Raw genomic sequence first — 47,459 nt, 5'->3', positions numbered from 1 at the left:
ACAACTCCGACAAGTCCAACTCCAACAACTCCGACAACTCCGACAACTCCAACAACTCCGACAACTCCGACAACTCCGACAACTCCAACAACTCCAACAACTCCGACAACTCCGACAACTCCAACAACTCCGACAAGTCCAACTCCAACAACTCCGACAAGTCCAACAACTCCGACAAGTCCAACTCCAACAACTCCGACAAGTCCAACTCCAACAACTCCGACAACTCCGACAACTCCAACAACTCCGACAACTCCGACAACTCCAACTCCAACAACTCCGACAAGTCCGACAACTCCAACTCCAACTCCAACAACTCCGACAAGTCCGACAACTCCGACTCCGACAAGTCCGACTCCGGGGATAATATTGGGAACTCCCGGCGATGATGCCCTCCAAGGTAGCGCCCAAAACGACACCATCGACGGCCTCGGAGGCGACGATGACATCTTCGGTGGGGAAGGAAATGACTCCCTCTCTGGCGATGCCGGCGATGACTACTTAAATGGCGAGGAAGGTGACGACAGCCTCTTTGGCGGCGCGGGAAATGACTTCCTAGAAGATGAATTGGGCAATAACTTGCTCTCCGGCGGCGACGGCGATGACGAAGTTTTGGGCGGCAACGGTGCCGACACCCTCACAGGAGATGCCGGCGATGACTACTTAAATGGCAACGAAGGTAACGACAGCCTAATTGGCGGCGCGGGAAATGACATCCTAGAAGATGAATTGGGCAATAATTTGCTCTCCGGCGGCGACGGCAATGACGAAGTTGTAGGCGGCCGCGGTGCCGACACCCTCACAGGAGATGCCGGCGATGACTCCCTTACAGGGGACGAAGGCAATGACTCTATTTCTGGCGGTGTCGGCAACGATATTGCAGATGGGGGTGACGGCAACGATACCCTAGAAGGCGGTGACGGCAATGACGAACTAAGCGGTGGCGAAGATAACGACAGCCTCAACGGCGGCGTTGGCAATGACGAACTCTACGGAGATGACGGTAACGATACCCTAGAAGGTGGTGGCGGTGCCGATAGTCTAGAAGGCGGCACCGGCGATGACTTCTACGTGTTAAATGGTACTTCCGCAGGGGGCAATGTCATTGCTGACGACAGCGGCACCGATAGTCTAACTCTCAATGGTCTCACGCTGGCGATCGGCTTGGCCGCCGGTACGGCAGGCGTGACGCGGGGCGGCGAATTCGATACCGACTTGCTAATTGACCTCAACAAAGACGGGATTTTTAACGCAACTGACGACTTGTTGATTCTTGACTTCTTCGCTGAACCAAATCTGGAACAAGGAGATGGTTTTATCGAACAAGTTGGCAATCTCTCAGGGGACGCCATTCTCAAGAGTTTCCCGTTGAAGGCGACGCCCGACCCGGATTTCCTTCCAGGTGGTGGCGGCGATGACAGCATCGACGGATTGGCGGGCAACGATGAGATTGAGGGCAATCAAGGCAATGATTCGCTGTTCGGCAACGCTGGCAATGATGTGCTCAACGGCGACGAACTCATTACGATTAGTGAGGCGGGCGGTGACGTAATTCTCGGTACGGGGATTGGGAATGACTATCTCGACGGCGGGGATGGCGACGACACCCTCGACGGCGGCGAAGGTAACGATACTCTGGTAGGCGCTGCCGGTGACGACAGCCTGTGGGGCGGTGAAGGTACTGACATTATCAATGGAGGAGATGGCAAAGATTCTCTGTACGGGGCTGAAGGGAATGACAGTTTGTTGGGCGGTGCCGACAATGACTTTTTGTTCGGAAACGAGGACAATGATACTCTCGACGGCGGCGATGGAGATGATTCTCTAGTTGGCGGTTTGGGCAATGACAGCATCGTCGGCGGTGCCGGTATCGATACGGTGTCTTATGCTACTCTGCTGAGTCCTGTAAATATCAATCTCGCGGCGGGAAGTTCCACAGCCGAAGGTACTGATACTCTCACCGGTATCGAAGTTATCATCGGTACAGCTTTGCCTGATACTATCACTGGCAGCAGCAGCGATGAAAGCCTCATCGGTAACGGCGGTGCCGACATCCTCACCGGTGGCGGTGGCAACGATACCTTTATCCTCGACCCCGCAACAGCCGCTGGTAGCAAAATTCAAGGCGCTGCCGGCACTGACAACCTCGTTCTCCCGGATACTACCTTAGTTACATCTCTGACGAACGGTTCAGTAGGAATCGGTCGCAGCGGTACTAGCTTAGTAGTAGACGTGAATAAAGACGGTCAAATCAACCTCGCTAACGACCTCGAACTTCTCAATTTCTTTGATGCTACTAGCAATATTCCGGGTACTGGATTCATCGAAAATGTTGCAGGTGTCTCCGGCAATACAATTCTCTCTCGCTTTGCCACCGTACCTGTATTCAAACCCCCACTCACAACCACACCCACACCCACACCAACTCCCACACCTGACGGCCCCCAAATTTTAACACCGGCAATTGGGATTCCGAGTCCGAATACTACCGTTGATTCTACTTTCAGTGGCGGGCCGCTTAGCGATTTGTTCTTCGGAACTCCGCAGGCTGACGCACTGGATGGTTTAGCTGGAAACGATACGATTTCCGGCTTAGATGGTGCTGATAATATCCAGGGCAATGACGGCGAAGATTCGCTATTGGGCAATGCTGGCACCGACTTGATCGATGCTGGAAATGGCAATGATATTGTTTACGGCGGTAAAGCTTCCGACGGCATCTTAGGTGGCGGCGGTAATGATTCGCTGTACGCAAATAAAGGCTTGGATGTTGCTTTGGGAGGAGACGGTAACGATATAATTTTTGGCGGGAAGGGCGATGATTCTCTCGGCGGTGATGCGGGAGATGACAGCATTTTCGGTCAGTTAGATAAGGATTTCTTGCTGGGCGGCAGCGGTAATGATGTTGTCAGCGGTGGCGAAGGAGATGATACTTTAGCAGGTATCGATCCGAGTGCTACTAATCCTGGAATTGGGGAGTTTGATACTTTGACTGGCGGGGAAGGTAAAGACCGTTTCTTGCTGGGAGATAGTGATAAAATCTACTACTCTGGTGATGGTAATGCTGTGATTAGTGACTTTAATTCTGCTGAGGATGCGATCGTCCTTTCGGGAATTAAGGGCAATTATTCGCTGTCGGTTTCGGGGAATGCGACTAGCATTTTCCTCAAGAAACCCGGTGAATCCGATGATTTAATTGCCACGGTGCAAGGGGTGATGGATTTGAATCTGGATCAACCTTATTTCACTTTCATTTAGAAGCGGCTTTTTTTAACCGCAGATACACGTAGATTAACGCAGATGAATTTTACCATTTTGCGTTGATCTGCGTTTTTTTACCCTTTCCCACTCTATTCAGAGTGCCGTACCAGTCAAAATTTATCACTTCAAACCGATTGAATTCAAGGATGATTTCCTCCTATTCTACGGTTGATATTCCGCAAAAATTTCAATTTTTCCCACAATGTTTTGATTGAATTGAGCCAATTCTTCTGCCGGAATCCAATATTCTTGATGAATCGAACTGCCGACAGTTTGGACGGGATATTTTTTTAAGAATTCAGCCAAAACTCGAAACCGGGTTACATAGCCGAAATATCCCGATGCTGCATCTCTTGTATTCCAATCTCGTGCAATTTGTATAGCATATGCTTTGTGGAGTACGGGATAAAAAATAGGCTGAAAAGACAGTCGCGGCGGAAATGCCAGAAAATCGCTTTCTTTAATCAGTTCCATTTCTTTTTTGCCGACGGCTCGGAACAGCGTTACTGTCTCTTTATCTGATATATTGATATTTTTAAACCAAGCTTTCCAACCGTCCCAATTGTGAACTATTTTAGCCAATTCAGCGTAACCGGCTGCGCGGGGATGGGAAACGTCATTTTCGGTAAGTTCTTTATGCCAAATTTCCGAGTTTTGCAGCGGGGTGCAAACATCTAGATAAGGCACATTTAACTCGTTGCAAACTTGAGAAAACTGTTCGGATAAGTTGGCAATCCGCCTTGTGCGATCGGCATCGATAACTGGCGGTGGCCCTACCATTAATACTGGAAATATTTCTTTGGCTGACGTGAGAATACAGCGAGCATTTTCAATTGATTTTTCAACTTCTATGCGATTTTTTTCGTTTTCTCGGTAAGTGTCGTTGACGCCAAAGGAAAATACTATTCTGCCGTCGCCATAGTGAGGTAAGCGGCGAGAAACTTCGTTGAACCAACGAGTTTCTATATCGGCACTGGTTTCTCCCCTTATTCCTAAATTGTAGTAGGTAATATCGTGTCCTTGTCCGCAAGCGGCCGCGCAAATCCGTCCTGTCCAACCGAGACATTTGGGATCGCAAGTACCGTTTACAAAAGAATCGCCGATAAAACAAATACGCATATTATGTATGGGAAGTGGGAATGGAGAATTGTTGACTGTTGACTGTTGACTGTTAACTGTTGACTGTTGACTGTTGACTGATGATTGATGACAACTAACAACTGACAACTAACAACTGACAACTGACAACTGACAACTAACAACTGACAACTGACAACTAACAACTGCCAACTGACAACTGACAACGGCCAACTGCCAACTGACTTTAATTCTTGCCGATGACGGACAATCCCTCTACAATTAGAGACGGTGTTTCGCAAGAACCGTTCCACTCGGAGTCTCCTCCCAATTCTACTAATTGTTTGAGGACGTTGTAGACGTTGCCAGCTACCATTGTGTCTTTGATTCTGCCGACTATTTGACCTTTTTTGACTCGGTAGCCGAGATCGACATTAATTGAAAAATCGCCGGAAATTCCGGCACTGCCGCCAAGCATTTGATCGACTACAATCCCGTCGTCTAATTTAGCGATTAAATCTATTAGCGAAAGCGAACCTGGTTTAATCAAAACATTGAACAAACTCGGCGTGGGATAGCTGCCCAAACCTGGGCGAAATCCGTTGCCGGTGGTGCCGCTGCCCAAGGCTCGACCGGTGGTACGATCGGTATAAAATAGCTGCAACACTCCGCTGTTGATAAAGACGATCGCCCGCGTGGGAGTACCTTCGTCATCAAAAGGACAGCTATAGGGCCCGATATCCGGCTGCTGCGAGAGGGTGACAAGCGGCGATGTCACTTGTTGGCCTAATCGATCGCTCCAAGGCGAAGCGCCTTCGAGTACCTGTTTGCCGTTCAACGCCGCACAGACAGTCCCCCACAGCAAGTCGGCTGCTTTGGCTGTAAACAGCACCGGCACGCGGCCCGTGGCGGGGGCTACATTGTCTTTCGCCCATTCTAAACGCTGCAAAACCCGCTTGGCGCTGGTGTTTAAGTCCAGGGTGCCGCGTTCGGTTTCGCCTTCCCAAATGTTGAGGAAATCTTCGCCCCGCACTAATTCTGCTGATAAGTAACCGCTGAGGGTGGTGTCGGTGTGACTGGAATCCAAGCCTTTGGTGTTCACCAAGCGGGTGCTTTCGATTTCGCAGTCGAGTTCGGCGGTGCAGAGGCTTTCTGGATAGGCTTCGCGGACGATCGCGATCGCCTCTTTGCCCCAGTTTACTAGCTGTTCGGCCGGCACCGACACTCCGCGATCGGGATAAACAACTTTCTCACCTGTGCCAAGTTCGATGGTTTCCGGTTCGTTAAGTTGCGAAAGCGCGATCGCCCTATCCACCAAAATTTGCAGTTCCACAGGCCCGTAGGCCACCGCCAAACCCGGCCGCCCATCCCGCCACAGCCGCAGTGCAATGCCTTCTGCTTGGGCGGTTTCTAGCTGTTTGAGGCGGTTTGCTTCAAAAAATACCGGCCGTGAGAGCGATTGCGATTCCAATACCTCAGCAGCTTCTGCACCTGCTTTGGTGGCTAGTTCTAACAGTTGTTCTGCTGATTGGTGATTGGTCATTGTTCTCGGTGGTTGGTAATTAGTCAGTTGGCAGTTGGCAGTTGGCAGTTGTCAGTTGGCAGTTGTCAGTTGGCAGTTGGCAGTTGGCAGTTGGCATTAGTCAGTAGTTATTAGTTATAGCCTTTCTCAGTAACATGAGATGTTCGTAGAGCATAGGCCTCGCGGGTCTTGGACTGAAAAGCATACCTCAATTATTTGAGAACCGCTATATGAGTTATTCGTTATTAGTCAATCTAGCTGTTAACGCTAGACTAAATAACGGTAGATTATTAACTCCTACTAACAACTAACAACTGACTACTAACAACTGACTACTAACAACTAACCACTAACAACTGACTACTAACAACTGACTGATGACTAATAACTAATAACTAATGACTAAATAGTTAGTTCGTGCAGCAGCCAAAATCCTGCAAAAGATTCCGATTCGGGATTCGACTGAATTGCTAAGAAATGTACTTTTTTTGCTTGGTTTTTCGCGGCTTCAAATCCTTTCGCTTCTCTCTCAGTTGCTGCGTCTCTGAGATTAGCTAAAATCCAGCGATCGTTAGCTCCCGTATCTAACACCAGCCTAGCGGGTGGGCCGCTCTCAAATTTCAGGAAAGCCAACTCCAAGCCCGACATCCAACCTGCCAAAGCTGTTGCTCTCGACGAGTAGATAATTAGTCCCGGAATTTGCGTTTCTGGGGCGAGGCGTGTCATCGGCAGTCCGAAAGCTTCGCCAAATCCGATATCCCACTCGGACATTTCGTCAAAAGCTGCGATCGGCAAACTCACAAACGCCCATTTTTCGCCGATTAAAGCATCCGGCAGCGCAACAGGCGTTTCGGGTATAAATTGAACACTCGGGTTCACAACCGGTTGATAGCCCGGTTCGGCGGGATAAACGTCTTGCATCCGTTCTTCCAGCCACAGGCTGAGGGCGAGGGTGCGGCGGCTGCAGGCGGCGGGAATGTCCAAGTCATCGCAGGCTTTGGTAATCATGTTCGCCATTTGGCGGCGGAAAAAGCGGATTTTTTCAGGTCGTTTCGGTGCTGCGGCGATCGCCTCTTTAATTGCACCCGCCAGCCACAGGGAATTTACGGTAGAACTGGAGCAGAATTGCGAGTAGCGAAACAGAGATTCGGCCTTGTCGCCTACATTCAGCGGGCTTTCGCAGATCAACACTTCCCATTTTTTTTTCTCTCGCTCGTCTATGATTGGACGGCTGTAAAAGTCGAGTTCCCAAATAGTAGCCATGCCGCGCTGTTAAAAATTAATCCTTTCTCATGTTACCGGACAGCGGGCAAGTTTCTGATTCTGACCATATAAGGCTGATTTTCACTTTCAAGGGCGATCGCACTTTCCCAAAGATTCCCACTTTCCCTTGCAGCTTCCCGTGTAATTTTTTGCAGCAGTGCACAACCGGAAGCATTAGCAACTCTTCGGAGAACTGTCGCGGAGCAATCTCAACACGCGATCGTTTGTTAAACTTGTGCAAGCCAGGGAAAACAAACAGTATAGCTTGATTCCATGAGACAAATCATTCTCGAAAAGATTGTTTCTACCTTACAACCTTTAGATTTTGTTCTCGCTTTGTGGCAAGGAGGTTCAGCAGCCCACGGATACACCGACGAGTGGTCAGACCTCGATATTGCGGTTGTGGTTGAAGATAACTGCGTGGAAGAAACATTTGATATTGTTGAAAAAGCCCTCGCAGAAATTGCCGAAATCGAACTCAAATATCGAGTTCCAGAACCCGCTTGGCACGGTCAATCGCAGTGCTTCTGGCGGCTGAAAGAAACCCCGCCCTTCTTGCTAATTGATTTCGCTGTTTTTCGGCGCAGCAGCCGCAACGATTTTCTGGAAATAGAGAGACACGGGAAAGTGCCGATCGCCTTTGACAAAGTTAATCTAATTGTACCGCATCCTTTGGAGCGAAGCAAACATTTATCTACAATGCAGTCGAGATTCAACGAAATTAAAATCCGTTTTGATTTGCTGCAACCTCTGGTAAAAAAAGAGATTTATCGCGGACATTTAGTAGATGCGATCGGCAACTATCACAATTGGACGCTTCTACCCTTAGTCGAACTGTTGGGCATGATTTACCGTCCCCACAGGTACGACTTTGAACTAAAATATTTTAGCCGAGATTTTCCGCGCCCAATAGTCGATCGCGTCGCACCGCTTTTCTGCATTGCCAACCTTGAAGATTTGGCAGTAAAACAGCAAATATCTGAGGCTTTTTTTGCCGAAAGTTTACCGCTTGCACAAGCTAATTTTTCCTCTGACAATGCCCTAACACTACCGCCCTAGGCTCAAAGTTTCGTCCCGAAAGCGATTAATATAGTATTATCAACTTATATCTTGCACCATTGTCAATACTCCTTTTTTGAACAGGCTTTCCGGCCTGTTCCACAGGAAAATCTACTCTTTGTGGAACGGGCATCTTGCCCGTTCTTGAGAAAGATGCAAGATGTGAGCTCAACTTTAAAGATTAACATCCCATGACAAAACTCAGCGTCAACATCAACAGAATTGCCCTCCTCAGAAACTCTCGAAACATCGGCATCCCCAGTGTTACCGAAGCCGCAAAAACAGTAATTGCTGCCGGAGCTCATGGCGTTACAGTCCATCCCCGCCCCGACGAAAGGCATATCAAAGCTGCCGATGTTTACGAATTAGCTAAAATGCTAACCGTTGAGTTCAACATCGAAGGAAATCCGTTTCAGCCGCCATTTATGGATATAGTTTGCGACGTAAAACCGGCTCAGTGTACCTTGGTGCCGGATGCTCCCGACGTGCTAACATCGGATAGCGGTTGGAATATTCCCGAAAATCGCGATCGGCTCTTACCAATAATTCAAAAATTAAAAGACAACGGCATCAGAGTCAGCTTGTTTATGGACGCAGATGCTGCTCTCATGCCCCTAGCAAAAGAAGTGGGAGCAGACAGAGTAGAACTGTATACGGAACCCTACGCAACTGCTTTTCGCGAAGGGAGAGTAGAATCTGTTTTTCAACAATATGTCTTAGCAGCTCAAGCCGCTCAATCAGCAGGTTTAGGGGTGAATGCCGGACATGATTTAAATTTGCAAAACTTAGCTAAATTTTGCTCGATTCCTGATATACTAGAAGTATCGATTGGTCATGCTTTAATTGCGGAAGCTCTAGACACGGGCTTGTCCAAAACAGTACAAGCTTACCTAAAGATTCTCGCTTAAAAAAGGAAGAAGGAAGGCACGACAAGGATTTTGACTTCGACCTCATCCTCGGATATTCTACGCTCGTTATCCGAGTATGAGGTCGAAAGGATATACGGAGTAATTATCGAGTCTCCCACTCTTAGAGCAACCAGAAACAGCGTGGGTCACCAAATAGTTGCTGTTCTGATATTAATATTTGTGGATTTAGTTGTACTTCTGCTTTCAGTGGCTGAAAGCCGAATCCGTGCTGCCGGAAAATCAATCCGACAAACACATCTATGTAGCGTAGCGTCGAGCCGACTCTAGCAAAGTATTGATATCTCTTTCTAGAGTGTTGAAAGCAGTTACCAACTGGATAGTGTTTGAATCATCAACACCACAACGGTAGAATTGGAAGCCATCAGCAATTAACCCTTGGATGACAGTTTCAGGAAGTTGGATGAAGACTTCGTTCGCCTCAACCGCATGGACTTGTCTTATTCCCGGTAGTGAGGCGAGTCCCGCTGCTAGCTTGGTAGCCATCTGGTTAGCATATGTGGCGTTTCTCAGCCACAAATTATCCGTAATGTAAGCTTCGAGCTGCACCGACAAAAACCACATCTTAGAGATGAGATGTCCACCACGCTTGCAACGGTAGCTGAAAGTCTCCGCCAAGGCTCGATTGAAAAATACTACGGCTTCAGCAGCAATAGCACCATTGTTAGTTGCACCAAGTGACAGCACATCAACCCCAGCTCGCCAGGTAATGTCTGCTGGAGAACAGTTTAGGCTGACCACCGCATTAGCGAAGCGAGTACCGTCCATGTGCAGGCTAAGACTATGGGTCTGAGCAACTTCAGCAATTTTGTGAATTTCATCAGGGCTATAAACCGTTCCAACTTCAGTAGCCTGAGTCAGGCTCACGGCAGTTGGTTGCACCTTACGAGCGATACCAAAACCAGCCTGACCAAGCACTGTTGCCAAGTCAGATGCTTGAATCTTGCCGTCTTCTCCTTGCAGTGTCAGCAACTTGGCACCGCCTGTGTAGAATTCGGTTGCACCACAGGCTTTGAGATTGATATTTGATTCACTGTGGCAGTAAATCGCACCAAACGGGAGACTCATCACAGATAGAGCCAGAGCATTGGCAGCAACATCGGTTACTACTGGAAAAATCGTAACTGCGGTCTCGAATAATTCTGAGAACTTGACTTCCAATCGGGAAGTGTATTCATCCTGACCATAGGGCGCGACCGCACCTTTAGAGGCAGCAACCAACGCTGCCATAATTTCCGGTGCAATATCGGTTACATTATCGCTACAAAAGTTCATTCCTGTATCATCTCCCATCGGTATGACATAGTGTGAAGGAAACCTCCTTAACACTGTACCTGCTAAACCTATAGCGCCTTATGCTAGGCTTACACTTACAGATAAATTCTATCGCTCTTTGAGAGATTTACTTTAATTACATCGCGGAGCCTCGTAACGACCAAAGATTTATCGAGGTAGGACAACAAAGCACCAGCCTTGGGACCGCGTTCTTTCCCCATAAAAGATAGATAGATAGCCTTGAAAGCAATAGGCTGCGCGATATTTAACTCTTTTGCTGTAGAGAACAAAGTAGTCTGTAACTCTTCACTATCCCAAGTGACTATATTCTCCAAAGTTTCCCTCAACTTTTCAAGATAAAACACCTGCTCTTGATCTAGCTCAAGAGCTTTTTCAGGAACTCTGTCAAAGTAAAGAACCAACTTTTCTTCCTCATCTGCATAGTCTTGTAGCCACTTTTCAGCCACAGCGATCTTTTGATTTGCGACTTGCCAGTCAAAGTCATTCATAGATTCAGAACTTCGTTTGGCTATCTCATTCTTTATGTCAAGATGTGGGAGTTGAAGGAGCGAAATTATAGTGCTTAATTCAAAGGGATGGTAAGCTTTAATTTCCTCATTCAACTGCGAGTAAAAAAGAGACATTAAATCTTTCGTCAGTTGGTTCTTTTCTGAAAGAGTCGCCGATAGAGTTTGGTATTTTTCTATCAAACTATCATAGTCTCGAAAAAGGCGGGTGATTGTTTCGTAGTTAGGAGCAAAGTTGATAACTGTTTTTGGCTGAGTACGCAGCATCAAAAAGCGTAAAAGTTCAGGAGGAAATAACTCGGCAATTTCTTTCGCACTTGAACCAACTCCCTTTGATGAACTCATCTTAGTACCATTAACCAGGATAAATTCATAGGGAGAGTGGAAGGGAGGCTTTTTCCCTAAAACCTTATGGCAGATAGCGTTTGCCACCTCTCGCGATCCTCCTTTTTGGGAGTGATCCTTACCTGCCATCTCAAGAGTTACACCTAACAGATCCCACTTGGCAACCCACTCAACCTTCCAAGGCAGCTTACCATTCCCATCAAACGGAGAAATCCAAGCTGAATGTCCGCAACCCTGCACCCAGTTCGTGGCATCTGGCTTACAAGTGTAAAAAACTTCGGAGCTGTTGTAGTTTGTGACTTCAGTTGTTGCGATCTTACCACACTTTTCGCAAATAATTTGAAACGGATACCAGTTATCGGGACGATTTGCCTTACTCACCTCTTTATAAGCTTCTCTTACAAGGTGAGCATTTTTGAGAAAAATATCGATATAAGGGTTCAGTTGCCCCGATCGATACAAATCGCGCAGGTAGTAAACATCCGGTCTTATTCCCAGATATTCAAAGACTTCCAAAAATTCAGCCATAAAATACTTGGCGTAATCGCTGGCTGTATCTTCTGGAGAAGGTACGTTGCACAACGGGAACCCAAGATAGGGTGAAAACTTATCCTGATCTAGGTATTTAGGAACCGTATCTAGAGCATCGTAATCATCGACACCGTATAAGAATTTAACGGACTTACCTGCGTATTTCAAAGCTCGGTAAATAACATCGTGAATGACCACACCCCGCAAAGAGCCTACGTGAACTCTTCCCGAAGGTGTTTTGGAATCATTGACTACTTGGTAGCCTTGTGCATCCGCAGCTATTTTGTCAGCCCAGAACATAATTTGCAATTTCTCTTAGAATATTTAACATTGTAGCGTTTCACAGACGTATCTGTTCCAAAGGTGGCAAAGAAAAGAATATATAACTTTGGGGCTGCCAACCCAACTGCCAGGGCTGTGTGCGATACTGTTTGATCGGCCTCCTTAACACAAAAGCCCCGATAACTGCTAGCGTCCATCGCCACTCATCCGGAAATCCTGCTGTAGCCATAATCAAACCTTATCCGATCAAGTTTCTAGAAAAAGTGGTCGAAGCTTACCAACATGGCAACAAATCAATTAGAAAACTAGCTACCAGATTTGATGTGAGTAAATATTTTGTCGAGCGACTACTAAAGCACCAGCAAATTACAGGAGACATCCAACCACTACGGAGCGGGTGGAAGTCAGAAAAGTGAATTGATTCGTGCGAGCGCGTGCCATCACTGGTGGCCTGTAATCTAATCTGAACTATACCATGTCGATACTCGGATGTGATATGACTTACTTCTGCCATGCGGCTCTATGCTGCATTTTCTGGCTCCATTAAGAGTTGAAATTCAACTGGATAGTCGAAAACTAACTGGGCTGATAACCACGGATTTGCCTCATACACTTGGTCATAAAAATAATCAAGCAACCAACCTTGTTCTTCATTAGTTCGTAAGTATTTACTAAGGATTTTTTCTCGATTGCTTTGATAAGCTGCCCCATCTGTCAATCCCAGCCGATCGAGTTCTTCTAATTCATTTATGATGTTTCGATCTGATTCGAGACATTTCTCATAGTCAAGGTAGTAAAGTCTCCCTTTTTTCGTATGCTCTTGCTTGAGAGCTCCATGATAACGGAGAGCATTGAGCCTCATTTGACCTGCTGTAACGTCGTGGTGTGAGACAAGAAGTTTCTCCCAAGTAGCTCTGGGTGCTGCAAGTATATATTTGAAGGCACGATCCAGAATATCCATCAAGATAACTGCCTGAATCAGTGGGCGATCAAATAGCTCATTGCCTAGAGCATCCAACCCTAAATTACTGCCACTATCAGCACGGAACTCTTCATCTGCTCCTTGCATAAAAAATTGATTTTTTTTATTTGGATGAGTCATGGGCTGACTGCCAAGAAAGTGAGTCATATTATGCAAACTGATCAATGCCGCTTGGACTTGATTAGCATCTTGGCTCTCAAATAGATGGCGAATTTCATCGAGTTGATCGGGTACCCAGAATGGCTCTAAAGCGCACAAAGTATGGCTGACTGATTGAGCTGTGTAGGTATTTAAAAGATAGCCAACACTTAGCCCTTGCACATCTGTCTGCTCTGGAAAATACTCAGGGATAAAGTAAGGAGAGTGATGAATATTAGTAGCTTTTATTACGTGAGCGCCTGCAAACCGAGTCTTCACAGTACGAACTGGACATTTTGGGTAAAGGATTAAGTTGAGTCGAAATAGTTGGCTATGATGGTTGATCTTTAAACCCGATTCCATTGAATCTTCGCTAACTACAGCAACAAATCCAGACCAAAGCATAGAATGGTTATGCATGGCTGGAATAGGGGCAATGATTACTGGTTGCCAGATATATTCAAAATACTGCAAGTACACTTGTTTCAATAGCTCCCAATTGTTGCTTCTGAGAGCTTTGGCATTTTCAGTGCAAGCCAAAGCATCATAAATGCCTGTATTATCCAGAGAAAGATAGTGAGCGGCTTGCTCTAATACTTGCGATATTTTTTCGAGCGTTAATGTTTCTGTCCGAGGCGACAAAAATCCTTGAACTTGCAAAATCTGCAAGTTATTTACCAATCTGACAGCTTCCACTTGGTAGCTAAGAGCCTGACGACGAGATATTGATAAGTTATGAATTGTTGTTTCTACTTCTATTGGGAAGAGAAGCTTGTGAGTGAAATCTTTTTGGGTGGAGTGGTGTTTCATAACTTTAGAAGAAACGCAAACGTTTTACAGTAACCATCTTAATAAATTCTAAAAATTAGCTAGGATGTGCAATTATTTCACTAGGTTTTTTATGTTTAATTAAAAGATGTGCAAAAATAGCACACCCTAAGTTTCCTTGTAAGGAGACTCGTGCTTTATCCGCACTCCCAAGATAGGTCGGTGGGCTTCTGTTGTTTAATAAGTGTTAATTTGGAACTAGGGTAAAAATGCTTGGAAAAATTTCTGTCAAGTAATTGTAATAATTGTTTACAAATTGAGGCTGGACGGATAGCCAGGTGGATCGCTGATTACAAGAGACTGTTGGCGAATGTCTGAGGGGTTTCACCCCTCAGACATCGCCGTCCTGAATAGGCAGAATGATTGTGTAATCACGCAGCATATTAAATAATTTATTATGACTCTTCACCCCCGCGACTGCTCGTCAATTCCAGAAATGACAGCAACTGTGGCACGAACATCCTTTCCCAAAGGAAATCCATATATGAAAATGCGCGACGAACTCGGAGTCTTGTACCAAGATATTGACTTTGTTACCTTGTTTCGAGCCGACTGCGGTCAAAGTGCGTTATCACCTGGACAATTAGCATTAATCAGTGTCATGCAATTTGCCGAGGGATTGACTGACCGACAAGCAGCAGAAGCGGTCAGAAGTCGAATTGACTGGAAGTATGCTCTGGGACTAGAAATTACTGATAGCGGTTTTAATTATTCAGTTTTAAGTGAATGGAGAAGTCGGTTAATTGCTGCGGGACGTGAAAGTCAATTACTTGATAAAATGCTAGCACATTTTCAAGATAGGGGATGGCTCAAAGCCAGGGGTAAAGCCAGAACTGACTCCACCCATGTCATCGGAGCCATCCGTAAAATGAACCGCATCGAATGCGTTGGAGAAACTTTACGTCATGCCTTAAATCAACTAGCCACTGTTGCGGATGAATGGTTATTAACAGTAGTTGATAGGGATTGGTCTGAGCGTTATAGCACGAGATTTGAGCAGTATCGCTTGCCGAAATCTGAAACTGAAAAACAAAGCTTGGTATTGACTATTGGCTGTGATGGTCATCACTTATTGTCAGCTTTGTATGACCCCTTGAGTCCTGAATGGTTGCGCTTTGTCTCTAAGCGGTAGAAATTTTACGCTGTGTCTGGATACAGCAATATGGGTGGTCGGGAGGCAAAGTTTATTGGCGAGAAGCTGATAATTTACCGCCCCACAAGCAGTTAATTACTTCCCCCTATGATACCGAAGCTCGCAATCGGACAAAAAGAGATACTAATTGGACAGGTTATACGGTACATCTTACAGAAACTTGCGATCGAGATTTGCCTCATTTAATTACTCATGTTGAAACGACACCCGCCACCACTGGAGATGTCGAAATGACTCAGGTGATTCATCAAGCTTTGCAGGGTAAACACCTGTTACCACAAGAACATATTGTCGATACTGCTTATGTTGATGCTCAACACTTGCTCACGAGTGAGACACAATTAGGTATTGAGCTTCTTGGCCCTGTACCGCCTGACTCTAGTTGGCAAGAAAAAGCTAAGCTGGGCTTTGAGCTTTCTTGTTTTACCGTTGATTGGGAGCATCGCCATGCTACTTGTCCGCAAGGCCACATCAGCAAATCCTGGCATCAACGCTCGGATCACTATGGCAATCCGACCATTCAAGTGCGCTTTCGTCGCCCCGATTGTGCTGGTTGTCCTGTTCGCTCTCAATGTACTCATTCGCCGGCACAGGCTCGTGTTCTGACTCTCAAACCTCAACCTCTTTACGAAGCTCTAGCCAAAGCTAGGGCTAGACAACATACCCAGGAGTTTAAACAGCGTTATGCCCTACGGGCTGGTGTTGAAAGTTCCCTGTCTCAAGGAATTCGTGTTTTTGGTTTGCGTAACGCTCGTTACATGGGTCTTGCCAAAACTCGTCTACAACATATTGTGACTGCTGCGGCGATGAATCTGTCAAGAATGTGGGCATTTTGGCGTAACATTCCGATTGGCTTGACCCGTATCTCTCGTTTTTCTGCTCTTTTTCCCTCTGCCTCATCATAGTTTTTTTCCACGATCGTGGGATGTTTGGTTTCACCCTTTTTTAATTCGCCAACAGTCTCTTACAACCAAGCGCTGTGGTTTGCTTCCAAAAACGTCGAGGTCTACTTTAACAGGACTTAGGGAAAAACAGCTTAAAAACACTATTAGTAGCGGTAAGGTGTGCAATGCACCCCTACAGATAGAGTTTATGCGTAAGTCCTATTTAACCAAGGCGTTATGTTTGGTATATTTCCAGGGAAACAGGGGACAGATATTAGGGCGTATCAGCTTGCCCCACAACCGTAGTACAATGGCAGCTACGGTCAATATCGCCGGGTAAGTGTCGGTACACTTTTTATACTGAGTAGTTACCTAACGGAACTGTTTGAGTCGATTTATTAGACGCTGCTATCCACGCCCGTTACTAGACGCCAGCTTTTTGCTAATGAGGAAGGGTTAAATAATGTCTAATACTTCAGGTGGAAATTTTAGTAATGAACGATTGAATAAGCTTAGTGTGCTGCACGAAATGGGAATCAACCCCTACCCTTCGTATAGCGAACAAACTGACTGTGTAAAGGCAATTATCGATGACGATAAAAAACAAGAAGGACAAACTGTTACTATTGCCGGACGCTTAGTTTTGTGGCATGTGGACGACGCCTTAACTTTGGGGTACATCCAAGATCAGACTGGACAGATTCCGATTTTTTTGCGTCAGGAGGTTCTGAAGTCCACGGATGTGTCGGCTGGTAATTTGGGATACTCTCACCTCAATTTGCTTGATGTTGATGATTTTATTGAAGTATCCGGGACTGTGATTAAAAGTCAAGGGGGTGAAACCTCTGTTCTTATCGATACCCTGCGTCTGCTTAGCAAGTCACTCAATCCCCTGCCTAATAACTGGGTATGTTTTTTTAAAAATACAACTGATATTGTGCTAACGATAGAAGACTTTCAAAATCTTATATCTGACAAAATTTTACATCCTCAGACATCAAAAATTACCATTTCTCCCTATCTAATAATTTGGAATAAGCCGAATTCAAATGGAAATTGGAGGGCAAGTGGCTATGTTGAAGTGGATGGAATATTAGAGAATAATAGACTGCGAATAGCAGGGTATACGGTCACTTCCCAAGATAAAATTAATGCTAAGGATGAAAGTGACAAGTTCATAGAAATTATTGAACTAGAACTCGAAGACATTATTATTGCATATTTTAATAAATGTCAAGTGCAAATAGCTGAAGTAGTGCAGGTTAGAGATCCAGGGTAAGGGCATCTAAATAGGATAGCCAAATCAACGATCGCGCGCAATGGCAAAACCATCACAGAATCCTATGACCGGGAGCGTAAGGGTAAGAATTTGGCGACCGCAGAATGGCCGACGGCGGACGGCCGGGCGGACTACGCTCTGTTTGTGGGGCTACAGGCGATCGCGGTTGTGGAAGCGAAGCGCCACCGCAACGATGTCTCTGGAGCTGTTAAGCCAAGCGCTCAAGAAATAAAATAAAGCTTTAAGTATTGTTATAATTAACGAAATTACTCGAAAAAAATCATAGCGATGACTTCAATTCCCCGATTTCCCGAAGAAATCTACTTAGCTATAGCTCAAAAACTCAAGTCCCGTCGTGAATCAATGAAGCTTTCACAAAGTGAAATTGCTCAACTTATTAGACGAGATCGAACAGCCGTTACTAGAATTGAAAGTGGAAATAAACGCCTAGAAGACGCTGTAGATTTATTCTTGATTTCCCAAAAGCTGCAAATTCCTATGGATAGTTTTTTTCCTGAACAACTTAGATATTTAGCTACTAAACCTATTAAAGAACCACTCTTGGTTAACCTTTTACCTAATGAAATCCAGGAAAAAATTACCATTTACCAAGAAAAAGTAGGCAGTATTAGTTCAAGCCAGTTCTACGCTTTACTAGAAATCTTTAAAGAAAACCCTTGGGGGAAATTGCGACAACATTTAGCCGAAATTCTGAAATTGTTATGCTCTACATGGGTGGCAGATAAATTAATAGAAGAAATGCAAAATATTTTACTGCCAGAACGGGGGACAAAAACTTTAAGATTTCATACGAGGCTGCTGGCTGCTGAAGTTTTATCTGCATCTTTGCTTTCGGCAGATGGCTTACTTTTACCAAAAGGTAAAGAAATTGCTATAAAAATTGAAAGCCAGCTTCAAAATATCCAACCTGATGACTATAATTTCTTTTTCTGGCTTAAAGCTTTATCAAATATAGGTCAAAGAAATAGCTCATCTGAAAAGATGACAGAAGCTTTCCCAATAATGAGACAAAAGGCAGAACAAAATCTTAGCGTTTGTCAATTAATATTTGCTTATCATTGGGGTGAATTCCAGAAAAAAGATGGTATGTTTTTAATGCCTTTTGAACGCTATCTCAATTTTTTGATTTCCAAGAGAGTTACTAACATTTTTGATCATTGTCTTAAACTTTGGACGCTGGCTATTAAATCACATCATTGCGAACATAAGATGAACTTGCTGGAAATTTTAACTAAAAGCGATACCTATCTGGATCTTGTTAACGAAGAAAAACTTTTATTAATAGCTAATGCAATATGTGCTTCAATTCATGAATTTAATTTTTGTCATAAGACAGATCCTTTAACAGGAGAGTCAGAAGTCAAGCAAAGGGAACAAATTGAGTATCTATATCACAAAATTAACCCTTTACTCCACGAAACGAATAGTACATTAGTTAAAATTTTTACGTGGACAACTATCCTGTTTTTAAACACAAAAAAAATGATTCAAGCTCCCTATGCTATTGGTTTGGAAACCGAAGTTTTATGTGAACAGCTCTTTGAATCTTTAATAAGTATTTTTCAGAATCCTCTTACTAATCCAATAGAAAAGAGTTTGATTTTTGATTCAATTTTAAGTTCTCGTATAGAAAGATATATTGTATTCATTCTTGATGCTGTTTATAAAATTTTGACCCTAGATAGTCAAGAATCAAAAGATAAGCTTTTACAATCTTTATTAATAGATGCATTGGGTCGCACAAATTGTAGGGATTTTTTAAACTTACACGAACTATCTCAAACGGATGCAAATTTTTTTAACTTTTGCTGCGATCCTTTTGGTTATATTTGCTGTAACTACCCCTTGGGTGATTTCGATGCTAAAGAAGAAGAGGGATTTATGTGTGTTGAAGATAGTTGGGTTTGCAGTGCTATTTTGAGAAGAGAATCATCTATTCTTGCTCATCGTTATTTTTTGCCAAAAAAAGGAACAATCCCCTGTCAATCAATTTCCTATAATTATAGGATTGGAGATGCTATTGGAGGCTTAGGCGTGCGATTTAATTTACCCAGCAACTATGTGTACCAAGGGGAAAAAAATCATTGGTGGATTTGGAAAATAGTGGATGAGGATGGCGATATATATACGCTTTATTCAGGGCAACTCAATTCTCTTATAATTTCTCGATTCGTTAACGAATATTTTCCCCTCGATTCTGGGTGGGTATTTTTTAAACAAGATAAATTTGTGGATGGCTTTTACTTGTATAATCCTGATGATACCCCTTTTTGGGGCGGAGCGTGGAAAATTGAAGATAGCCCAGAATCTATTGTCACATAAAACGATCTAGTTTGTGAACCATAAACTGACTAAACCTGTGAGTTAAAGGAAAGATGACTACTTTTTTGCCCTCTTTCTGCACCCTCTACTGTCACAATCGGTTTTTTAGTGGAACTTATACATTTTCTAGCCCCTAAAAGAGCTGAGAACCTCTCTACAAGGAAAACAGGTCGATGACCTAAAAACGCCTGAAACTATGCGTGAATACTAGATTTACGCCTTTTCGAGCTAAAAGTCTTTGTCCATCTAGGTTTGAAGCCATTTTTACCTAGGCTTTTGTCGCAGTCCCATTAGGAATTTTGCGAATAAATTAAGTTACTTTTTATATAACTTAGGACTTACGCATTGACAAAATAACCAAATAGTGAATTGATAAAGAGGGAACGTCTACTAACGGGTATCAGACAATCAGAAAAATAACTAAAACCTCGACAGCGCAATGCAATCTAGACATTTACACCTTATTTTTACTCTCAGAGCCAAAGTTTGGGGGGTGCAATAGGTTAGCAGAGATATTAGGAGACGTTTCACATGATAGCGTCAATCGATTTTTGTTGAGAGAGAGATATGAACCGAAAGATTTATTCAAGATCATCGAGAAAATTATTAACTTGGCAGGAGGAATACTAAGTGTAGACGATACAGTTATAGAAAAAATTTACAGCGACCCGAAAAATGCCGAGTTAATCAGTTATTTTTGGTCAGGAAAAGCCCATCAAACAATTATTGGCTTAAATTTAATTACTCTATATTACAGCGATATTAATGGGAATTCAGTACCAATTAATTACAGAATATATGACAAAAAGGAGGGGAAAACAAAAAACGATTATTTTAGAGAGATGGTAAGTGAAATAATAAGCTGGGGAGTAAAACCAAGAATAGTGACAGGAGATAGTTGGTATTCAGGAGTAGAAAACTTAAAATTTCTAAGAAACCAGAAACTGGGTTTTCTATTCGGAATTGAAAAAAACAGAACTGTCTCAAATGAGCCGCGGAAGTATTGCCAGGTAAGGACTTTAGAGATTCCCGATGAAGGATTAGTGACTCATCTGAAAGAATTTGGGTTTATAAAATTGTTTAGGAAAGATTTTAAAAAAGAAGACTCTAGACATTATATTTTATACCTGCCAGAGCCAGAAAAGGTCAAAGAGACAACCCGAAGTGAATTTATCACAATTCACGATGTTCATTGGGGCATTGAAACCTTTCATAGAGCTATCAAACAAGTCTGTGGAATTTGTCGGTTCAGGGTCAGAGATACTCAGGCGATCAAGACTCACATATTTTGCTCACTTCACGCATTTATTAAATTGGAGTTGATGCGATCTCAAAAGATAATTAGCAATTGGTATGAAGTCCAAAGGAATCTATTCACTTTAGTTGTCCGTGAGCATATTTTGGCGAACCTTAGCAATGATGTTAGAGTCTAGAATACATAGATAAGGTCTTTTGTCAATGCGTAAGTCCTATAACTGACACAGAAATCAGTTTTGCGATCACCCGTCCCAATTCTCACTCATCCCAAAATTCGTAGTGTGATACTGAGCGGGTGCCGAAGGTGGGCTAAAAAAGATCCTGTTTTCCTCGACAAAATTACTAATATTCTCTGATGATATTATGCGTAGGTAGTATCATTAAAATGTCCCGACAAACTGAGGCTACTACTTAGCTCCCGCACTGCCAATTTGCTACCAGCAGGTTTTAAGTACGGGATATTTATCTGTATCCTATATCCTCCTGTAGCCTCTGTGCGATCGCCAGATTTAATCCGGTGAAAACAGGCAAACACAAGTAACCATATACAATTCCTTACCCCCCTCGGAAGTGCGACATGAAAAAACTAATTTTACTGACTGGAATGCTACTCATGATGACGGCAAAATCAGTATTTGCCAGCCCAGTAGCCCCCAAAATAGCACCGAGCGAGCTGATGGCTGCCTCGGAAATTACAGAAACCCTTAACAAACCCGTTACCTCTGAATCAGTTCCCAACCTCGAACCGATCGAGCGAATGTCAACCTCGGAAATCCGAGAAACCATCAACCAACCCACCACCTATATTTTTGAAGGCGTCAAAGGGCGAGAACTCACTCTCTCCCTGTGGGCGGGACAACTGACAGCCGAACTGTACAGTCCCAATGGTGAAAATATGGGGGTTATTGAAAAAGCAGACAATCAGTGGATGGGCCAGTTGCCAGAGTCCGGCATCTATCGCGTGCGAGTTACCCCGAAAGGTGAAACCACCAGCTTTGTACTTGGACGCGACTTTAACGCCAAGTGGACTTATAGGCCCGATCGCGCAATTCCCATAGCATTCAAGGAAAAACAAGCCACAATCAAACTCAAAATGTCCGGCTACCAAATCCAGCCCATCACGGTTCAAGGCCAGCAGGGACAGACAATTAGGGTGACAGCTAGCAACAAAAATCTAGATCTGGCGATCGAATCTCCGATGGGACAACTCCTGGATCAAGGCGAAGGTCAAACTTTTGCTCAACTACCGGAATCCGGCACTTACCGGGTAATCGTAGTTGCCAAGAGGCCGGTCAAGTCCTCAATCCGAGTTTCTGTGCAATAGCAAAGATTCCACAAATACTCTTGAGGGCGATCGAATTTGCGTCGCCCAAAAAAACAGCTCCCCAATTGGGCGAGCTGTTTTTTGCGTAATATCGTTTGCGGTTGCATCGGAATAATAAAATCGAGTCAACAGTTAACACTCAACCATTGAGTTTTTCCACCCCCAGTCAACAGTCAACAGCCAGTCGATTTTAGATTTGAGATTGTAGATTTTAGATTTGAGAATTGACTCCACAGATGAATCTGGGATGTGGAAATTAGCTGTAAAATATTTCGCTTGTCAACTGTCAACAGTCAATCGATTTTAGATTTTCAACTGTCAACTGTCAACTGTCAACTGTCAACTGTCAACTGTCCACAGCCAACAGTCAACAGTCAACAGTCAACTATCACGGACGGTGCAACCGGAATTGATATAACATCAACCTTGGATCAGCGCTTCAAAACGTTCTTGTTTCCAAATGCAGCTTAAATCCGAGTCAGCTAAAGCTAGCTCTCGGTATAAATTAGGGATAAACTCAACAGCCCGCTGCAAATTGTCAAGGGCCAAATCAGCAAATCCCAGTAGCGCATAACAGCAAGCTTTATTGTAAAAAGCGTTAGCAAAATCAGGAGTTATTTCTAAGACTGTTTCGTAGCAAGCAATCGCCTCAGAGTAGCAGCCTTTTCGCGCCAATTCCACACCCCGGTTGTACCAAATTAAATAATCTTCAAAGGGACGCTCAGATGTAGGAGTGAACTTGGCATTTCTCTGATTTAAACCTACTAATTTCTCCAAAGCAACTCTCCGTTCGCCCACAGCATCGGCTCTGCCCGGTTGTAGAGCGATCGATCGGCTAAAACTAGCCACTGCTTGTTTGTAAAGTCCCATAGAGTTCGCAGCTATACCGCGATTGTACCAAGCCTTCGCGTCATCAGGCTTAAACTCGATCGCCCGCTCAAAACTGTTGAGCGCCTGATAGTAAAGCTTGAGTTCCAACAGGGCATTACCTCGGTTGTACCATGCCCAAGCAGCCTCCGGGTGCAAATTTAAACAGCGATCGAAACTCAGAACCGCCTTCTGGTAAAGGCCCATATCGATCAGCGTCAGTCCCCGGTTGTGCCAAATACTCGCCGCGCACGGACTGAACTCCAGAGCCCGGTCAAAACTGTTGAGAGCGTCCAACCAGCGGCCCAACTTTCCTAAAGCAATAGCCCGGTTGTGCCAGCCAAAGCTCGCATTCGGCTCCACCGCCAAGGCCTCATCAAAACTCTTCAGCGCCTCTAAGTGCCGTTCTAATTTCCCCAGAGCCATACCTCGGCCGAACCAAGCCTTATAATGATCTGATTGCAACTTCAAAGCTCTGTTAAAGTTCGCCAGGGCACCATGATCGTCGTTAGCTTCGAGGTGGCGCGAACCTAGATGGTAATACCAAGCCGCTTCCAAGTTTTGAATTAAGTTCATAATATTTTGTATCTATCTTAGGGATGATTCTACATGAAATCATACCTGGAGTAAAACTGTAATTCCACTAAAAATCTGAAAAATTTGATACAGGGCGATTGCCGGTACACAGGGCCAGTAACAACCTCAACAATTTGCGGTCGAAACTAACTATTTTCCTCTCGTAAAATGCTGTTTGAGCTAACCGCACTCATCGTTTTTTAGAGCTGCTGCGAATCTTAACTCTGTGTGAATCCCGCAACTCTTACCGCAGCCCGAATTAGGTTTGCAGTTACACAAAGAGTCCTAGGGCGCCCCAAGTCTAACTGCAAATCTGCTAGTGCTAATAGCTTCTACTTCTGCTTGCCCAATTCAAGCAACCACAACCGCTGTTTTAGCATTCTCACTCAACAGCAACTGGCCTGTGGCATCAATACTAAAATCTTTCCCCAGCAGAAAACCCTTGCCCATCAAGCGCTGGCAAACAACCAGCGCAGTAATCCGGCGAATTTCTTCCATCACGTCAGCAGGAATCAAATAACTCAAACTCCAGATTACGGACTCGCAGTCATACCAAATCAAACGCTCAATACTGACAATCATCAAAGCAGCTACACTGTCAACAGACAGCCGCCCTCTGAGATCCGCAATCAAATCCTTACCAATTAAGCTATTGCGAGTCATCATCGCTCTAGCCATCTTCCCAATTTCTTGTTCGAGTTCTAAATGATTCATGCTTGGCACTGGCTTTTATGTTTTTAAAGCACTACTAAAAGTAAAAACAGTAGCCGCTACCAGGCTCTGCCCTAGCGTAGCTGACGCAGGCTCTACCGTAAGTCCTTTTAACAAAGTATACCTAAAGAAAGAGCCAAAATGTATCTAAAGGCAGATACCCAAATATTATTTTCTTGACATAAATTGGTAAACCAATCCCCACAAGAGTTTTTACGAGCCAATTGAGTATTTATACTTGCTAGTACCCGGAGTAAAGTCGATCGATTTTAGATTTTAGATTTTAGATTTTAGATTGGTAAATTCGATACATACTTAATAAAGTAGTTACTTCGGAGAAAAAACAGCAATGGCTGCAAACCAGGCAGACATCGATATTGCCCCCTTGATCGACTACGGCCTGATCGACCCCACCGCCACGCCAGAGCAAGTAGAACACTGTTGCCAACAAGCAGAGAGATTTGGCTTTGTCACAGTTTGCGTGTATCCCGCCTACGTCCGACAAGCAGTTGAGCTGCTGCACGGCAAACGTCCCAAAGTCTGTACAGTTATAGGTTTTCCCACCGGTGCTTCGACTTCAACGGTGAAAGTTTACGAAGCTCTAGAAGCAGCAGATAATGGAGCCGTAGAGTTAGATGTCTCCGTTAACTTAGGATTGTTGAAAGCTGGAAGAATCGACGAATTCCACCGGGAATTAGCCCAAATTTGCGAAGAAACTAATCTCACCATTAAAGCAATTATCGAAAGTTCGCTCCTTTCCGATGCCGAAAAACAATTAGCGGCTGAGATTTGTATGGAAGCCGGTGCCGCCTACATCAAAACCAACACTGGCTTTTTTGGCCCGGCGAAAGTTGACGATGTGCGACTGCTGAAGGAAGTTACGAAGGGACGGATTGGGATTAAAGCTGCCGGCGGAATTCGTACTCATGAACAAGCTCTAGATTTGGTACTAGCTGGGGCAACTCGTTTGGGGACTTCTCGTGGCCCGGAATTACTCCGCCAGCGCGATAATTTAGACAATCGTTGACAGTTGACAGTTGACAGTTAACTGTTGGCTGTTGACTGTTGGCTGTTAACTGTTGATATCAAATCCGTTAGCATCGGAATAGTAAATTCCAGTTCACTGTTCACTGTTCACTGTTCACTGTTCACTGCGTCAACAGTCAACAGTCAACCGTCAACCGTCAACATCATGTATGAGTGTAACCGGAAATGATATGATTTGTATTCATTGGTCATTGATCAAGTGTTTATCATCAATTGTTTCAAGGAGTTAATAGGGAGAACTTCCCACAGCTACAAGTTTATCAATTAGCAAAAAGAATCTCAAAAGAAATATAGTTTATTGTTTTAACTGGTTCCAAGGCTCTGCCTGGGAACCCATATTTAGAGGCTCTGCCTCGGCTGGGATTAGGAGGCAGAGCCTCCGGATCTGCGTTACCAGGCAGAGCCTGGTAACGAGTATCTAATAAAAGTTCTGCGTTGCGGACTGTTTTTGCTACTGTCCTTGTAAATCTAAAATCTAAAATCTAAAATCTAAAATCGAGTGACTCGAACTTACAAAGCAACTGGAATCAATCTTAAGAGTGCGCCGATGGGGGAATCCGATCGAGTGCTGACAATTTTGACGCGGGAATTCGGCTTAATTCGAGCCGTCGCACCGGGTGTTCGCAAACACCGATCGACCATTGGCGGCAGAAGCGAATTATTTGTTGTCAACGAATTGCTAATTGCCAAAGGCCGATCGCTCGACAAAATTACCCAAGCCGACACCGTAGAATCCCATCCGGGTTTGAGCCGCAACCTCGGAAAACTCTCAGCGGCGCAATATCTGGCAGAATTGGCGATCGCCAGTGCCCTTTCCGATGAGCCCCAAGAAGAACTCTTTTGGTTGCTGGGCGAACATTTGAGCCGTTTGGAACGTTTGTCCGATCGCACAGAAATCCAATCTGCCGCCGTGCTGATTGCTCACCTCGCCCACGGCATTTTTCACTTGCTAGCCTTAGCCGGCCTCGCGCCGCAAGTCCAAGTCTGCTGCGCCACCAGACACCCGCTCATCCCAAATTTCACCGATCCCAACTGGCAAACCGGGTTTAGTATACCCTCTGGGGGAACCTTCAGCTTGTCCGAGCTAGCTAACCTAGAAGCAGAACTCTCTTCAGAAATCGGTAGCTTATACAAATCCGCTTCCCGTTCCCGGCAAACGAATGGCAGCAAACACTTGACAAATTTCGAGATAAATGCTAAGGAATTAGCAGCGTTGCAACAGTTGGCTAGTCCAGAACTAGGAGAGGGGATTGCCGATCGAACAGCTTGGGTATCAGTAGAAAATATTTTGCGGCAATATGCCCAGTATCATTTAGGTTGCACGATTCGATCGGGAAGCTCGATAGACACCTACCTAGAGAGTTTTGAGTTTTAAATTTTGAGTGTGGATTTAAATAGGTGAAGGGGCGATCGTACATCGCACCCCCAGCCTGCCGGATACCCGAACCTGCCGGTCTTTTCAGGTAAATTCTCAAGGTTGTTGCGACATCAGATAATAGATAAAGATAAAGTTACGAGATTAATAAACTTAGGGGTTAACACCTCAATTTCAAATTCCCATCCCCCCAACCTGCACCATCCCAGGCCATCCACCCCAAATCCTATGATGCGACTGTCTGATTCTGATTTGAGAATATCTGTATTAGCTGTGACCCACCACAAAATGGAAGAACGAGAAAATTTTCCCGATTTTCGCTCCGAGCCGGTCTTGGCCGATCGACAATGGAGCAACGTCCCAGACCCAGAAATGGGTAAATATCCCACAACTCCCGAAACAGAGTCAAGCAACGGCAAAAGCCCACAACCCGAAGCAATCTCCCCGGTTCCCACACCAGAGCCAGCAGCAGAACTCTCCGAAGCAGTAGCCGAAATTCCCGAAAAACAAACGGGATTTCTGCCAGTGCTCAAAAACCCCAATTTTCTAGCATTGTGGAGTGGGCAAGTTTTTTCGCAACTAGCAGATAAAGTTTATCTCGTACTGACGATCGCCCTCGTGGCCAGCCGCTTTCAAGCGCCAGATCAAACCATCAGCAGGTGGGTATCGGCAATCATGATCGCCTTTACCATTCCCGCAGTGCTGTTCGGGGCCGCCGCAGGCGTGTATGTCGATAGGTGGTCGAAAAAAGCAGTGCTCGTCGCCACAAACCTGCTGCGGGGAGGCTTTGTTTTAACATTGCCCGTGCTGCTGTGGCTTTCTGACGGGTGGGAACTCGGTCAACTGCCGCTGGGATTCTGCTTGCTGCTGCTAGTGACATTCCTAGTCTCGACGCTAACTCAATTTTTCGCCCCAGCAGAACAGTCAGTGATTCCCCTAATTGTGGAACGCCGCCACCTGCTATCGGCAAACTCCCTCTACACCACAACCATGATGGGTTCGGTGATTATTGGCTTTGCAGTCGGAGAGCCCTTACTAGCTTTAGCCGACACCCTATTTTCCCACCTCGGCGGCGGACTCGGCATCGGCAAAGAATTAGTAGTAGGGGGAAGTTACGCCTTCGCCGGAGTGCTCTTGCTGTCGATGCAAACAGGCGAAAAAAACGAAGTCGAACACGAACCGCCGCACCCCCTAGCAGATTTGCGAGACGGCCTGCGTTACATCAACGATCAACCCAAAGTCCGCAATGCTTTAATTCAACTAATTATTCTCTTTTCCATTTTTGCAGCCTTGGCAGTTCTAGCAGTTCGGCTGGCAGAAATCCTCCCTGGTATGAAAGCATCACAATTTGGCTTTTTGCTGGCGGCGGTGGGCGTGGGCATGGCTTCTGGGGCGGCGACAGTCGGCTATCTCGGCCATAAATTTTCTCACTCCCAACTGAGTTTAATCGGATCGATCGGCATGGCACTTGCTTTGATGGGCCTTTCTGCATTTACAGACCATTTGTGGCTGTCGGTGCTGTTCATTACCCTGTTGGGTTTATTTGCCTCATTGGTGGGAGTGCCGATGCAGACTACAATTCAAGCAGAAACCCCAGAAGAAATGCGGGGAAAAGTCTTCGGGCTGCAAAACAATGCCACTAATATCGCTTTGAGTTTACCGTTGGCTTTGGCCGGGGTAGCAGAAACATTTCTGGGTTTGCCAACAGTATTTTTGGCTTTAGCAGGATTAGCGATGGCTGGGGGTGTCTTAACCTGGTATATTTTCCGTAGCAGTAATAGCAAAGTCGATCGAATCTAAAAAATAACAAACTCTGATTTACTGGAATGCACATCGCTTGGCTAGGAAAAAAATCACCTTTTTGCGGTAACGTCACTTACTCCAGGGAAGTCACCAACGCACTATTAGACCGGGGATACCAGGTCAGTTTCCTGCACTTTGCCCAAGAGGCGGACTCACTGGACAGGAACAATACAGGGTGGAGTATGGCAAATGGTTCATGGGGAAAGGGAATTACTCAAACCTCATATACCACTTCGCTTTCGTCCGCCAGTTGCAACGAAGTCTCTTTACCCTGTCACTACAAATCGCAAATTTATACGATTCCAACTCTCAAGTCCCGCACAGTGCTGATGAAATCTCTGCGGCGGCTCAAACCCGATGTTGTTCACGCTTCCCTGACGCTTTCGCCTCTAGACTTTCTGCTGCCGGAAATTTGTCAAGAATTGAATTTGCCTCTGGTGGCGACTTTTCACCCGCCGTTCGATCGCAAATTGCGGAATTTGACATCGGGAACCCAACACCTGATGTATCAACTGTACGCTCCTTTTTTGGCGAACTACGACTCGACGATCGTTTTTTCTCAGATTCAGCGGGATATATTGGTGAAGTTGGGAGTGCCACAGGAACGGGTGGCTGTGATTCCAAACGGCGTGGATGCTGTTAAATATTCTCCAGGGCCTTCGGGGCTGAAGTCGGAATTAAAAGCCGATCGAATTTTTGTTTACCAAGGCCGCATTGCCCAGGAGAAAAATGTCGAGGCTTTGCTCAAGGCCTGGAAACACTGTAATTTTGGCCCTGGGAACGTATTGGCGATCGTAGGCGACGGGCCCCTAGCCGCCTCGCTGCAACTGTTTTACGGCGAAGATGATGGCATTGTGTGGCTGGGATTTGTCGCCGAGGAGGAACGCCGGATTGAAATTCTCCGGGGTGCTGATGTATTTATTTTGCCTTCTTTGGTGGAGGGACTGTCGCTGTCGCTGCTGGAAGCGATGGCCTGCGGTTTAGCTTGTTTGGCAACCGATGCCGGTGCTGACGGCGAGGCCTTGGAGGAAGGCGCGGGGATAGTTTTGAACACTCAGAGGGTACGAAGTCAGTTGCAAACCTTGCTGCCGCTGTTTTGCGATCATCCTGAGTTGGGAATGCTGCTTGGTCAAAAAGCACGCCAACGGGCGATGGAGCGATACACTCTCAGTCAGAATATTACTGAGTTGGAAAAGCTTTATGCAGAGGTTTTGCAAAAGCAGCGCGTACTAATTCGCGGTTTAGCATAATTCAGCAGGAAGAAGGAACTCCGAACCTGTTGAAATTAATCCGTCTATCCGTCTCAAAATCCGTGTCGTGCCTTCCTTCTTCCTTCGCATATGACTTATAGAAATCCCGCTCCTACAGTTGATATTATTATCGAATTAGCCGATCGCCCGCACCGGCCGATCGTACTCATCGAACGCCGCAATATTCCCTACGGCTGGGCACTTCCCGGCGGTTTTGTTGATTACGGGGAAGCGGTAGAAACGGCGGCAAAACGCGAAGCTTTAGAAGAAACAAGCTTGAATGTAGAATTAATTGAGCAATTTTACGTTTATTCTGATCCAAATCGCGACGCCCGCGAACACACTATCAGTATTGTATTCTTGGCTTCTGCAACGGGCGAACCTCAAGCCGCCGACGATGCTAAAAATTTACAGATTTTTGAATCTTGGCAGATTCCTCGTGAATTGTGTTTCGATCACGATCGCATTTTACGAGATTATTGGCGTTACCGTCATTATGGATTGCGTCCGCGTTTGTAGGAGGGGAGTTTTTGTTTCTTTGTTCCTCTCACATCTTGCACTAATGTCAGCAACAGGCAAGATGCCTGTTCCACAAAAAAACTCCATGTTTTTGCACTAATGTCAGCAACAGGCAAGATGCCTGTTCCACAAAAACATTCAATGTTATTGTGGAACGGGCTTCTAGCCCGTTCTTGAGAATGGTGTAAAATCTGAGTTCATCCAACTAAATTTTATGACAAGCTTGACAATATTAGGCGGAGGTGCTTGGGGTTCTGCCTTGGCAAATCTGGGAGACAAAAAAGGATCTCGAGTTAATTTGTGGTCGCGCAGCAGTTCTGTTAATCTAGAATCAGTTATCACAGGTGCCGATGTTGTTGTTTCCGCAGTTTCGATGAAAGGAGTTGGAGCAACGGTCGATCGACTTTTGGCTTTAGAGTTAAGTCCCAGTACAATTATAGTTACCGTCACCAAAGGTTTAGACCCCGCGACTACACGCACTCCATCTCAAATTTGGCAAAATGCTTTTCCTAACAATTCAATTGTGGTACTCTCCGGCCCTAATCTTTCCGAAGAAATTCAGCAAGGATTGCCGGCCGCTACGGTTGCGGCGAGTTTGGATTTAGCGGCGGCCAAGCAAGTGCAAAATATTTACAGTTCCGATATTTTTAGAGTTTATGTGAATGAAGATCCGCTGGGAACTGAGTTAGGTGGAACTTTGAAAAATGTGTTTGCGATCGCCGCTGGAGTTTGCGACGGTTTACAATTAGGAACTAATGCTAAATCTGCTTTGCTGACTCGCGCTTTGCCGGAAATGATTCGGGTGGGAGTTCGTTTGGGAGCTCGCGCGGAAACTTTTTATGGTTTGTCTGGTTTGGGAGATTTGCTGGCTACTTGCAACAGTCCTTTATCGCGCAATTATCGGGTTGGTTTCGGATTAGCTGAAGGCAAATTTTTAGAGCAAATTTTGCACGAATTGCAGAGTACGGCTGAGGGGGTCAATACTACCAATGTGTTGATTGATTTGGCTAATCAACGCGGCATTGAAGTGCCTGTTTCTCGTCAAGTTTATCGCTTATTAAATGGTGAAATTACTCCTGAACAAGCTGTTTTATCGCTGATGGAACGAGCTTTAAAACCGGAGATTTTATAACCTGTACGGCTAGATAGGTAAGGACTTATACCAATTTTTTATGAGGTTGCATAGAATCCGCTCCCCCTAGCCAAGAGGGCGGGCACGGGGAGTAGGGGTCGCACCGCCCCTACTAAGGGGGGGACAAGATTCTTCTCCAAGTCCCCCTTCTTAAGGGGGATTTAGGGGGATCGAGATATGTGCAACTTCACATTAAATTGGTATTAAGCAAAGCCTAAGTCCCTACCCGTAGCTGAAGTTTCAAGAAGTGGTGTCACCAGTTGCTAGTTATGAGTTAAGAGTTGTAAGCGACATTGGTTGAGCGGTCAGATTGATGTTTCCATCGCTCGGTAGAGAGAGAGTTTAAGGAATTGAAGATGAGTTGTGAATCCAAAACTCTTTAACTCATAGGTGCTGCTTAACTCATAACTCATAAGTCATAACTTGCAGAGCGAGTTGCACCAGCTTTACATCTTGCCGTGCTGCATTACCTGTTGAAGGTGCTGCCGAATTTCCTGCGCGTGCTCCATGTCAGCTTGCTGCAATTTTTGAAACAGTTCAGCACAAGGCTGAGAACCAGTTTCCTGAGCATCTTTCATGTAAGTATCGTAGGCTTTCAAAGCTTCAGATTTGTTTTGCAAAACAGTTAACAAATCATACTCGAGGTTGCTGATGACGCTATTTCCGTTAGTGCTCATAAACTCACCATCTGCTAGGATTTGTCCCAAGTTTGACCGATCCGGGGATGACTGTTCATCTGTCTAGAAGGGTAGATAATTCTACTTTCCACCGTAATAAAACGCAACTTCTTTATCTTTCAGCGGTGCGAAGTCAGCAGCAACTAGCATTTTATCGAGCTCGTTTTGGGGCAGATGTTTGACACCGATTCGGACAATGCGCGATCGCATTGTATTTGACACGCCACTGCGCTGTCTGCCGGCTTCTAATCCCATCACTTGCTTGTAGAGGTCTAATTTTGCTTGCGGAATCGGAGTTCCGTCAAAGTCGATTCCAGAGGCGATCGCAACATCGATCGCATCTGCACCAGTTGTAGATTGAGCCGCTGAGTTTGTTTCTGAAGACATTGTGCAACTTAAATAAAAAGGACGATCGTCATAAAAAGTAGTTTAGTCCTAAAAGTGCCAAAGTTGAGCACCAAACTCTAGCACAGCTCAAAATAACGTAAACTCGTGAAACAAGCTAAACAGTCCGCCCCACACTGTTCCATTAAGGACAGTTTGGCCGGGGGGCGAGATCATTGAGCATTTCTTCAAACAACGGATTGCCAAAACTCATCAATTGCAGTGAAGCATTTTCGTCAAAGATATCCGGGTAAAATGTTACAGCATAATCGCGACTTTTATAGTTAAGATTCCAAGTGCGATTTTCCGAGCGATCGAACATAGCGCCAATCTGCTTTAAAATCAAAGAATTGACAAACAAATTTTCGATGGTTTCAGGAAACAGAGAAGTCGGCTGCAGAGGTTGACGGATTTCTTGCAAGTCTGATTCTACATCCATCGCTACCATTTCATCGAGGGCAGGACCGCGAGGCGGCGCGTCTAAAATGCGATCGAACTCTCCCAACAAAACGCCCTCTTCTTCGGGATCTGCACTCATCACAGCCTGTTCGATGAAAGTGGGAACTGTTGCGAGAATCGGTTGCAAATTGCCCACAACGGTTTGAAAAGCATCGATGCGATCGCGCAATTTCTTGTAAACCTTCGCCTCTACCGTTCCGTCATAGTAAAAATTGTGTATTCTGACGGTATCATAAATCTGTCCGATGCGATCGAGTCTGCCGATGCGTTGTTCGACTCGCATGGGATTCCAAGGCATATCGTAGTTGATTAAAACGCCGCAAGTTTGCAAATTTAGCCCTTCTGATGCGGATTCGGTACAGAGTAAAATTTTGATGATTCCTTCTCGGAATTTGGTTTTGATTTGTTCTTTCGGAAAAATTCGCCATTGACCATTTTGATACAATTCTCCGCCGCGCCCGGAATAGCAAGCAATCTGAGCACCATATAATTGTTGTAAAGCGCTGCGGATATAATCCATTGTGTCGGTGTACTGCGTGAAGACGATCGCACTTTCGCGCTGGATTAGTTCTTGACGCAAAATTGTGATAAAATGCGAAAGCTTGCTATCTTCGCCTGTATTCTCGAATTGATAAAGTAAATCTTCTAAATATTTAATTTCTTCAGGATCGGCTGGTTCAAAATAAGATTCCATTCCTTCCAAAATCACATCATCCGCCTCATCTAAATCCTGAAAATCATCCTCAGTAATGCTAATTCCTTCGAGGCGGCGCTGTAAGGATTCGCGAATGGCATAAAAGGAACTTGTCAGGCGTTTGCGGTAAAGAGTCATCAAAAATCCTAACGCTTTGCGGTTGTCTTTTTGCGCTAGATTGTAAAAGTGCCGCACGTAATTGCTGACGGCGAGATAAAGCGGGACTTCGCGCTTATTTTCTAATGTAATCGCATTGTCTCTGACTGCGCGGTGGGGAATATCGCGATCCAACAATCCCCGCTGATAGTATTGGCGCAAGGTGTCGCGGGTGTGGCGGAACATCAAATCTTTGAGGGGAGTATTAACTGTCAAATATTGGCGGGAAGCGGCGATAAAATCCGTGTCTTCAGCAACTTGTTTGGGGTTGAATCGCTGGTTTTTTTCCCAGACATCGCGCAACTTATAATATAGCAATCGATCGCCCTTTTGGAGATATTGCTGCAACCGAGAACAGGGCGAACCTCCTTGCTGGAAGTAATCCACAGACATCAGTTGCCAAAAATTCAAGGTTTGGCGATCGGGTTTGTCGGACAGCGTGCTAAAATAATTGCAGAAATACTCACCATAAGACCAATGTCCTTGGAGTCCGAGAAGGTGCAATAAATCGAAAACTTCGATCGCATCAATCTGCATCGGCGTGGCGGATAATAATAAGAGCGATCGGCTTTTTTCTTTCAATTGCTGCATTAACTGTAACAACCGATTCGGAGTTTCCTTGCGGTTTTGCGGGCTTTGGCGGCGGGCGTGATGCGCTTCATCCAGAATCACCAAATCCCACGGTTGCGCGTCTAAAAGCTGGTTTGTACGATCGCTCCGACGGACTAAATGAGATGATGCTAAAATTAGATTTTGGGAATTCCAAATATTCTCTTCCCCTGACTGACTCCTCTCCCCATAGGAATTTTTTAATTCACCTTTGCTATAACTCCAAAAGTGCAAGTTAAATTTTTCGCGCAATTCTTCGTGCCATTGCGGCTGAATGCTGGCTGGTGCTAAAATTAACACGCGCTTAACTTTCTGGCTGACGAGTAAGTAACGCAGAATTAACCCAGTTTCGATGGTTTTTCCCAATCCGACTTCATCTGCAATTAAGAAACTTTTCGGGAAATTTGCCGCCACTCTACGCAATATCTTAATCTGATGCGGCCAAGGTGCGATCGGAATAGATTTCAAACAATAATCGAGACAAGTCGGTGATGCGTACAAATTGAGAAGCGGTTCAAATTTAGCATAATCTTGGGATAGTTCCGAATCGAGAATTAAGGAATCAGAATCCGCAATAATTCCTTTTTCTTCCTGACTCGTGACTTCTAATTCCTGACTGCTGAATTCTGACTCCCGATTCCACACAGGTTTACTACTGGGCGCGTAGTTTAGCAGCTTATTTTTCACCGCTTCCGGCACTTCAAAAACGCGCACATTCGGCGATAAATTGTTCCATAACTGTTCAAACCGAAAAATCTCTTCAGAAACTCGTTCTGCATCTCGACCGCCTTCCCAAGCACAATAAACGTGGAAAGATTCAACGTTGCTTTCCCAACCGCTGAGAGATTCGTTATTGGAACCGCTAAAGGCTAATTGTGCGCCGTTACAGTCGGTAAAAATGCCGACTTTTTCGTGAAAAATATGCTGGCGATCGAGTAAACTTTCAGTATCTATTGGTAAGCCGTTAGATTTGAGGGGAACGGCAATTTTAATATCGAGATAACTGTTTTGAATCAGCCAACTGAGGATTTCAAAATGTTTGAGTTGGGCGAAGGTTTTGGGCGGCTGTAAATCGGTATCGAGGCGCATGGTAACTGCATCTCGGAGGGCGTAACCTTGTTGGATAGCTTGCAAGTCTTGCGGGCTGAATTGACAGCCCATGATTAACCGCATCCGCCCTTGATTGTGCAGCATGGCGCCCAATCCCTGCGCTACTTTACTGAGGATGGCGCTGTTGAAAAAGCCGGATTTGCGATCGTACTGTAGAGCACATTCTAGCGCGGGAATGTAGAAATCGGCGATCGGGTTATTTTCGTTGCTCGAATAGCTGATGCGCCAGGGATAATCTTGTAAATTCATGTTATTAGTTATTAGTTATATGCCGCAATCCTCGATCCCCCTAAATCCCCCTTAAGAAGGGGAGTAGGGGTTGACTTTGAACACTCTTGTCCCCCCCTTCTTAAGGGGGGCTAGGGGGGATCTCTTCTCTTGTTAGTTAGGTTTTTATCCTTGGGTGGGGGCGGGTTTAGGAGATAATTAATCTTAGGCAATTATTGTTGGTAAAACCCGCCCCTACGAGATGGCAAATTGTACAAGCATTAATCAACCGGACTTGATATAATATCTTTTTCTAGAGGTGGAATCTCATCAGCAGAAAGTGTCACGACTTTTCCATCTTGCCAAATACTAATTGATTGTCCGAGTCGGCGGTGTTTCTCGATCGCCTGTGCGATCGCCTTTTTAACACCAGCATCGATTTTTTGATGCAGGGGTGAGAGGGCGGGTTGTTCAGGATTCATCGATACCTCCAGTAATTTGGTTCCAGATTTCCGATCGATAAACAATGCGCTTTCCCACACTCCGCCAGGGAATTAATTCCCTGGCTAATAGCGAAAGTCCTCTAAAGAGGACTGATGAGTTATTCCTATCATCCCTCTTTTTCCCACAGTCCGCCAGGGAATGAATTCCCTGGCTAATAGCGAAAGTCCTCTAAAGAGGACTGATGAGTTATTCATATCATCTCTCTTTTGTCACTTGCAGCCGACAATATTATTAAAATTTAATAATATATTAAATCATAATTATTAAATCCTAGAAATTATTCAGTCCTCTTCAGAGGACTTTCGCTTTGAGGCAGGGAATTCATTCCCTGCCGGACTGCCGGACTGCGGTTTTTGCCTGAAGCCGAACTGCGGGTTTGACCTTAAATTGACCTAACCCAAATCTAAACTCAACTGTCCCTCAAACGGAAGTGGAATCTGTTGATAAACAACCTTGGCCTTAATCTCATCCATCGCCAACCACAAATCTAACAAAGCCTTCTCCTCCGGGATGCGTTTCTTCTCATCCCCAATACGCGGAATCACTTTCAGCGCCACTTCTATCGCCCGCATGAAATTATCGTTATCAGTCAAAGCCGTTTTTTTCATAAACTCGCGCACGATTTGAATATCTCCGTCCTCCTGATACAAACCGATAATCGCGTGCAATCCATCGACTAAATAGGTAATCGAAAAATCTTGCGGATTGACCGAAAAAGCTCCTTTTTTCAGCCGCTGTTTCGGTGTCAAAAGTTTGCAAGTGCCGCTAGTCGAGTCAATTAATTTGTAGACTTTTGCTAAATCAACGACGTTGAAACCGCCGACGGCGAGGGCGAGTTGTCGCGCTTCATCGAAGGGGAACTCGACAGCGCCAAAGGCATCCCACGCGAGGAAATACCACTGCGTCAGGGGGTCGAATCCGGCGGTATCGGTTTCTGCAAGTTTGCCGAAGCGATAGTTTGCAATGGCTTTTCTGGCTTCAGCAAATGCAACTTCCGGGCGCACTTCTTCGCCGCTGCTGTCGAGGATGGGATAGGAACGGCTGAACACATTTAAAGCGGGGCCAAAGGCACTCAGGTAGAGGTTAATGCCGGGGCCTTTTTTTAGTCCGCTTGGAGTAGTCACTTGCAAGGCTTCCTCTAATTCTGGGGCCTTCATAAAAACCTGGTTGCGAACTTCAATTTGTAAGTCGTCCCACCAAGCTTGGGCGGCGTTAGGATCGCGTTTGCGACAGACGAGGAGGACTGTACTAGAAACCGAGTTTTTATGCGCTTGGTGCAAGTTTTGCGGGTTTTCGGTACTGACAGCCCAAGATGCGGTAATCTCGAAACCTGCATCTATGAGGGATTTTGTGAGCACGTCCCACGCGCCGGATTCTTTGTGGTTGAATTGGACTGTCATCACGCCGTCATCACGCAAAACTCGGTAATATTCGGCGAAGGCGAGGGCCATTTTTGCTTCGTAGTCTTGTTTGGCGAGTTCGTCGGGGGATGTGCCCATGTTGCGGAAGCGCGACGGGTTGGCCACTGCTTCTCTATCTTTGTCAGTGAGTTCTGAGTAGAATAAATCGGGGAATCTATCGCCTAATGTGCGCTTCATCCAGACATAGAAGAAATCGGAAAGATCAGCATAAGGAATTGTGCCATAGTAAGGCGGATCGGTGACAATCGCATCGACGGATTTGTCGGGGATGTGGTAGAGGCTATCGGCGGATGCGGCATTGATTTGGATGGTTTTCGGGTCGTATTGTTCGATACCTGGTAAGCCGGTTGAATGAGGTTTTGTGCCGAATAAAGCGCATAAACTTTTATATTCTGAGGCAAAAGCATCAGCACACCAATGCCATAATTCTGCTGTCCCATTTATTTCTGGATAATTCCACGTTAAATTTAGAGCGTGAGTTTTAGATGCTCTATCTACTACTGCACGGCTTGAATGCCAGCCTGATAATCTAGAATTATGGTCTACGCATCTATCTAATACTAAAGCTAAGTAACTTGCGATCGCCTCTACTTTCTCCGCTTCATACTCAGCCTGTAGCAGCGCCTTAGCCTCCTTGATAATTTCAACATAAGTGACAAGGGTTAGAAGCTGACGAGGGTTAAAATATTTATCCCATGTAGTCAAACCATATCTATAAGCCATCATATACTGTGGGTTATCACTGCATGGTTCTTGAGGAATTAACAAATTAATTTCAGGATCAAAATAAATTTGTTGACACTGCTGTTGAGCAACTGCATACCCTTGAAGGTCAATATCATTAGGAACTCTAAATTGCAAAGAACCTTGACCTAGTTTATAAGCTACTGCATAAAGTTGATGTGCAAAACCCTTTGTTTGAGCAAAATTTATTAAATATTCTTGTTCAATAACGTTGCCACAATTCGGACATTTTCCCACACTTCTAGAAACGGTACTTAAATCGCTCGGCTCGTACTCCCCCGCATCCGTTTTAATCGTCGTTTCCTTGCCTTTCTTCCCCTTCACCAATTCAAAATCAACCCGTTTCTGTTCCAAGTTAGGAATGGGTTTCACCGCACACCATTTATGTAAGTTCTGCTTTTCCGGGCGCTTATACAACCACCAATTCGGGCTCAACGGCACAACCGACTGGCAACTCGGACAAACCACCGTATGAACCCAAAAATAATTCTGCACAGTTTCGCCCGGTAAAGAAGGGAAAAACTCAGTTAATCTTTTCTCGGCTTCATCCCCCACCCATTTCACCCATTTATCAATATCCTCCTGCAAATCCGGGCCAAATTTCAGCGGATATTCCATCGCCGCCTTCATCGTCACCACCGCCACCGGATTGAGATCCGACGCCAACACATTCAACCCGTACCGCGCCGCCTCAAAAGGAATGCTTCCCCCACCCGCAAACGCATCTAAAATCGTCGGCGTGCGATTCCCCCACACCTTCTCGCAATAGTCATGAACTTTTTTAATTCGCACCGAAGACGGGGGAGTTTTGTAGAGTTTAATTTCCTTCCCCGGTTCCAATCCCAGCAAATATTCAAACTCTTCTAAAGAGATATCTGCGGGTAAAATCGACCCCAACACCGAAGCGCGAGAAAACGATAAAGGTTTGCGCGAATACCAGCGATGCAATCCTTTAAATGGATTGCCGCCGTGTTCGTAATAAACCTGCTCGTTTAGCAGATTTACGGGCATGATTTTCTCGATGAAGAGGTGAGGGCGCATGATTTTTTGGTTGTTGGTTGTTGTTTTTAGGAACAGGCAAGATGCCTGTTCCACAAAGATTTAATTTTATTGTGGAATGGGCTTCTAGCCGGCCCGCAACAGGCAAGATGCCTGTTCCACAAAGATTTAATTTTATTGTGGGGAGTAGGGGTTGACTTTGACTTGAAATCTTGTCCCCCCCTTCGTAGGGGCGGTGCCCCCGTGCCCGCCCTTGGCTAGGGGGGATCTCCGGGTTGTGCCTCCTAGCCAGCCCCTAAAAGGACTCATTCCCAACTCCTATGTGCATTGGTATTATCCCAAAATTTCTCGCTCAACTTTCAAATACCTCCGTCTTTTCAATGATAAACCATTCGTGGTACAATACTGCTAAGAAAAACTCTTCTCCTTTTGGGCGATCGCACACAGCCATATATCCCGATACAAACATATCATCATCAAAAGTTGTATCCTTAAGAAACAGAGTCAGCGAGTTGCCATCCGCGCTCCAAATTGTCCGCAAAATCGTGATATTTTGGTGACGAGATGCTTCAACGGGCAATAACACCCACCGCCCCTCAATCTCGATAAATTCCGGTTCGCCGTATCTAAACTCAGACTCCCATGTCTCCGGCCCTTCGTGCTTTTCAATAATCCGATCCCACCGCACTGTTTTAATCTTAGCTAAAGTTTCATTAGACAAATCAATGACTTTCATCTGATTAGTATCCTCATAATTTTTTGTGTGTGTATCGAAGTCTCGATCCCCCCTAGCAAGAGGGCGGGCACGGGGGCACCGCCCCTACACTCGGGGGGGACAAGAACGCGCTACCACCAGAGAAACCGGGTTTAACTGGTTCCAAGGCTCTGCCTGGGAACCCCTGTCTAGAGGCTCTGCCTCGTTTGTGGCTGGGAAAGATTGGAGGCAGAGCCTCCTGATATGCGTTTCCAGGCTCTGCCTGGTAACGAGTAGATACGTCAAATCCGCTACTTTCACAATTTCAATCTCCCAATAAAATTCGCAAGGCTTTCAAAGCATTTGAACGATTGCCATTCGCAATTTTTCCAAACCAATAATGCGCTTCTTCATTACTCATCGCCATAATCCCCTCGGCAATATTCGCAATTCGTTCGGTTTTCGATAGCGGTTGCAGCGATTGAAATAAAATCGCCAAACTCACCCCCGATTCTTCAGATAATATATAAGGAGTTTGTCGCTGCTGAGATAAACTTTTGGGATCGTAATTATTGGCTTTGAGAGTTGCATAAATTGTTTGTCTCGCCAAAACCAGAGCATTTCCTTTGAGTCGCCCCAATTTTTTAGCAGCAGGACGCTTTTTCTCTCCCGCTTTCTTGTAAGCACATTGGTATAGTTCCAAGGCGAAGTTGTTATTATCTATCGGTAAAACTCGTAATTGAAATTCTTGCATAAGGATTTATCGTGGGGTGGGGGCGGGTTTTTGAGATTGTTAATTTTTGCCACATATTGTAGGTTAACCCGCCCCTACATTTCAATACAATAATTAATTTACACATCATATCATGTTCGATCGCAATTCCTGTAGGGGCGGGTTCACCAACCATCTCCGCAATCAACCAACCATCTCAAAAACCCGCCCCGGTCTATGTATTATGCTAGTATGTTAAAAGAGGTAGATTGGGATTTACCGTGGGTGGGGGCGGGTTTTTGAGATTGTTAATTTTTGCCAAATATTGTTGGTTAACCCGCCCCTACATTTCCATACAATAATTAATTTACACATCATATCATGTTCGATCGCGATTCCTGTAGGGGCGGGTTCATCAACCATCTACGCAATCAACCAACCATCTCAAAAACCCGCCCCGGCCTATGTATTATGCGGGTATGTTAAAAGAGGTAGATTGCGATTTACCGTGGGGTGGGGGCGGGTTTTTGAGATTGTTAATTTTTGCCAAATATTGCAGGTGAACCCGCCCCTACATTTCAATACAATAATTAATTTACACATCATATCATGTTCGATCGCGATTCCTGTAGGGGCGGGTTCACCAACTATCTACGCAATCAACCAACCATCTCAAAAACCCGCCCCGGCCTATGTATTATGCGGGTATGTTAAAAGAGGTCGATTGCGATTTACCGTGGGGTGGGGGCGGGTTTTTGAGATTGTTAATTTTTGCCAAATATTGTTGGTGAACCCGCCCCTACATCTCAAATTACTGTAGGTGGGGGCGGGTTTATGAGATTATTAATTTTTTGCGTAAATCGTTGGTAAAACCCGCCCCTACATTTCAATATATCACCCTTGCCATTAAATTTAAACGGTCTACTGGATTGCGATCGAGCGTTTGTTTTATACTGCTAATATCCGAGGCATTTGCTGACAAAGCTGGCTGGAATTCTAAGATGATTTTCAAACTAACATCTGCTTGCGCGTCGGGACTCTCCAACAAACTTTTGATAGTCGAGAAAAAGCTCTGAAATCCCCGCATTTGACCTTGATATTCCAGCCGCAAAAATTGGTCGCCGGTTTGAATGGTGGCGGTTTGGTCGATTTGCGGTTGCCACCGCTGCAATAGGGCAATTGCCGTTCCCAATTTACGATAATCCATTACTTGATCCACAGACAATTCTAGCACTTCGATGCCTTGCACTTTGTAGTCGCTAATGCGATCGCCCAATCCCGTAAATACCGCACTTATCGTGCCGTCAATTTGGATAATCGGCGGTTTCGCCTCCCACAAACTCGGCTGTAGCGTTTCCACCACATAAGGAGAATTGTCACTATATCGAACGCTAGGAACTTGAGGATTTAGATTGACATTGGTTGTTTTTTCTGCTGTCTCACCGTTACCGTAATCGGCCACCACACGAAAAATACTGTTATTAACAATGGTGGCGTCATACTCATCGGAAGGGCGGAAATTTCCCGGCACTAAAGTATTATCTTGATACAAACTAACCGTCAATGCTCCTTTCGCTTTCCACCTCACCCGCACGGGTTTTGCCGCTTCTGCACTCGGCATCAATTGAGCGCTGAGTTCCACTTCTTTCGGCGCTGGAGGTTCGAGAATGCCGCGCTTGTATAGGGAGGCGCGATCGCTAAATTCGATCGTCTCTGGCAACACCAACACGCTATCATCAGTTTTGATAAACAGTCTCTCCCCGACTTTCATATCCCAATTGCCCATTTTCAAACCTTCGCGAATCGTCTCCCGCAGCATCGAAACTTCCGCATCGAGGAGAATATTCAAACTCAAATCCTTAGCAAAAGCATCGCGCAGCGCCTTCGTCGTCCAACTATCCAAGCCCACAGGCCAAACTTTTTGCAAGATAAAAGCCGGGGCGAAAGGTTTAGCTTCTTCCGGGCGAATCTTGCCGCAATCTTTGAGGGCTTTGAGAATCACATCTTGCTGGTTGTTTTTGCCTTTCACCATACTCGCATCCTGGGCGGTAAGAGTGTAGTGCATCAATCCTTTCGGTGCTTTTACTTGGTCATTTGACGGATAAAATAAATGGCGGTAAGTATTAGTTAAAGATACTCTCACCGCGATATCTTTTGCGCCTTCCCGTTCCTTCAATTGCTTCTGCTGGCTTCCCGATAAATCTGCCAGCCTATTCTGACTTTTGAGAATATTTTGAATAGCTTTATATTCTCTGGCATTGTCGATCGCCGCTTCTAATTCTAGCCGATTAGCCACCAAAAATAACAACCGATTCCGGTAGGTGCGAAACTTCCCCGATTCGCCGCTATTGTTAAAAATTCTCTCGATTAATTCCGGGGCTGCGTCGGTAGAAGCATTCACCGTCGCTTCGTCAAAGTCGATCGCGCACAACGCCACCTCATCCGGGTTGTCGTCTACATCTCCGGGACTTTCGATATTAGAAACTAAGGTAAAGAATTTTTTGGCAAAAATGCTATCCCGGCGAGTTCGCAAATCTTCTTTCGCCAATACTACCCCGACTTGTTCCTTCTCCTCGGTGATAATTTTGTTGATCGAAGGTTCTTCTTTAAACCTGGCTAAAGATGTTACCGGATCGGAGTCTAAATACCAGGCTACCTTCGTCAATCTTTCTAAAGCGCGATCGACAAAACCGCTGTCAACCCCCGGAGTCAGCAGCGACAAATTCAACTCAGCCAGCCGAATACCCGAAGAATTTCCCTGAGTCAGAGAATGCAAAAATATTGTTCTGCTTACCCAAGTAGAAAACGGCGGTTTTCCCGCTGCTATCCATTCCCCGTCTTGCAATTGTGCGTAAGCCGCCCTACCATCGGCATTGTAGATATCAGCGCGGATCGCATTCTGCATTGGCGATCGTTGCAACCGAGAAGTCAGATCATTAGTAATTTCGCCATCCATCCCCACGGGAATATGATGCGTGTGAATCATCGGCATCCAACCGTCGCGATTTTCCCACAAATGCCGCACGACTTGCGCGAACAATCGCAAAGCGCCCCGCGTCTTCTGGAATTCGGGAATAGAAGCAATTTTTTTAGTAAGAAGATTGAACAATTCCGGGTGAAACGGATAACTTTGGGCGATCGCTTTTGAGTATGACGCATCTTTGCACCCATCGGGCAAATTAACGCGGCAATTGCGATAAGCAGCCAAATATTCCGATGCCGCTTTTTGCGCCGCTTCCTCGCTAACTCTGGCAAACACGCGCTGTTTAACGATGTTGTAAATTTCGATATCTGTAGAAGGGCTCAACACCCTTTCTTGTCTTGCGGAAGCGCGCATCGTTTCTTGCAATTCTGCCGTTTCTTCCCCAAAAGTATCTGCTGTCGAGGCGAGGGAATAAACCAATACTAAATTATCGCAGGCGGCCGCCAAATCCATCAGCGAAAATAGAAAAGCTACCACTTGTTTGGCTAAATCGCTTCTGCCAATTTGTTTCGCTTTTGCCGATCGCAAATACCGCGCAATTTCATCTAAAATAATCACAGTCGGCTGTCCCCCCGTCAACCGTTCTAACACCGAAGTACCGGGACTGACACCGCTTTGATCGCTGCCGTGTACTAACTGATAGCCTGAAATCCCGCCAATTTGGTAAGCAATTTCGCCCCAAAGAGTGTAGGTTGTCAAGCCGCTGTCCGAGTGATAAACTCCTTGTTCTGGGTCTAAATCTCGACCGTCGATCGCTGCAACGGCGATCGGGCGATCGGGAATAACGCTAATATCTGTAAAGCGTTCCAATCCGTGAATTTCTCGCCCTTGCTTGCAGATATGCCAGAGTGCAATTTCATCGTGAGTTTTGCCGCCCCCAAAACTCGTTTCCAAACGAACCACCCCCGCCCCGGCGCTTTGCTTCATCAAGCGGCTGAAAACTTCCCGGATTAGGGTTTTAATGCCATCAGTTGCGAAGGTATTGGCAAAGAATTTATTAGCATCTTGATAAACTTGAGGTGCAGTTCCTTCGACTACCAGCCGCAATTTTGCTGCAAATAAATCTAGAGACAAGTCTCCCGATAAAATCTCATCTCTGGGCACGCAGGTATCAAAGATTAATGGCAGCATCTAACGATCCTTTGGTGTTGGGTAAATGATTAAAATCTACATTTCCGCCGCTAACAATCACGCCAATCCTCGCATTTTCAGCCTGCACCACACCTGACAACAAAGCCGCCGCCGCTAACACTCCTGTCGGTTCAACAACTATCTTCATGCGTTCCCACATAAAAAACATTGTGCTGCGAATTGCCTCTTCTGAAACTGTTGCCATATCATCAACATAATGCAGAACCAAAGGAAAGGTTAATTTCCCCAAAGATGGCGTGCGCGCACCGTCAGCAATCGTATCCGGGTTAGTAACAGTTTGCAGCGTTTTCGTGCGGAACGATCGCGCAGCATCGTCTGCTTGCTGGGGTTCTACTCCTATTACTTTACACTGCGGAGACAAAGTTTTTGCTGCGATCGCGCATCCCGACAGCAAACCCCCGCCACCACAGCAAACCAGCAGCAAATCTAACTCCCCAACTTCTGCGATTAATTCCAGGGTCGCCGTACCTTGTCCCGCAATTACCCACGAATGATCATAAGGAGGAATAATTGTCAAGTGTCGCTCCTCGGCAATTTTGGCGGCGAGATCTTCCCGCGCAACTTGAGTGCGATCGTACAAAATAATTTCTGCGCCGTAGCCGCGAGTCGCCTCTTGCTTGACTTTTGGCGCATCTGCCGGCATCACCACAGTAGCAGGAATTTGTAGCAACTGTGCGGCAAGGGCGATCGCCTGCGCGTGATTTCCCGAAGAAAAAGTCAACACTCCCCGCTGTTTTTGGGCTTCAGATAGCTGAATCAAAGCATTGCAAGCACCCCGAAATTTAAACGAACCCGTGCGCTGAAAGTTCTCGCACTTGAAAAATACCTGAGAATTTGTGCGTTTGTTGAAAGTTTCCGAAGTCAGCACCGGCGTCTTGAAAGCTTTGCCCTGCAAGCGATTTGCCGCCGCCTCCACATCTGCAAAACTGACTGATAAAGGATTTTGGGCACAGAAGTCGGCACTCATAGATTTTAGATCTGGGCGATCGAGGACTCTATTTGTAGGGTGGGCATTTCCCGCTTTACTCCTACCATTAAATTATAAATTTTTATCATAAGCTTATTAAGAATTATCATTAGCGGTTGCGCTTAATTGTTAAAAAAGCTGTGGACTAAAATCAAAGTTATGACAATTTACTATCAAAAATCAAAGGGGCGTTTGTACTTGCACAGGAGAGGGATTAAGGAATACAAATTTAACCACCGCCCGATTAATTGTAGGGAAACAGCACGGCGCAGTGTCCTGATTTTCGGTAATATCAAATCCATTGGCATCGGAATTATTCATCTCTCTCTTCCCTTTCTCTGTATCCTCTGTGTCCTCTGCGGTTTAATTATTCCCATACAATCGGCATGGATATAACGGGTAAAATAAACCGGATTGGATGGTGAAATTGCCCTCGCGAGTGCGATCGACTTCAACCATCGACAACAAGGCAAAAGAGAACACGGCAATGCCATTTCCCTACAAAAAAAATAGCAGCTAAATTGTTTAACAATTACCAAAAAAAAGGACACAGCATGGCTGTGTCCTTACCCGTATCTTGTAGGGACACAGCATTGCTGTGTCCCTAACCGTACCGATATCCCGATTAGGATTCTTGCCGTTTAGAACAAGAACAATTCAGAATTACCGGAAACTCCTAAATCGACATCGACAGTGGCAAACAAACTGTTACCACCAACCGTAGAACCGTTGCTATCGTAATACAGTTTAGTAGACGCAGACAAACCGTCGTAGATAGCCATGATGGACGGCCCGGTTAAATTTAGTTCGAGATCAGTTACAGAAACTGTGCTGCTGTAAACGTAGAAACTCGAACCCAAAGGCCCAGATCCGGTCGTAAAGGCTGCAAAACCAGTGCTGTCGAGGTTAATTTGATCCTCAGCAGTGCTGTAATTGGTAATAAAATCGCCGCCGTCAGCAGTAGTTCCGGTGAACACAAACACATCCAAACCAGCACCGCCGTTGAGAACATTGGTTCCCACACCACCGATTAAAGTGTCATTCCCCTCGCCGCCGTTTAGAGTATCGCTACCCGCGCCGCCGAAGATGCTGTCGTTACCTAAACCGCCGTCGAAAATGTCGGCCCCAGAACCGCCGTTCAAGATGTCAGCAAACTCAGTGCCGGTGACGTTATTAGCTGTCGCACTTCCTGTAAATAAGACAGGAGTGGTGAAGTTGTAACCGCCAACACCAGAACCGAAGTTGTTAACTCCGCTTGTCGGGAAAGTACCGGGATTAGTGATTAAATCCACAACGCTGCCGGAGCTAGTAGTAGTACCAGTCGGAGAAGTACCATTGGCAGAAGGTGCGATCGTACCTGTAAATACAAAGTCTGCCGTTCCCAGATTGCTAGCAGCCGTACCCAGATTCGCAATCAAGGTAGAACCAGCCGCCTCCGTACCGTTCGAGTC

Annotated in this window: 32 protein-coding genes and 1 pseudogene; 15 read left to right on the top strand and 18 right to left on the bottom strand. The window is 45.4% G+C overall.

Going from position 1 to position 47,459, the window contains the following annotated elements; all coding sequences use genetic code 11:
• The coding region (locus QT990_RS23105; RefSeq protein ID WP_333465798.1) for a calcium-binding protein at positions 1 to 3,258 on the top strand (3,258 nt) is incomplete at its 5' end.
• Positions 3,259 to 3,423: 165 nt separating this feature from the next.
• Here QT990_RS23105 and QT990_RS23100 read toward each other — a convergent pair.
• The 3 genes from QT990_RS23100 to QT990_RS23090 form a co-directional block, all read right to left on the bottom strand.
• Entirely contained in the window at positions 3,424 to 4,488 is a 1,065-nt protein-coding gene (locus QT990_RS23100; RefSeq protein WP_333306492.1) for a GDSL-type esterase/lipase family protein, read from the bottom strand.
• Between the two features lie 97 nt (positions 4,489 to 4,585).
• Positions 4,586 to 5,881 carry a TldD/PmbA family protein gene (locus tag QT990_RS23095; protein WP_333465797.1) on the bottom strand — a complete coding sequence of 432 codons (1,296 nt, stop codon included), beginning with the start codon at positions 5,879 to 5,881 and terminating at the stop codon, positions 4,586 to 4,588.
• A 381-nt stretch (positions 5,882 to 6,262) separates the two neighbouring features.
• On the bottom strand, positions 6,263 to 7,123 hold the full coding sequence (locus tag QT990_RS23090) for a Tab2/Atab2 family RNA-binding protein (protein ID WP_333465796.1): 861 nt from the start codon (positions 7,121 to 7,123) through the stop codon (positions 6,263 to 6,265).
• A 273-nt stretch (positions 7,124 to 7,396) separates the two neighbouring features.
• Here QT990_RS23090 and QT990_RS23085 point away from each other — a divergent pair, with 273 nt between their 5' ends.
• Positions 7,397 to 8,182, top strand: a complete 786-nt coding sequence (locus QT990_RS23085; RefSeq protein ID WP_333465795.1) for a nucleotidyltransferase domain-containing protein — start codon at positions 7,397 to 7,399, stop codon at positions 8,180 to 8,182.
• Positions 8,183 to 8,373: 191 nt separating this feature from the next.
• Positions 8,374 to 9,090, top strand: coding sequence for a pyridoxine 5'-phosphate synthase (locus tag QT990_RS23080; protein ID WP_333142178.1), 717 nt, complete (start codon positions 8,374 to 8,376; stop codon positions 9,088 to 9,090).
• Between the two features lie 258 nt (positions 9,091 to 9,348).
• Here QT990_RS23080 and QT990_RS23075 read toward each other — a convergent pair whose 3' ends face one another.
• The 3 genes from QT990_RS23075 to QT990_RS23065 form a co-directional block, all read right to left on the bottom strand.
• The gene (locus QT990_RS23075) at positions 9,349 to 10,383 is read right to left on the bottom strand and encodes a low specificity L-threonine aldolase (RefSeq protein ID WP_333465794.1); all 1,035 of its coding nucleotides are present in this window, start codon (positions 10,381 to 10,383) and stop codon (positions 9,349 to 9,351) included.
• Positions 10,384 to 10,478: 95 nt separating this feature from the next.
• Positions 10,479 to 12,086: a lysine--tRNA ligase gene (gene lysS, locus QT990_RS23070; protein ID WP_333142226.1), complete on the bottom strand. Its 1,608-nt coding sequence runs from the start codon at positions 12,084 to 12,086 to the stop codon at positions 10,479 to 10,481.
• 502 nt (positions 12,087 to 12,588) lie between these two features.
• Positions 12,589 to 13,998 carry a hypothetical protein gene (locus tag QT990_RS23065; protein ID WP_333142176.1) on the bottom strand — a complete coding sequence of 470 codons (1,410 nt, stop codon included), beginning with the start codon at positions 13,996 to 13,998 and terminating at the stop codon, positions 12,589 to 12,591.
• 415 nt (positions 13,999 to 14,413) lie between these two features.
• Here QT990_RS23065 and QT990_RS23060 point away from each other — a divergent pair.
• From QT990_RS23060 to QT990_RS23035, 6 genes and pseudogenes are all read left to right on the top strand, one after another.
• A pseudogene (locus QT990_RS23060) lies at positions 14,414 to 16,074 on the top strand (IS1182 family transposase).
• Between the two features lie 442 nt (positions 16,075 to 16,516).
• Positions 16,517 to 17,332, top strand: a complete 816-nt coding sequence (locus QT990_RS23055) for a hypothetical protein (protein WP_333142175.1) — start codon at positions 16,517 to 16,519, stop codon at positions 17,330 to 17,332.
• A 90-nt stretch (positions 17,333 to 17,422) separates the two neighbouring features.
• The gene (locus QT990_RS23050) at positions 17,423 to 17,569 is read left to right on the top strand and encodes a hypothetical protein (protein WP_333142174.1); all 147 of its coding nucleotides are present in this window, start codon (positions 17,423 to 17,425) and stop codon (positions 17,567 to 17,569) included.
• A gap of 51 nt (positions 17,570 to 17,620) precedes the next feature.
• Entirely contained in the window at positions 17,621 to 19,675 is a 2,055-nt protein-coding gene (locus QT990_RS23045; protein ID WP_333142173.1) for a helix-turn-helix domain-containing protein, read from the top strand.
• A 407-nt stretch (positions 19,676 to 20,082) separates the two neighbouring features.
• Entirely contained in the window at positions 20,083 to 21,108 is a 1,026-nt protein-coding gene (locus QT990_RS23040; RefSeq protein ID WP_333142225.1) for an IS701 family transposase, read from the top strand.
• A gap of 401 nt (positions 21,109 to 21,509) precedes the next feature.
• Positions 21,510 to 22,256 carry a hypothetical protein gene (locus QT990_RS23035; RefSeq protein WP_333465793.1) on the top strand — a complete coding sequence of 249 codons (747 nt, stop codon included), beginning with the start codon at positions 21,510 to 21,512 and terminating at the stop codon, positions 22,254 to 22,256.
• A 420-nt stretch (positions 22,257 to 22,676) separates the two neighbouring features.
• Here the strand turns inward: QT990_RS23035 and QT990_RS23030 are convergent, their stop codons facing one another.
• Together QT990_RS23030 and QT990_RS23025 are read right to left on the bottom strand one after the other, a co-directional pair.
• Positions 22,677 to 23,699, bottom strand: coding sequence for a tetratricopeptide repeat protein (locus tag QT990_RS23030; protein WP_333142171.1), 1,023 nt, complete (start codon positions 23,697 to 23,699; stop codon positions 22,677 to 22,679).
• 351 nt (positions 23,700 to 24,050) lie between these two features.
• Positions 24,051 to 24,413 (bottom strand): hypothetical protein, encoded by a 363-nt coding sequence (locus QT990_RS23025; protein WP_190731986.1) that lies wholly within the window; start codon positions 24,411 to 24,413, stop codon positions 24,051 to 24,053.
• Between the two features lie 346 nt (positions 24,414 to 24,759).
• Between QT990_RS23025 and deoC the strand changes: the two genes are divergently transcribed.
• The 6 genes from deoC to QT990_RS22995 all read left to right on the top strand — a co-directional run bounded on the left by deoC (position 24,760) and on the right by QT990_RS22995 (position 31,536).
• A complete protein-coding gene (deoC, locus tag QT990_RS23020; protein ID WP_333142170.1) occupies positions 24,760 to 25,437 on the top strand; it encodes a deoxyribose-phosphate aldolase in 678 nt (225 codons plus the stop codon).
• A gap of 519 nt (positions 25,438 to 25,956) precedes the next feature.
• Positions 25,957 to 26,832, top strand: a complete 876-nt coding sequence (recO, locus tag QT990_RS23015; protein WP_333465792.1) for a DNA repair protein RecO — start codon at positions 25,957 to 25,959, stop codon at positions 26,830 to 26,832.
• Between the two features lie 228 nt (positions 26,833 to 27,060).
• Entirely contained in the window at positions 27,061 to 28,632 is a 1,572-nt protein-coding gene (locus tag QT990_RS23010; protein ID WP_333465791.1) for an MFS transporter, read from the top strand.
• A gap of 26 nt (positions 28,633 to 28,658) precedes the next feature.
• Positions 28,659 to 29,885: a glycosyltransferase family 4 protein gene (locus QT990_RS23005; RefSeq protein ID WP_333465790.1), complete on the top strand. Its 1,227-nt coding sequence runs from the start codon at positions 28,659 to 28,661 to the stop codon at positions 29,883 to 29,885.
• Positions 29,886 to 29,975: 90 nt separating this feature from the next.
• Positions 29,976 to 30,404 carry an NUDIX hydrolase gene (locus QT990_RS23000; protein WP_333465789.1) on the top strand — a complete coding sequence of 143 codons (429 nt, stop codon included), beginning with the start codon at positions 29,976 to 29,978 and terminating at the stop codon, positions 30,402 to 30,404.
• A 214-nt stretch (positions 30,405 to 30,618) separates the two neighbouring features.
• Positions 30,619 to 31,536, top strand: a complete 918-nt coding sequence (locus QT990_RS22995; RefSeq protein WP_333465788.1) for an NAD(P)H-dependent glycerol-3-phosphate dehydrogenase — start codon at positions 30,619 to 30,621, stop codon at positions 31,534 to 31,536.
• A gap of 446 nt (positions 31,537 to 31,982) precedes the next feature.
• On the opposite strand, the gene QT990_RS22990 is transcribed toward QT990_RS22995, so the two are convergent.
• The 10 genes from QT990_RS22990 to QT990_RS22945 form a co-directional block, all read right to left on the bottom strand.
• Positions 31,983 to 32,213 carry a hypothetical protein gene (locus QT990_RS22990; protein ID WP_333300966.1) on the bottom strand — a complete coding sequence of 77 codons (231 nt, stop codon included), beginning with the start codon at positions 32,211 to 32,213 and terminating at the stop codon, positions 31,983 to 31,985.
• An 81-nt stretch (positions 32,214 to 32,294) separates the two neighbouring features.
• Positions 32,295 to 32,600 carry a small RNA NsiR4-regulated ssr1528 family protein gene (locus QT990_RS22985; RefSeq protein WP_006635311.1) on the bottom strand — a complete coding sequence of 102 codons (306 nt, stop codon included), beginning with the start codon at positions 32,598 to 32,600 and terminating at the stop codon, positions 32,295 to 32,297.
• 142 nt (positions 32,601 to 32,742) lie between these two features.
• Positions 32,743 to 35,874: an SNF2-related protein gene (locus QT990_RS22980; RefSeq protein WP_333465787.1), complete on the bottom strand. Its 3,132-nt coding sequence runs from the start codon at positions 35,872 to 35,874 to the stop codon at positions 32,743 to 32,745.
• Between the two features lie 239 nt (positions 35,875 to 36,113).
• Positions 36,114 to 36,314, bottom strand: coding sequence for a hypothetical protein (locus QT990_RS22975; RefSeq protein ID WP_333409801.1), 201 nt, complete (start codon positions 36,312 to 36,314; stop codon positions 36,114 to 36,116).
• Between the two features lie 414 nt (positions 36,315 to 36,728).
• The gene (locus QT990_RS22970) at positions 36,729 to 39,512 is read right to left on the bottom strand and encodes a DUF1156 domain-containing protein (RefSeq protein WP_333465786.1); all 2,784 of its coding nucleotides are present in this window, start codon (positions 39,510 to 39,512) and stop codon (positions 36,729 to 36,731) included.
• Positions 39,513 to 39,852: 340 nt separating this feature from the next.
• Positions 39,853 to 40,236 carry a hypothetical protein gene (locus QT990_RS22965; protein ID WP_333465785.1) on the bottom strand — a complete coding sequence of 128 codons (384 nt, stop codon included), beginning with the start codon at positions 40,234 to 40,236 and terminating at the stop codon, positions 39,853 to 39,855.
• Positions 40,237 to 40,519: 283 nt separating this feature from the next.
• Complete coding sequence (locus tag QT990_RS22960) at positions 40,520 to 40,948, bottom strand: DUF7680 family protein (RefSeq protein WP_333254835.1); 429 nt, start codon at positions 40,946 to 40,948, stop codon at positions 40,520 to 40,522.
• Positions 40,949 to 41,792: 844 nt separating this feature from the next.
• Positions 41,793 to 45,020: a DUF499 domain-containing protein gene (locus QT990_RS22955; protein ID WP_333465784.1), complete on the bottom strand. Its 3,228-nt coding sequence runs from the start codon at positions 45,018 to 45,020 to the stop codon at positions 41,793 to 41,795.
• Positions 45,001 to 46,008, bottom strand: coding sequence for a threo-3-hydroxy-L-aspartate ammonia-lyase (locus tag QT990_RS22950; RefSeq protein WP_333204032.1), 1,008 nt, complete (start codon positions 46,006 to 46,008; stop codon positions 45,001 to 45,003). The genes QT990_RS22955 and QT990_RS22950 overlap by 20 nt, the downstream gene beginning before the upstream one ends.
• A gap of 641 nt (positions 46,009 to 46,649) precedes the next feature.
• Positions 46,650 to 47,459, bottom strand: an 810-nt coding sequence (locus tag QT990_RS22945) for a calcium-binding protein (RefSeq protein WP_445305447.1), incomplete at its 5' end; no start/stop codon positions are given.

The organism is Microcoleus sp. T3_B1 (genome assembly GCF_036700445.1).
Classification (GTDB): domain Bacteria; phylum Cyanobacteriota; class Cyanobacteriia; order Cyanobacteriales; family Microcoleaceae; genus Microcoleus.
Note: the sequence above shows the minus strand (reverse complement) of the source record. Positions and strands in the feature narration are given on the sequence as shown.

Bases quoted from the DNA above. Each gene is read 5' to 3' on its own strand.
- QT990_RS23075 (WP_333465794.1), bottom strand. From the start codon at position 10,383: ATGAACTTTTGTAGCGATAATGTAACCGATATTGCACCGGAAATTATG.
- QT990_RS23000 (WP_333465789.1), top strand. From the start codon at position 29,976: ATGACTTATAGAAATCCCGCTCCTACAGTTGATATTATTATCGAATTA.
- deoC (WP_333142170.1), top strand. From the start codon at position 24,760: ATGGCTGCAAACCAGGCAGACATCGATATTGCCCCCTTGATCGACTAC.
- QT990_RS22950 (WP_333204032.1), bottom strand. From the start codon at position 46,008: ATGAGTGCCGACTTCTGTGCCCAAAATCCTTTATCAGTCAGTTTTGCA.
- QT990_RS22955 (WP_333465784.1), bottom strand. From the start codon at position 45,020: ATGCTGCCATTAATCTTTGATACCTGCGTGCCCAGAGATGAGATTTTA.
- QT990_RS22970 (WP_333465786.1), bottom strand. From the start codon at position 39,512: ATGCCCGTAAATCTGCTAAACGAGCAGGTTTATTACGAACACGGCGGC.
- QT990_RS23005 (WP_333465790.1), top strand. From the start codon at position 28,659: ATGCACATCGCTTGGCTAGGAAAAAAATCACCTTTTTGCGGTAACGTC.
- QT990_RS23065 (WP_333142176.1), bottom strand. From the start codon at position 13,998: ATGAAACACCACTCCACCCAAAAAGATTTCACTCACAAGCTTCTCTTC.
- QT990_RS23010 (WP_333465791.1), top strand. From the start codon at position 27,061: ATGATGCGACTGTCTGATTCTGATTTGAGAATATCTGTATTAGCTGTG.
- QT990_RS23085 (WP_333465795.1), top strand. From the start codon at position 7,397: ATGAGACAAATCATTCTCGAAAAGATTGTTTCTACCTTACAACCTTTA.
- QT990_RS23035 (WP_333465793.1), top strand. From the start codon at position 21,510: ATGAAAAAACTAATTTTACTGACTGGAATGCTACTCATGATGACGGCA.
- QT990_RS22980 (WP_333465787.1), bottom strand. From the start codon at position 35,874: ATGAATTTACAAGATTATCCCTGGCGCATCAGCTATTCGAGCAACGAA.
- QT990_RS22975 (WP_333409801.1), bottom strand. From the start codon at position 36,314: ATGAATCCTGAACAACCCGCCCTCTCACCCCTGCATCAAAAAATCGAT.
- QT990_RS22995 (WP_333465788.1), top strand. From the start codon at position 30,619: ATGACAAGCTTGACAATATTAGGCGGAGGTGCTTGGGGTTCTGCCTTG.
- QT990_RS22990 (WP_333300966.1), bottom strand. From the start codon at position 32,213: ATGAGCACTAACGGAAATAGCGTCATCAGCAACCTCGAGTATGATTTG.
- QT990_RS23090 (WP_333465796.1), bottom strand. From the start codon at position 7,123: ATGGCTACTATTTGGGAACTCGACTTTTACAGCCGTCCAATCATAGAC.
- QT990_RS22965 (WP_333465785.1), bottom strand. From the start codon at position 40,236: ATGAAAGTCATTGATTTGTCTAATGAAACTTTAGCTAAGATTAAAACA.
- QT990_RS23030 (WP_333142171.1), bottom strand. From the start codon at position 23,699: ATGAACTTAATTCAAAACTTGGAAGCGGCTTGGTATTACCATCTAGGT.
- QT990_RS22985 (WP_006635311.1), bottom strand. From the start codon at position 32,600: ATGTCTTCAGAAACAAACTCAGCGGCTCAATCTACAACTGGTGCAGAT.
- QT990_RS23080 (WP_333142178.1), top strand. From the start codon at position 8,374: ATGACAAAACTCAGCGTCAACATCAACAGAATTGCCCTCCTCAGAAAC.
- QT990_RS22960 (WP_333254835.1), bottom strand. From the start codon at position 40,948: ATGCAAGAATTTCAATTACGAGTTTTACCGATAGATAATAACAACTTC.
- QT990_RS23095 (WP_333465797.1), bottom strand. From the start codon at position 5,881: ATGACCAATCACCAATCAGCAGAACAACTGTTAGAACTAGCCACCAAA.
- QT990_RS23055 (WP_333142175.1), top strand. From the start codon at position 16,517: ATGTCTAATACTTCAGGTGGAAATTTTAGTAATGAACGATTGAATAAG.
- lysS (WP_333142226.1), bottom strand. From the start codon at position 12,086: ATGTTCTGGGCTGACAAAATAGCTGCGGATGCACAAGGCTACCAAGTA.
- QT990_RS23025 (WP_190731986.1), bottom strand. From the start codon at position 24,413: ATGAATCATTTAGAACTCGAACAAGAAATTGGGAAGATGGCTAGAGCG.
- QT990_RS23045 (WP_333142173.1), top strand. From the start codon at position 17,621: ATGACTTCAATTCCCCGATTTCCCGAAGAAATCTACTTAGCTATAGCT.